This is a genomic window from Bradyrhizobium sp. ORS 375, from assembly GCF_000239775.1.
Taxonomy (GTDB): domain Bacteria; phylum Pseudomonadota; class Alphaproteobacteria; order Rhizobiales; family Xanthobacteraceae; genus Bradyrhizobium.
The window spans coordinates 1-56298 of sequence record NZ_CAFI01000470.1 but is presented as its reverse complement, the minus strand read 5'-3'; the positions used below and the strand labels follow the sequence as shown (position 1 = coordinate 56298).

Sequence of the window (56298 nt, the reverse complement as noted above, 5' to 3'; positions counted from 1 at the left end):
GCCTGATCTTCATGGGCACGCCGGATTTCGCCGTGCCGACCCTGCTCGAACTCGCCGGCCATGGCCACGAGATCGTGGCCGTCTACACGCGCGCGCCGAAGCCCGGCGGTCGCCGTGGTCTGGCGCTGGTGCCGACCCCGATCGAAACCGAGGCGCGCCGGCTCGGCGTCCCCGTGCTCACGCCGAAGACGCTGAAGACCGAGGAGGCATTGGCCGAATTCCGCGCGCACGAGGCGGATGCCGCCGTCGTCGTCGCCTACGGCATGATCCTGCCCCAGGCGATCCTCGATGCGCCCAGGCTCGGCTGCTACAATTTGCACGCCTCACTGCTGCCGCGCTGGCGCGGCGCCGCGCCGATCAATCGCGCCATCATGGCGGGTGATGCCGAGAGCGGCGTGATGGTCATGAAGATGGATGTCGGCCTCGACACCGGCGACGTCGCCATGGCCGAGCGGTTGCCGATCACGGATGCGATGACCGCCTCCGACCTGCACGACAAGCTCTCACGCATCGGCGCCGACCTGATGGTGCGCGCCATGTCGGCGCTGGAGCGCGGCGGGCTGACGCTGACCAGGCAGGCCGAGGACGGCGTTACCTATGCCGCCAAGATCGAGAAGGCGGAGGCGCGGATCGACTGGGCGAAGCCGGCGCACGCCGTGCTGCGCCATATCCACGGCCTGTCGCCGTTCCCCGGCGCTTGGAGCGAGGTCACGCTCGACGGCGAAACGGTGCGCCTGAAGATCCTGCGCTGCGCGCTGGCCGACGGCACGGGCGAGCCGGGCAGCGTTCTTGACGACCAGCTCACCATCGCCTGTGCCGACGGCGCCATCCGCGTCACCGAGCTTCAGCGCGCGGGCAAGGGCCCGATGAAGGCTGCGGATTTCCTCCGCGGCACCCCTGTCGCGCAGGGCCTGCGCTTCGGCTGACCACCACAGCTCGTCATGCGCGGGCTTGACCCGCGCATCCATCTCGCGAACAAGCTTCGTCCCTGGATGGATTGCCGGGTCAAGCCCGGCAATGACGGCGAACTCAGTAGAGGCGATGCCCCGCTACAAGCTCACCATCGAATATGACGGCGCGCCGTTCTGCGGCTGGCAGCTGCAGGAGACATTGCCGTCGGTGCAGGGCGCGTTGGAAGCCGCCGTTCAGGCCACGTGTGGCGTGGCCACCCGCGTGCACGGTTCCGGCCGCACCGATGCCGGCGTCCACGCCACGGGGCAGGTCGCGCATTGCGACATCGCCAAGGAGTTCCGCCCAGACAAGCTGCGCGACGCGCTCAACGCGCATCTGCGGCCGAATCCGGTCGCGGTGCTCGACGCCGAGATCGTGCCCGACGCCTTCGAGGCGCGCTTCTCCGCGCGCAAGCGGCACTATCGCTATCGCATCGTCAATAGGCGCTCCAATCTCGCGCTGGAGGTCGGACGCGTCTGGCGCGTGCCGCAGCGGCTCGACTCGGACGCGATGCACGTCGCCGCGCAGCGCTTGATCGGCAAGCACGATTTCACGACGTTCCGCGACACCGAGTGCCAGGCGAAGTCGCCGGAGAAGACGCTCGATCAGCTCGACGTCGTCAGGGACGGTGATGCGATCACCATCCTCACGTCCGCACGCTCCTACCTGCACAGCCAGGTGCGCTCGATGGTCGGCTCGCTGGTGTGGGTCGGGCAGGGCCGCTGGAGCGCCGATGATCTCGCCGCTGCGCTCGCTGCGCGTAGCCGCGCCGCCTGCGGCGTCGTGGCGCCGCCGGAAGGGCTGTACCTCGTCAAGGTCGACTACTGACGAAGAGTTCCGATCGGGACGCGATCAAGATCATCGTCGCGGAGACATCCTGGATTGCTTCGCCGCGCTCGCAATGACGAGCGGAGGGAGCGTTACGCAAAATAGCGATCGAGAATGCCGCGATAGATTTTCGTCAGGGTCGCGATGTCGGCCACCGAGGCGCGCTCGTCGATCTGGTGCATGGTCTGGCCGACCAGGCCGAACTCGATCACCGGGCAGTAGCTCGAGATGAAACGCGCGTCGGAGGTGCCGCCGGTGGTGGACAGCTCCGGCTTGCGCCCCGTCACCTCTGCGATGGCTGCCACCGCGAGATCGGTGAACGGGCCTGGCTTGGTCAGGAACACGTTGGAGTTCGACGGCAGCCAGTCGATGCGGGCGCGGATGCGGTTGCCGCAGGCCTTCGCCAGCCGCGCCTCGACCAGCGCGCGCAGCGACTCCTGCGTATGGCAGTCATTGTAGCGGATGTTGAACTTCGCCCGCGCCAGGCCGGCGATCACGTTGGTCGCGGTGTTGCCGACATCGACGGTGGTGAATTCGAGATTCGACGGCTGGAATTGCGCGCTGCCAGTGTCCAGCGGCTCGTCCGACAGCGCGACGATCAGGCGCGAGATGTCAGGCACCGGGTTTGACGCGCGGTGCGGATAGGCGACGTGGCCCTGCTTGCCTTCGACGATCAGCGTGCCCGATTGCGAGCCGCGGCGGCCGATCTTGATACAGTCGCCCATGACCTCCTGGTTGGAGGGCTCGCCGAGGACGCAATGGTCGAACTTTTCGCCGCGCTCGGCCGCCCATTGCAGCAGCTTGATGGTGCCGTTGATCGAGACGTCCTCCTCGTCGCCGGTGATGAGGAACGAGATCGAGCCCTTGGGCTGTCCACCATTGTCCCGGAGATAGTCGAGCGCCGCGGCGACGCTGCAGGCGATGCCGCCCTTCATGTCGACCGCGCCGCGGCCGTAGATGTAGCCGTCCTTCACCTCGCCGGAGAACGCAGGCAGGCTCCACGCCGCCTCGTCGCCGGGCGGCACCACGTCGGTATGGCCGGCGAAGGTGATATGCGGCCCCTCTGTGCCGATGCGGGCGTAGAGATTGTCGATGTCGGCGGTGCCCGCTTCGGAGAAGGTCACGCGGTGCGTCGTGAAGCCCGCATCTTTCAGCAGGGCTTCGAGCACGCCGAGCGCCCCGGCGTCGGCCGGGGTGACGGAGGGACAGCGGATCAGGTCGCGGGTGATGGTGAGGGCATCGGTCATGCCCTCCGCTTACCACGGGCCTTCGGGCGGCGGCTAGTCCGGCCGCCCGAGCCCGGATCGTCAGTCGCGCAGCAGCTCGTTGATCGAGGTCTTCGAGCGGGTGCGCTCGTCGACGCGCTTGACGATCACGGCGCAGGCCGTGCTCGGGCCGATCTGGCCGTTCTTCATCGGCTTGCCCGGTAGCGCGCCGGGGACCACGACCGCATACTCCGGCACCTCGCCGACGAAGGTCTCGCCGGTCTCGCGGTCGACGATCTTGGTCGAGGCGCCCAGGAACACGCCCATTGCCAGCACCGCGCCCTTGCGCACGATCACGCCCTCGGCCACTTCCGAACGCGCGCCGATGAAGCAGTCATCCTCGATGATGACGGGGCCGGCCTGCAGCGGCTCCAGCACGCCGCCGATGCCGACGCCGCCGGAGATGTGCACGCGCTTGCCGATCTGGGCGCAGGAGCCGACCGTCGACCAGGTGTCGACCATGGTGGCCTCGTCGACATAGGCGCCGAGATTGACGAAGGACGGCATCAGCACGACGTTCTTCGCGATAAAGGCCGAGCGGCGCACGATCGCGCCGGGCACGGCGCGGAAGCCGGCGTCGCGAAAGCGGTTCTCGCCCCAGCCTTCGAACTTTGACGGCACCTTGTCCCACCACGATGCCTGGCCGGGGCCGCCGGGGATTACGCTCATGTCGTTGAGCCGGAACGACAGCAGCACGGCCTTCTTCAGCCACTGATTGACGCTCCACTTGCCATCGGTGGCGCGCTCGGCGACGCGGGCCTCGCCCTTGTCGAGCAGTTCCAGCGCGCTCTCCACGGCGTCGCGCACCTCGCCCTTGGTCGAGGCCGAGATGCCGTCACGGGCGTCGAAGGCGCTGTTGATGGTGGATTCCAGGGCGGACAGTGACATCGGTCGATCCTCGCTTGGTCCCGGGTCGACCGGGATGGACGTGTAGAAGCTGGGGGCAGGGCGGCTTTTTCGGAGTTTGGGGCAGGCGAGTCAAGGCACCTACCGCCGTCGTCCCGGACAAGCGGAGCGCCACGCTGTCCGCTCATGCGAAGGCTCTCGCGCGCGAGCGCCGATCCGGGACCCATAACCACAGGGAGATGTGATGGGCAAATCCTGAGCCACTTGCGTGCCTCACTCATCCGCCTGTGGTTATGGGTCCCGGGTCAAGCCCGGGACGACACCGAATTTGGCGGACCGCCGTGGCGACCCATGAGTAGCCGGCCGGTCGCTTGTCCGCGACGACGCAAGCAGGCTACGCGGAGATCAGCCGCTGCAAGAATCCGGTCAGATCATCCGTCACATAATCGACGTGCGGATCATCGCGGCCTGACAGCTCCCAGTCCTCGCGCACCACCTCCTTGGTGCCGTCGGGCACCACCAGCACGGTGGTCATGCCGAGGTCGTGCGGCACCACGAGGTTGCGGGCGAGGTCCTCGAACATCGCCGCCCGGGTCGGATCGACGTCGTGCAGCCGCAAGAATTTGTCGTAGGTCTCGCGCGCCGGCTTCGGCGTCAGCTCGGCGGCCTTGATGTCGAACACGCCATGGAAATGCCCGGCGATGCCGAGCCGCGCCAGCACGGCGTCGACATGGTCGACCGAGCCGTTGGTCAGGATCAGCTTGCGCCCCGGCAGCTGCTCGATCGCAGCCCCCATCGCCGGATTCGGCTCCAGCGGCGAGTGGTCGATCTTGTGCACGTAGGCGAGGAAGTCGTCGGCGTGCACGCCATGCTCGGTCATCATGCCGCGCATCGTGGTGCCGTAGCGCTTGTAGTAATCCTTCTGGATCCGCCGCGCCTCGGCAGCGTCGACCTTGAGCCAGTTCGAGACGAACTCGCCGATCCGCGCATCGACCTGCTGCCACAGATTGACGTGATGCGGGTACAGCGTGTTGTCGAGATCGAACACCCAGGTGTCGACGTGATCGAAGGCGCGCGGGGATTTTGTCATGTCTGCTTCGATCCATTCTGCCTGGCATCATCAGGCCCGGCTGGGGCGTCAATCTCCGTCGTCGTCCCGGCGAACGCCGGGACCCATATCGCGGAATCTATCCTGAGGCGCGATGGCCGACGCCGGCGACCCACACCACGTCCGGTGGTTATGGATCCCGGCGTTCGCCGGGATGACGGCGGAGTTTTTGGCGGCGTTGCGGGCGACATCGACAGGCCCATCACGGCAACGCAAACCGCAGCGTCTTGCCGCCGCGGGTGATGTCGACGGCGGTGAAGCCGGTCGCGGTGAAGCCGCGGCTCGGGCAATCGCCCTGCTCGGTGGTCTCGAATTTGTTTTCGCGGGTGCAGAGCTGCACCAGGCCGCCCCAGTTCAGCGGCTTGTTCTTCAGCTTGATGGTGCGGTTCTCGTCGTCGACGGCCTCGGCGAAGCTGTAGACCTTCTTCGGCTGGCCGGAGATGTCGGGATGCAGGCACTTGCCGGCATCGATGCGATACCAGCCGCGGCTGACCACGGTGCGGCCGTCATCGGTACCGACCGCCGCCATCACCTTGTGCGGCGTGTCGTTGCACCAGGTGAGCCCCACCGGAGAGGGAGTCTGCACGGCATCGACCATCGTGGCGAAGAAGCTCGGCTGTGATACGACATCGGACGCCAGCCCGCGGCTCTTCAGGAACGCGGCGAGCGCGGCTTGCGTTTTCGGCCCGTCGACGCCGTCGATCGGCGAGGCGTCATAGCCGGCAATCCCAAGCAGCCGCTGGATGCCGGCGAGCCGCGCCTGCTCGTCGTCATATTCGGCGCTCTCGGCGAGATAGGCGATCAGGGTGCCGTCGTCGGTCTTGGTCGGCGTCACCTGCGTGAACGCCGCCGGCGTCTGCCCGGTGCGGCACTGCCGCGCGGCGGCGATGACGAAATTGTCGGACGCGGCCACGCACAGCTGATCATTGCCGTTCTCGGCGATCGGCGAGGCGCCATAAAGGCTGAGCGCACGCGCATGCAGCAGGATGCGATCCGCGGTCATCGTGCCCTGCAGCACCACCCGGCAGGTGGCGGGATCGAGCCTGAACCAGCCGCGCGTCGCGGTCGCCGCCTTCTCGTCGATGCCGATCGCGGCCTCGACGACGTAGCTCATGCGATTGCAGAGCTTGAGATCGGCGCGGGCGGGGGAGGCAGAGGCGAGAATCGGAAGAAGGAGTGCAGCCAGGGAGACTGCGAAACGAGCTCGGAGAGATGTTGGGTACCCAGCTCTCTCTCCGCCGTCATGGCCGGGCTTGACCCGGCCATCCACGTCCTTGTCCCCACCGCAAACAGCGTCATGGATGCCCGGGTCAAGCCCGGGCATGACGAGACTTGAGCGTATGGCGGCCCTGCCCGTCACTTGTGGATCAGCGTGCCCGTGCCCTGGTTGGTGAACAGCTCGAGCAGCACCGCATGCGGCACCTTGCCGTCGAGGATCACGACGCCCTGCACGCCCTGTTCGAGCGCGTAGATGCAGGTCTCGACCTTCGGGATCATGCCGCCGGAGATGGTGCCGTCGGCGATCAGCTTGCGCGCGTCCTTGATCGAGATTTCCGGGATCAGCTTCTTCGACTTGTCGAGCACGCCCGGTACGTCGGTGAGCAGCAGCAGCCGCTTGGCCTTGAGCGCACCGGCGACGGCGCCGGCGAAGGTGTCGGCATTGACGTTGAAGGTCTGGCCTTCCTTCGAGGTCGCCAGCGGTGCGAGGATCGGGATCAGCTCATAACCGATCAGCTGGTTGAGCAGGGTGAGGTCGACCTTATCGGGCTCGCCGACAAAGCCGAGATCGACGACCTTCTCGATGTGGCTGTCGGGATCGACCATGGTGCGGGTCGCCTTGACCGCGCGCACCATGTTGCCGTCCTTGCCGCACAGGCCGACCGCCTTGCCGCCGGCCTCGTTGATGTAGCCGACCAGCTGCTTGTTGATCGAGCCCGCCAGCACCATCTCGACGATCTCGATGGTCGCGGCATCGGTGATGCGCAAGCCGGCGGCGAATTCCGAGACGATGCCGAGGCGCTTGAGCATGGTCGCGATCTGCGGCCCGCCGCCGTGCACCACCACCGGATTGATCGCGGTCTGCTCGAGCAGCACGATGTCGCGCGCGAACGCCTTGGCGGTGTCCTCGTCGCCCATGGCGTGACCGCCATATTTGATGACGATGGTTTCGTCGTCATACTCCTGCATGTGCGGGAGCGCTTCGGACAGGATTCGGGCCTGATCGAGCGGGCTGATGGTGGTCGCGTCGGTCATGTCTGGGGGATCTCGGCTGTCGGAACGTCGCGCGCGGTTCTATCCGATTGCCGGGCGCGGCGCAAAGCGCCGGATCACGCCCGCCGCGGCCACACGGCAGCGACGGCGAGCACCAGCCAGCCGCCGATCTGCAGCATCCCGCCGGTCGGCGCTGCGAACGGAAACAGCCGGTCGCCGGCGAATTGCCGCATCATGAGATCGCCGGAGAAGAGAGCCGCACCGAGCGCCAGGCTGATCGCCGCAATCAGCCCGATGCGCCTGGCAACGACGCCGCGCTCGGCCAGTGCGACGGTGCCGAGCAGGGCGCAGGCGTGGAACAAGAGCATCGTCGAGGCGGTGGCGAGCCGCGATGCGTCGGCATCATGCGCGGCCTTGGCCGCCAGCGCCACGCCGGCGGCGCCCATCAGACCAGCCCATGCGATCAGGATGCGCCACAGCGCGGTCATGCGCCGCGCTCCTCGAGCAGCCGCGCCATGGCGGCGCGCAGCTCGGGCATGCCGGTGCCGGAGCGGGACGACGTCGCCAGCACCTGGGGGAATGCCGCCGGATGCCTGGCGAGCGCGGCTTCGGTCTCGGTGATGCGGCTCGCGAGCTCGGCGGACTTGATCTGGTCGGCTTTGGTCAGCACCAGCTGGTAGCTGACGGCGGATTTGTCGAGCGTCTTGAGAATGTCCTGATCGACCTCCTTCAGTCCATGGCGGGCATCAATCAGCACATAGACGCGCGCGAGCGAGGACCGTCCGAGCAGGAACTGGTGGATCAGCTCGGTCCACGACGCGACCTTGGTCTTGGCGGCGGCGGCGTAGCCGTAGCCGGGCATGTCGACCAGCCGCAGCGGTGCGTTCGCAGGTCCTTCGAAGAAGATCAGCTCCTGGGTGCGGCCCGGGGTGTGCGAGGTGCGCGCCAGCGCGTTCTGGCCGGTCAGCGCATTGATCAGGCTGGATTTGCCGACATTGGAGCGGCCGGCAAACGCGATCTCGATCTGCCCGGACATCGGCGGCAGGCTCGCGATCGACGGCGAAGCATGGGTGAAGCGCCAGGCCTGCGCGAACAGCCTGCGGCCCTTCTCGATCAGGCGCTCATCCGCATCGGCGCTGGTGGTCATGAATGCTCTCGCCTCGCCATTGCGAGCGAAGCAATCCAGGGTCACAAGGCAGGTCTGGATCGCCGCGCTACTCGCAATGACGGCTGTTATTGTCCGCTGTCATTCCGGGGCACGCGGAGCGTGAACCCGGAATCTCGAGATCCCGGGTTCGATGCTCCGCATCGTCCCGGGATGACGTCGCTCATCTCACGCCGGCTTCTTCTTGAACGTGCCTTTGATGTTGTCGAACAACTCCACCTTCACGCCGTTGCGATGCATGATGAAGCCCTGCTGCAGCACCGAAAGCGTGTTGTTCCAGGCCCAGTAGATCACGAGACCGGCCGGGAAGCCCGCGAGCATGAAGGTGAAGATCAGCGGCATCCAGTTGAAGATCATCGCCTGGGTCGGATCCGGCGGCGTCGGGTTCAGCTTCATCTGGAACCACATCGTGATGCCCATGATGATCGGCCAGATGCCCAGCGCGAGGTAGTGACCGAACAGCGGCAGCTGGGTCGGATCGAACGGGATCAGGCCGAACAGCGTGAACAGGTTGGTCGGATCCGGGGCGGAGAGGTCCTTGATCCAGCCATAGAACGGCGCGTGCCGCATCTCGATGGTGACGAACAGCACCTTGTAGAGCGAGAAGAACACCGGGATCTGCAGCACGACCGGCAGACAGCCGGCGACCGGGTTGATCTTCTCCTTCTTGTAGATCTCCATCATCTCCTGCTGCTGCTTCATCCGGTCGTCCGGATAGCGCTCCTTGAGCGCCTGCAGCTGCGGTTGGATCGCCTTCATCTTGGCCATCGACGCGTAGGACTTGTTGGCCAGCGGGAAGAACAGCAGCTTCACCAGCACCGTCACCAAGAGGATCGAGATGCCGAAATTGCCGAAGAAGCGGAAGAAGAAGTCCAGCGCCAGGAACATCGGCTTGGTCAGGAAGTAGAACCAGCCCCAGTCGATCAACAGATCGAAATGGTTCAGCCCGAGCTTCTGGTTGTAGCCGCCGAGCCCGCCGAGCGGGAAGTTGATGCCGACGACGCCGGCCTCCTTGGCGCCGGCGAACAGCCGGGTCGAAACGCTCGCCGAGCCGCCCGCCGGCACGGTCTGCGGGTTCTCGACATAGTCGGTCTGATAGCGGTGCTGGTTGTCGACCAGCTTCGAGGAGTAGTTCGCCTGCAGGCGGGCGTCCGTCATCGGCAGCAGCGCCGCCGCCCAATATTTGTCGGTGATGCCGAGCCAGCCATTGGTGACGTCGAACTTCGCCGCCTTCTCGTCGTCCATCTTCTTGTAGGTGAACTCCTGCAGGCCCTTCTCGCCGAGATAGCCGATCAGGCCTTCGTGCAGGATGTAGTAGCCGGAGACGTGCGGCGTGCCGTGGCGGGAGATCAGGCCGTAGGGATACAGCGTGACCGGCGCGTTGCCGGCGTTGGTGACGTCGTCCTTGATGGTGAAGAGATAATGATCGTCGACGCTGATGGTGCGCTGGAAGGTCAGGCCATCGCCATTGGTATAGGTCAGCTTGACAGGGGTCGACGGGGTCAGCGCATTCGAGCCGTCCTGCTGCCACACCGTGTTCTGGTCGGGCACCTGCACCTTGGCGCCGGCGGCGTTCACCCAGCCGAACTCGGCGTAATACGGCTCGGCGGTGTTCGACGGCGAGAACAGCACGATCGCCGGCGACTTGGGGTCGACCGTCTCGCGATACTGCACGAAGGCGAGGTCGTCGATGCGCGCGCCCTTCAGCGAGATGCTGCCGCTCAGCCGCGGCGTATCGATCTTGACGCGCGGGTTGGCGGCGATCGCGGTCTCGCGTGGCACCACACCGGCGGCCGTGGCCGTTGCGCCGCCCGGCGCGCTCGGGCTGCCCGAGGCGGCGGCGTTCGGTTGCGGCGTGGCGGACGGCGCGGTGCTGTCGGGCTGGGTGGCCGGAGCCTGCTTCTTGGCGAGCTCGGCCTGCATTTGGGCCTGGGCGCGCTGCTTCTCCATCTGCGGTCCGTTGTAGAAGACCTGCCACAGGATCAGCACGAGGCCGGACAGAAGAACGGCGAGGATGGTGTTGCGATTGTCGGTCATCGTTTTTTCTTATCGTCTCGTCGTTCGATCCGGTTGACGGGAATGCGCGTCCGGCGCGGCAGTGTGTCGCCGTTTCGCATCCGACGGTTTGTGCGGCTGCGGCTTGGCCTGCGGCCGGTCGAGGCGGCGAAGTGTCGCCTGGAGGTCGGCGAGCATGGTTTGGAAATCGCGTGACAGCGCATCCCGCCGGCCGACCAGCACATAGTCACTGTGCGGCCGCATCGTCAGGGGATCGAGCCGCTTCACAAGCTCGCGCAACCGCCGACGGATGCGATTACGCTCCGTGGCGGTGCCATTCTTCTTGGTGACGGTAAAGCCGATCCGGACCGGGCCCTGATCGCCACGCTCTCGGCGCTGGACCACGAAGGCAGGGCTGTTCGCCCGCGCGCCATCGGCAACGGCGAGGAAGTCCGCCCGCTGCCGCAGCCGATCCATGATGGAAATCTCCGGGACGGACGCCCTGGCGTCAGGCGCTGAGACGCTTGCGGCCCCGGGCGCGACGCGCGGCAAGAACCTTGCGGCCGCCGGTGGTGGCGAGACGGGCGCGGAAGCCGTGACGGCGCTTGCGCACCAGTTTGCTGGGTTGATAGGTCCGCTTCACGGTCGATCTCCGCTGACGGGCAATTTGCCAGTTGACAACTTGCCGGCTTGAATTGTCGATTGATGTCCGGTGATGCTTTCGGGCCCAAAATGGACCGCTGCCGGCCCAGAAATCGAGCCGCTCCCGGGCGGGCCGGGTCATCGCGGACGGTTGGCGCGGCTTATAAGGGAGCCTCCTGGCTTCGTCAATCGCGGCAAGGCGTCGCCTGGGATACGACGCGGCAGCGGCCGGAGCCTCGTCAAGGTCCTGGTAACACGCGCAAGGCCAGCGTCGGCCGCGATAACAAAGAAGCGCAGGATTGGGGAGCCCGGAGGAGCGCGAGAGAAAAGATACCGCGCAACGAGGGGCGATCTCGAAGAAATGTCGGAGGGGATCGCGAGCGTTTGGGTTCCATTCTGAACGGATTGGAAACCGTAACATGAGCGAACCGTAATTTGACGGGACTCCGGTGCAGTCCCATCTTGCGCACCCGTAAGGGTGGGGGTGTCTCTTACAAGGGCGATACGTGACGGAAAGCGACAACCAGCCGATTCTGGAGCGCCTGCGACCGAAACGGTCGCGCCGGCTCGGCTTGTCCGGGAAGCTGTTGCTGCTGACCATTCCCCTGGTGATGATCGCGGCCGTTCTGGTCTACGTGCCGGCGATCGCGAACTTCTGGACCAACCGGCTCAACGACCGTCTCGCTGCGGCCAACACCGCCGCGCTGGTGCTCGACGCCGCGCCTTCCGGCATGGTGCCGGATTCACTGGCGCGCCAGATCCTCACCTCGATCAATGCCAGGGGCGTGGCGATCAAGATGGGCCAGCAGCGCCGTCTGCTCGCCAGCGCCGACCTGCCCGCGTCGATCGATCATGACTTCGACATGCGCGACATGACCGTCTGGTCGTCGATCGTGAACTCGCTGAAGATGATGACCGAGACCGGCGATCACACCATGCGCGTGATCGGCCCGGCGCAGGGCCGCGCGCAGTTCATCGAGGTCGTCACCGACGAGAAGCCGCTGCGCAAGGCGATGTACCGCTTTTCGCGCAACCTGCTCGGCGTCTCGCTGCTGCTGGCGATGCTGACCGCGGCGCTGGTGTATTTCGCCCTGCATTTCCTGTTCGTGCGGCCGATGCGCCGCCTCACCGCGAGCCTGGTCGGCTTCCACGAGAATCCGGAGAGCGCGGCGCGAATCATCGTGCCGAGCCAGCGCTCCGACGAGATCGGCGTCGCCGAGCGCGAACTCGCCGACATGCAGCGCGATCTCGTCTCGATGCTGCATCAGAAGAGCCGGCTCGCCGCGCTCGGCCTCGCGGTGTCCAAGATCAATCACGACCTGCGCAACCTGCTGGCCTCGTCGCAGCTGTTGTCGGATCAGCTCGCCAGCGTGCCGGATCCGCGGGTGCAGCGCTTCGCGCCGAAGCTGATGCGCTCGCTGGAGCGCGCCATCGCCTTCTGTCAGTCGACGCTGTCCTACGGCAAGGTGCAGGAGCCGGCGCCGGACCGCCGCATGGTCGGGGTCGAGCAGGTGGTGGCCGAGGTGCGGGAAACCGCGGGGCTCGCGCCGGACGCCTCGATCACATGGATCAGCGCGATCGAGCGCGGGTTGAAGATCGACGCCGATCCGGACCAGCTGTTCCGCGTGCTGCTCAATCTGGTGCGCAACGCCACCCAGGCGCTGGACAGCCTCGCGGCCGATGCCGGGGTGCGCCAGATCCGCATTACCGGCCGGCGCGAAGGCGCGGTGACCATCCTGGAGGTGTCGGATACCGGGCCAGGGGTGCCGGCGAAGGTGCGGGAGCACCTGTTCGAGGCGTTCCGCGGCGCCGGCCGGCCGGGCGGCTCGGGCCTGGGCCTCGCCATCGCCGCCGAGCTGGTGCGCGCCCATGACGGGGATATCCAGCTGGTCGAGGGGACATTGGGGGCCACGTTCCGGATCACGATTCCCGATCGGCCGGTCGAGCTGCAGACCTTCTGGACCGAGCGCGCCAGCGCCTAGCCGGCGCACTCGCGCCTGTCGATCCCGCGGATCCGGGCCGGGCCCTCGTCGCACCTCGCCGGACTGGCGATCCTGGCCCACCCGCCCGACATTGAACCCTTGCGGAAAAATGCTCGCAAAATGTCTGGCTCCAGCCTTGCCAAGTGGCCTCCGAGCCGTTAGTCAGAGGCCCTTCGCGAGGCCAGCCGGCATTTGCCGCTCCGGCCTTCCGGGATCCGGCCGTCGAGGCCTGGAGCCCGCCACAGCGAAAAACGCGCCCGTAGCTCAGCTGGATAGAGCATCAGACTACGAATCTGAGGGTCGGACGTTCGAATCGTTCCGGGCGCGCCAGTTATCTTCTTCAATAATCGTCGGTTTTTTGCTTTGGCCTAAAATGGCCCATGCTAAATTTTTCATTTAGTCTGGGTTTTAGTCTGGGGAAATTTTGATCTCGACGCGAGGTAGGTCTTCGCTCGATTGATCTGTCGGACCCGCAAACGTCTTCCTACGATCTTGCCGTCTTCGTCTTTCGCTTTCCAAATTTCGCGCTATGGAGGCTTCCTCGCGACAAGCAGCCTATGACCAACCTTGGATCCGACCCCGCGACCCGATCGCTCCTGTTTTACCGTCTCGATCGATATCGTTCGTTACACCTCGATTGACTCTCAACGCTGAAATAGGGGTTCAATTCTCATAGGAAGCGCCAGTTCTGCCCAACCGCCATTGATTTTCTTGGCTTTTTGGGCGGTTCTACAAAATCGGCAGATTGCCTTTGACGAAAGTCGTTCGCCTTGTGTCCTTCAAGGCGCGCCAGAGCATGGACCGCGAGCCTCGCCTGATCAGCCTCCTCAGTGCATCGCTCAGCCTCTGCAAGAGTCGTGTGGCCAATGGCGGACGTGATCATCTTCGCCGTCGCCCGAGCCTCCGCTAATCGACGGACGGTCGCCTTCCGCAGGCCGTGCGGCTGACAGCCGAACAGCAGCCTGCGTTAGTGACTGCGTCGCGCATTCAATGGCTAAAGAAGCAGAGCTGACGCCGTGCGTTCGCCTGATCCTATCAAGTGGTACGACGAGATAGCGCAAAGAATTTCTACATATCGCGATTTCGCCAGTCGGAGGAGGGCAGGTCGAGCCTGTCGGTCGCGAAGTAGCGCTTAAGCTTGCAGTCGGGCAATATACGTACATGCGGCGAATCGTATTTTACTCTTGGCAGTCGGATCTGCCGAACTCCACCAATCGCGGCTTTATCCAGCGGGCGCTTGAATTCGCAGCCGCCGCTATTGCGGGTGACGACACTGTTGCGGTGGAACCGGTTGTCGACCGCGATACCGAGGGCGTTGCCGGTTCGCCCGATATCGCAGCAACGATCTTCGCGAAGATCGCTGCTGCGGATGTGGTTGTCGTGGACGTTTCCATAATTAACAAGGTCGCAGGCGGGCGCCCGACGCCCAATCCAAATGTATTGATTGAACTCGGATATGCCCTAAGAGCGCTCGGCTACGAACGGATCATCCTCGTGTTCAATCGAGCGTATGGTGCGATCGAGGATCTGCCATTCGACCTCCGAACGCGTCGAATCCTCGCGTATGAGGTGTCAGAGGACGCAACAGGGAAGTCTACTGTTCGCTCTGATCTCTCCAAACGGTTGGACGCCGCGCTGCGGGCAGCGCTCGCAGGAGTTCCGCAAGTCGAAGATGAACCGGCGGTTCTTGCGGCTGTAGCAGCAATAGAAGCACAGCAAGGAAATCGGATGCTCGTCTTACGCCGCAACCTTGCGGCGATCCTGCAGCAGTTAGATGCCTTGAATCCGACGAAAGCTTCTGCGGGTGGCAAGATCGAGGAACTAGAGAAGGCCTTGAACGAAAGTCAAGAGCCGATACTGGAGTTTTCAAAGATCGTCGAGGTTGTCGCTGTAATGAACGACGCCGAGGCCGCTTTGGAATGCTATCGGTGGTTCGGCAATATTCTTGAGCGATACCATCTGCCAGAGGGATGCAGCGGGACGTACAGCGAAGCCGACTTTGATTTCTTCCGGTTCGTGGGTCATGAGCTCATGGTCACGCTCTTTGCGTGCCTGCTGCGTGAAAATCGATATGCCTTGATCGCGGAGCTGCTGCAAGAGCCGGTACCCGTACGCTATCACCGTAGAACTGGCGGTCCAGGCAATCGCGAATGGTCCGATGCCTCCTCTCACACTGGTATGCTCGGCGGAGCTAGCCAGCAGCGTCAGAGGATTTCCGTCCACGCTGATCTGCTGCATGAAAGACATTCGTCTGGCAGCTTGGCCGCGATCGTGCCGGAAGAGAATTTCATTGCTGCTGACTTCTTTCTGTTCTTGCGCGGTGAGCTGGCTCCGGAGGAGCGTGGGCCGCACTTTGCTTGGCGTCCATGGAGCAGCCTATATATGAAAGGTGTGCCGCGTTTCCTGCTCGACGCCGAGCGAAAAGCTCGTGCTGCAGAACTCGCGCAAACGTTGAGTGTGCCATCAGTCGACGAGCTGAAGAAGCGGCTCTTGGAGCGCGGGCATGAGCTCGGCCGTCTGTTCAATATCGGGTGGTGGGACTACCCGATTAGTGAAAGCGACGTGCAGCGTATCGGCAGTCGATGAGCAAGTAAACTCTGCCGAATTATTGCCAGTTCGATCAATCAAAGGTACCAAGAAGCGCCCGGTACTTTCTCTCTCAATAAGATTGTGACTTCGAAAACGCAGATCAACGTAACCGCTAGGCGACCAGAATTATCAAGCACTCAAGCTTCTCTACCCAAAGGACACTACCGACACTAAATTTTCCGATCTGCCAGAGTGCGGACGCCCCATCACGTTGGGTCTGGACGATCGCCGATATCGACAGGTATTGGCCTCCCTCGTGTCGTGAGGTTTGAGAACTTGCTGTATATAGACGTCAGGCATGACTTGGCCCCCATCGAGCGTGTCATTCGGGTTTTCAGTGCCGACCGTAATGACGAAGTCAAGCTCTTGGCGGTAGATGCCGCCGAAACCGTTATCGACGCCACGTTGCGAAAACGAAAGTGCGGGCCACTGCCCAGCCAGTGGGCGCCTACTCGCTCTTTGCGTAGAGTTGCGCCGGCGGATTCGGCTTCATTCGGGGCGACGTCGCTTTTCCAGTCGAATACGACCTGTCCTTCGTCGTCGTGCGCGACGGCATCGGCTCGACCCGCGACGAGATGGTCGGCGGACGCGGCGGCGTAAATCGGCACTTCAGCGACCATACGTCCACGATATGCGATGATGTCCGGAAGGTGCAGCGTCCCGAGCGCGGTCGTTGCGATTTCTGCCGCTTCGATGACAGCTCCGGTCGGCGACATCGACGATAGTTGAGCGAGCAACTCCGCCGACCGGCTGGTGACGACAGCCACGTCCTCCTCGATTTCTCCGGTGATCAGCTCCTCCATGAATTTGTGCAAGAGGATACCGCGGATATATCCGCCCTCGATCGCCGCGGCAGGGCTGACCGGTCCCTTGCCACCCGCATCTGGAGACAACGGAGCGGTGATCACGTCCGGGTCGCCGTCGCTGGGCTTGATCCAACGCACGTGTGGCGCCGCATCGATGCGAGATCGTTCCTCCGCGAAGATCTGCGCGCTCTGGAGGTTGATGGCCGGCGGCTGCGACACGATCGGCGAACGCGGGAAGCGGCCGATATTCAGTTCCGGGATCGTGTCGAGCTTGAAATCCAAGACCTTCGCCCAGGAGGCGTCGTTGCTCCATGTGAAGTCCGGTATGACTAGAAGCTCCATCGCGCGCGTGCACGCCACGTAGAGCAGTCGTACGTTCTCGTCCCTCTTCTCGGCCTCTTCGGTCTGCAGCGCTTCTCCCAACCCAGGCGGCACGATCTGCCCCAAAGCCCAGTGTAGGCTCTCGTCGCGCCGCCGATGCACGAAAGCTTCCGCCCTTCGCGGCATGGAGGCTCGGTTGATCGGAATGACGACCGGCCATTCCAAGCCCTTCGAGCTGTGCACGGTGACGATCTCGATGGATTGGCCGTCCGCCTCGATCATGCCTTCCGGCGAGCCCGATCCGCCCGACCACTCGTCGTCCACGTCCCTGGCGAATTGAACGAAGCCGCGCACGTCATAGCTGCGCGCGCGCTCGATCAGGCCGTCGATATTCGCGAGAGAACGGGCGGCCTGGTCGGCACTGCGCGCCGCGACGACGGCGCGGATCTGCAGCCGCTCGATGGCCTCCGCGAGGATCGAAGCGGGCGTCGTGCCGTTCATGCGCCGGCGCAGGTCTCCCAAGATCGACAGCACCTCACGCGCCACCGGATTTCCGATAGTGGTCGGGTCGGTTCGCAGCGACAGACCGACGATTCTGTCGCCTTCGGCCGGTATGCTCGCCGTGATGTCGAGCAATTCTTGTTCTGTAAGGCCTACGAGCGGACCCCGCAGCAGGGCACCGAGAGCCAGCGTATCCCGGGTATCGGCCAAGGCGCGGATCAGGGCCACGAGATCCTGGGCTTCTTGACGCTTGAAGAGGTTCTTGCCGGCCTGGGAGGCGAACGGCAGACCTGCTTCCTCCAGCGCGCGTTCGTACCGCCAGAGATCCGTCGACACCGGAGCCAGCAATGCGATGTCGCCCGGTCGCAAGCGCCGTCTCTCGCCATCGTTGAGTTCGATCTCGAGATTGCCGATCAGCCGCGCGCATACCCCGGCGACGACTTGTGCCTCTTCGTCGCGCGCGCCGTCGACTTTCGTCTGCGGAGGAAGCTGAACGGAGACTTTAGCCACGCACGGCACGCCGCCTCGGACGTCGTCTCGGGTGTTGCGGAGCGCGACGTAGCCGGCGTCCTGGGACGACAGCCGTTCCTCGAAACAGCGATTGACGTGATCCAGGATCTGGCCGCGGGAGCGGAAGTTGGCTGTCACCCGGAGGATGTTGTCCGGAAATTGTCTCGCGATCGCGTCGCGCACCACGAGATAGGTCGCTAGGTCGGCGCCACGAAAGCGATAGATGGCTTGTTTCGGATCGCCGACGACGAAAAGATTTCCCGGCGTCAGCGACCGCTCGTGCCAAGCGCATGTGATGTCGGACGTTCCGCACAACAGGAAGATGATAGACGCCTGGACGGGATCGGTGTCCTGAAACTCGTCTACGAGCAGATGCCCGAATCGCGCCGCGGCGGTCGTGCGGACGATGGCGTTGTCGCGCAGCACGGCCCGGCACGTAAACAGGAGATCGTCGAAATCCAGTACGGCGGCTCGCCGCTTGAACGCCTCGTATTGCGTCAAGACTTCTTCGATCTCGGCGGAGAACGTTCCGATGATCGCGGTCGCGATCCGCCCCATCAACGTGCCGTAGGCCCGCTTGCATCGCGCGAAGTGTTCGTCCGCCTCGTCGGCCAGCCGATCGCCGTTCTCCTTCCCGCCTGCCTTCTTCCACAAGGTCCGTCGCTGATACTCCCGCAGATCGAACGTTCCCTTCCGCATGATCGGAAGCCACGCGGGATGGGCCAACGTCCATAGACCTTCGAAGTCGGGCATGGGATCGAAGCGTCCGCGGAAATGCGCCACCAAGGACTCGAGCGCGACGATGTCCGGATCGGCTTCTGGCGGCACGTCGACCCCATCGCACCACCGGCGGAATTCGCGCACGGCTTCCGCGAGGTCTAGGTCGGCATCGGAATCGAGGTCGGCGGGGAGGGGGCGTCCGGACCGATAGCGTCGGCGGAATTTCGCGAAGCTGCAGAGCAATCCTTCGGCTCCGATCGGATCCCGGCGCGCGACGGATGCGATGGGATCGCCCGTCGACGTCGGCGCGTCGCGATCCAGCCGGCCGCGCCACCATCGGTCGAAGATCGCGTCGAAGGCGAAATCGGCCTGATCCCCGTCGAGGATTTCCGCACCGGGATCGATTGCCGCTTCCACCGCGTATGTGAGAAGGAGATCGTGACAGAAGGAATGGATCGTTCCGCACGTAAGCTCGTCGAGCCGGTCCGCCGCGGCGCAGTCCGCCTCATGGATGATTTTCTACGCAGCCAGCCGGGAAAGCCCACCAATGGTCCTGATCCTACAGAAGTGCGCCTCTTCTACGTTGCCCTGACCCGCGCAAAGGAGGCCGTTGAAGTCCCGCAGAGTGTTTTATCGCTGATGAGATGATCAACGTCTCGCGGGCACAATTAGATGCTAGGGCCGTCGAGCAATTTGGAATCTCAGTCGCTTAGCGTCGGTTAGTGTGAGTAGAACGGGGGGCGGCCAGCAGTTGTCGGCATTCTGCCGTGTTGGCCCCGGCGGCCCATGATGACGAGCAGTAGTCGGCCAATGGCGTCGTCGTATCTGCCCAGGGTTCCCTAGGGAGCGAACGCCAGCCCTCTTCTCCTCGAGGGCGCCGACATCGGTTCGGTGGCCGAGCTTTGTGACTGCGGCTATGCGTGCGGGTTACTACTGCGCGCGACGTCGTCACTTCTTGCACAGTCTCGTACGTGAGCGATCATCGCGCAGAGCTTCAGCCAATCTGGTGTGCCGCCAAGCCATTCGCAAGCTACCAACCGTCCATCGACGTCTAGCTATTTATACGTCTTAAACGTGCTCGGTCATTTTTGTTCCTGGGACAGCAGATCAGCTAAAATGCACAAAGGAATACTGTTGTCCCGAAGAGCTAGGCGTCCAACAAATCTGGCTTCAGCAACTTCCAAACCTCGATCTTTAATGCCTTGGCGATCTTTTCGATGTTGTCGATCGACACATTCCGTTCGCAGCGCTCTACCGAACTGACGTAGGTTCGGTTGATCCCAGCGTCGTGTGACAGCGTCTCTTGGCTAATACCCTGGGCCGCTCGCAACATTCGCATGTTACGGGCCAGGATCTCTCTTGCTCGGCGTCTATGGGTTCGCTTTTCCACGACGCATATCCAGCCGATTGACGATTATGAGGCGACTTGCTATAGGTATCAAAATGATGACTATGAGGTACATTGCTCCCCGATTATGCACCTCGGGGTGCTGCTAGGGGCAAACTTTGAATTTGGAGCAGGTTTCAGATCATGGGGAATATCCGAGATCTGCCGCGCTGTAATCGCCGAGCGTTGCGTCGAAGGCGGCACGACGCGAAGCTGCTGGCGCTCGGTAAGCAATATGATGCCGCAACTCGAGAGCTTTCGTCCTTGGAAATGGATGAAGCTGCTTCGATGGCTCGCATCGAGGCCTTCTTGGCTAGCATGGAGCCTATGGAGCGAGCAATCCTAGCAACTCCAGCTGATGGTATAGAGGGGATCGCGGTAAAGGCTCGTCTGGCAGCCCACATTGTCTCGCACTACTGGACCGTGTCACCGGATTGTCTAGACCTCGAAGCCCGAGCGTTTCGGCTCCTGATCGACGCCGTGTGCAGCGTCGCAGGAGTGTCGCTTCCCTTCGCGGTGAGACCAGCGCAGGTCGATCCCTCTAAAGTTTCGAAGCGTGGCTAATACTTGCAGGACGACTCGCGGAATGACCATGGAGCAGAAGGTTCGCGGCAGTGATCTCCCTGGATAGCCGTTGCAGAAACCGACCGGCTATCTTGCGCTCACCCGCGTTCCTGCAACAGTGCTTCTCTACTCGTCATCGAGTCTAATGTTGGACGCCATCTGACTGGATCCGCGATCCAACAGTTGATCTCGAATTCGTGCCAGCCTGATCCGTTGATGCTGATTTTAATCTGCGGTGGAAACGTGCCTTCGGCGATCTCGCGGTAGATGGTGGATCGGGACAGCCCGGTCCGGGCGAGGACGGTTTTCATCCGGATGATACGGTCTGGTTCGCGCACGGCGGCGATGCCTCTTGCTGGGTGTTTCTGAGAGCTTCTAAGACCAGACAGGCAAACACTTGCGGATAGACAAGAGGATCTCGCAGGTCGCCGGGTGTGGCGTAGAAATGGCGGCAAACGGGATGAATCAGATTCCGAGGCCCCGGCCTCGACCGAGGTCGATACCATGGGCGAAGGCCAGTTCCTGACCGAGCCGTCGGCCCGACTCAGATGCGATGCCAAGGTCCTGCTTGCGGCTGGCGAGCATCGATTCCAGCTGTGGCTCGCGTTCGAGGCTTTTGGCCATGTCGCCCATTGCCGAGCGCGTGGCCCTATAGCCAGCCAGATCGCCCGCCTTGTACTGACGCCGGCTGGCCTGATCGAGCTTCTGCCAGCGCTCCACGAAGCGGTCGGCGCGGCGGCTCGGATCCATCCGCAGTTCGGTCTCAAGCTGGAGCGCGCGCACAGCCCGGCTGACTTGACCACCGGCCGCCTCGCGAGCCAGCTCTGGGTTCTTCTTGTAGGCGGCCTCAGCGTCGCGCGCGCCAAAGGGCCGCACGTCATCGAAGGCCCGGCGGGCCTCCTGCAGCTCTTTCATTTGCGCAGGGTTGGCCGCGTCACCCATCTCCTGCGCCTTGAAGATGGCGTCCACTGCGCGGGCGTGGCGCACGAGCGCCCGGGTCCGCGCGCGGCGCACGTCCGCTTCGGGAACTTCCGCCACCTTCCTTTCCGGCGCTTCGATGTCGCGCCGCTCGGCAGGCGTCCCTCTGCTTTCCCGTTCCGGCGTGTCCCGCCCTGGCCGCGGTCCGTCATCCGGTCCGAGAGTATCTGCAGGTGAGCGCAGGCCGTCGAACACGTCGCGCAGCTTCTCCGGCACGAGATTACGCACGATCTCGGCCACGCGCTCGCGGAACGTGATCCCGCGCCGCTCGGCGAAGCTCTGGAGCGGATCGGCGCGCTCGTAATCCGAGGCCATGTCCTTGGCGCGATCGCGCGACAGAGCGCGGGTGAGCCGGTCCGCAGTGGCAAAATCGTTGCGGCCATAATGCAGGTCCACGCCGTCGCGGTGCCGCGACAAGGTGACATAGCTGCTGTGGGCATCCATCCCGGGCGTCGCCAGGACATGGACCCGGTCGACCGTCATGCCCTGCGCCTTGTGGATCGTCGCGGCATAGCCATGGTCGATCCGGTTGTAATCCTTCAGATCGAAGCGCACGGACCGGCCATCGTCGGTCTGCACGGTCATGGATTGCGCGCTGACCTGCTCGATCGTCCCGAGCGTGCCGTTCTTGACACCAAGCCCGCGCTCGTTCTGCAGGAACATGATGCGATCGCCGCTGGCAAATGTTCTCGCGCCGCGCTCGACTGTCACATGCACCTCGTTGCCGAGATCACCCGCAGCCCGCATCCGCTCGCGCGCTGCCTCGTTCAGGATGCGGACCTCGCCGTTCGTGTGGGTTAGGATGATCCGGCTCCGATCCGGTGACGCCTGCCGATCACGATCCCAGCGCTCGATCAGATCGCCGCGCGCCTGCTCGCGACTCTCGGCCTCACGCACCATGCCGTGGGCGCGGTAGGCCTCCAGCGCATGGCCCACCTTGCCGGTCGCCAGATCGCGCGTGGCGTCGCGTTGCCAGTCCTCGCGCTGGCGGCGCACTTCGCCGATTTCGGCGCCGCCGTGACGCTCATGGATCGACCGGAAGGCAGCACCCGCCTCGATCGCCTGCAGCTGTTGCGGATCGCCGACGAGCACCACCTTGGCGCCGGCTTCGGCCGCATGCGACAGCACGCGCTCGAGCTGGCGCGTGCCGACCATTCCTGCCTCGTCGATGACAAGTACATCGCGCGAATTGAGCAGATCACGGCCGTGTTCCCAGCGATGCTCCAGGCCGGCGATCGTGCGCGACACTATGCCCGATCCGTTTTCGAGATTTTCTGCGGCAATGCCGGACAGCGCCACGCCCCGGACCTCGAAGCCGGCCGCTTCCCACGCCTCCCGCGCCACCCCCAGTATGGCGCTCTTTCCCGTCCCGGCATGGCCGACCACGACGCCGAGATCGCGTCCATCCGTAACGTGCGCAAGCGCCTCGGCCTGCTCACCCGAAAGCACCGGGCCTCGCGCTTCCGCACGAGCCAAGGCGGCTCGCCGGTCCACGTCGCGAACCGCATGGCGCTGCCGTTGCGCGATCCGCTCAGCCGCCCGGTGCAGCCGCTGTTCGACCTCGATCATTCCGCGGGTGGTGAACCGATCCTCGCCGCGCCCATCCTTGCCGAGCTCGACCAGATCGGGCGCTCCCTGCATCGCACCCATGACCTCGTTGAACTGGTCGAGTCCGTCACTGTGCCGGTGCGCGAACTTTGCCAGGTCGCGGCGTGTGAAGGTCGATTGCTGCTGGGTGATGGCGTCCAGCCCAAGCGAGGGATCGGCGATGATCCGCGCGCCATTGTTCCGCGCGATCTCGCGATGCATTTCGGCCCGGTCGGCCTCATTGACTTCGCCCCCAATGCCCCGAACCTCGATGCGCTTGGCCGGCGCGCCAATCTGGCTTTGCGGCTCGAGCGCGATGCCCTGCGCTTCCAGGCTGCGATGGTCGATCCGCGTGTCGATGTCGAGCTCGGCCAGCCGCTCGTTGGCAAGCTCAGCCCAGCGTTCCCGCCAGTGCTCGACCAACTCGGTGCGGTTCCAGTGCCGTGCCTTTGGGCCAAAGCCGTTCTGATCGACCGAGCGCATCGTCAGCATGACATGGGCGTGGGGCTTGGGCAGGCCGTCCTCGGCTCTGTCCCAATGCACATTGAGGTCGGCGATCATACCGAGATCGACGAATTCACTCCGAACGAAGTCCCGCGCCAGCTCGATGCCCTGCGCCTCGCTAAGCTCGCGCGGAAGGGCGAACTCGACCTCGCGGGCCAGCTGGGCGTCCTTGCGGACCTCGAACGCTTCGACATCGTTCCAGAGCCGCTCGCGGGCGCTCCAGGTCTCCGGCGCATTCTCCGGCAGCATCACCTCGGAATGGACGACGCCGCGCTTGCCGGAAAAATCCTGATCGCGGCCGAGCCGCTCATCGCGCAGCCGCGAGCCCGAGCGGTAGGCGGCCGAAGCCACCGCGCTGCTCCCGGCCTTCCGGCTAATGACCTTGACGTGAAGATGATAGATCGCCATCGCGATCGGACTACTGGCACAGCGAAGCGCACGTCGGAACGACGTATAAGCGCGCCCTCCCTCGAAAAATTCTCGGGAGGGATTAGACCGTCTCAAGTCGTCCCGTCGACCCTACAGCATTTTGCCGAGGGCTCAACTATCGTCGCCTAGTCAACATTGCAGGAGAATGTCATGCGTACGCCAAGGGATTTTGATGGGGAACTGAAGGCGCTTCAGGACAAGACACGCGACCTCAAGAACCGCGAGGTGCTCGGGCTCGGCGAGCTGGTCATCGCCACCGGGGCAGATAGCCTTAGCATCGATGAACTGGCAGGCGCGTTGGTCGTGCTGGGCGAGACAAAGGAGGCCTGAAAGAGGGAGGCTTGGACCAAGCGCGGGGCCGCGTTCTAAAGCCGGGCGCGGCGATCTGCACCGGCAGTTGATCGCAACACGAAGGGCGCTCCGGCGCAACCGAGCGGCGCGCAAGCGGCACCAAGCCGCAGGGGCGCGGCATGACATGCGCACCTGGCAGGTCGAGCGCCGCAAGCGCACGCGGCGTCTCATCGAACTCGGCGGACTCGTCATCAAAGCTGGGGTCGTGGACCTAACCGGCGACGATCGGGCGACCATTCTCGGCGCGCTACTTTGGATGGCCAACACGCTCCAAAGTGATCAGGGCAAACATGCGCGGGCGCTGTGGGCCGCGAAGGGGAAGCAGGCGTTGGACGCGGACCACGCCGGGGGGGGGAGCCGGGGGGGACAGATCTAACTTTTCCAGCAGCTCTCGTTGATGCATGTTGATGGGATGTCAGCCGAGCGATCGCGTGTGCGGAGCATCGTCCAAGTGTCAACCGGCGTTCAAAATCGCCCTCGCGTCCAATTTCGGCCCCCTTGGGCCACAGGTCTTGGCGGTAGCGTTCGCGGTGTCGGAGCTGGTCGGGGTTGCGGAGACGCCGCGAGCGCGGGTTGGGATATGATCGTCGTCGCGGCTCTTGAAGCGCCAGCTGTCGTTGCCGGTTTCGACGATGTCACAGTGGTGGGTGAGGCGGTCCAGCAGCGCGGTCGCCATCTTGGCATCGGTGAAGACAGTCGGCCATTCGCCCAACGACAGGGTGGCGGTGACGATCACCGAGGTGCGCTCGTATAGGCGGCTGATCAGGTGGAACAGCAGCTGGCCGCCGGACTGGGCGAATGGCAGATGGCCGAGCTCGTCGAGAACGACGAAGTTCATGCGGGTCAGGTGGTCGGCGAGCCGACCCTGCCTGCCGCTGCGGGTCTCGGATTCTATCCGGCTGACGACGTCGACGACGTTGAAGAAGCGGCCGCGGGCACCGGCACGGATGCAGCTGCGGGCAACGGCGATGGCCAGATGCGTCTTTCCGGTTCCGGTGCCGCCGATCAGGACGGCGTTACGCTGCTGAGCGAGGAAGCTCCCAGCGGCGAGATCGCGCACCAGAGCCGCGTTGATCGGCGTGCCTCGAACTGGAAGTCGCCGAGATCCCTGGCCAGCGGCAGCTTGGCGATGGTGAGCTGGCAATTAATCGAGCGGGCCTGCTTCTCGCTGATCTCGGCCGTCAGCAGTTCGCCGATGGTGTGCTGGGGTTCATGCTGGCGCTTGACGGCGTTGGCCATGATCTCGTCGAAGGCGGCCTTCATGCCACGGAGCTCGAGCTCAGCCATGAGATCGAAGAGTTCGGATTGTTCCATCAGACGATTCTCCTGAGGTTATCGTAACGGGCGCAATCGGCGACCGGGGCGTGGCGAAGGGTCAGCGCGGCGTGCGTGAAGATGGTGGGAGGCGGTTCCGGATCGCGCCGGCGCGCCAGGATGTTGAGAATGCCGTCGGCGGAGTGGACGCCCTCGGCGATCGCCTCGGTGCAGGCAGCCTCGACCGCCGGCAGGCCATCGGTCAGCACGGCGGTGAGGATATCGACCATCTGCCGGCCGCCATCGTCGACACTGGCAAGCCTTCGCCGCACGCGCTCCATCGCAGCCGGCAGCACCCAGTCCTTGAAGGGCGCACCGTTGCGCAAAGCCCCGGGCTTGCGGGCAAGCACCGGGACGTAGTGCCAGGAGTCGTAGAGCGTCTCGCCTTGGCCGAACGCGCGGCTGTGCTCAGCGACCATCTTGCCGTCCTGGCGGATGACGATGCGGTCCGCATAGGCATGGACCTCGACCGGGCGGCCGACGGCGCTCGCCGCCACCGAGTACTTGTTGCTGTCGAAGCGGACTAGGCACGTCTTCGAGACCGAGGCCGGCACGGCATGGAAGCCATCGAACTGTCCGGCATAGGGGACGAGCTTGGGGCGTTCGGCCTCGAACACCTCCCAGATCGTCTGCTCCGCCAGCTCGGGATGGCGATGCGCCTTGGCGTAAGCGACGCACTTGTCGAGTAGCCAGGCGTTCAGCTCCTCATAACTCCTGAACCGCAGCCGAGGCGCGAAGAAGCGCTCGCGGACCAGGCCGACCTGGCCTTTCTCCCAGCCCGAAGCAGGCGTACAGGCGACCGGCTCGACCAGATGATGGCTGCACATCTGCAGGAAGCGGCGATTGTACTGCCGGTCCTTGCCGACGAACACCGTCTCGACCGCGGTCTTCATGTTGTCGTAGATGCCGCGACGGCAGGCGCCCTTGAACAAGGCGAACGCCCGGTCGTGAGCGTCGAACACCATCTCCTGCGACTCGCGCGGATAGGCGCGGACGAACAGCATACGGCTGTGACAGAGCCGGATATGGGCGACCTTCACGGTCACCGTGACCCCGTTCAACAGAACGATCTCGTGGCTCCAGTCGAACTGGTAGGCCTCACCCGGCGCAAAGCTCAGCGGCACATAGGCCGCCGCCGTGGCCTCGCCCTGTTCCTTGGCCCAGCGCCTGGCGTAGCGCCTGACGGCGTCGTAGCTGCCATCATAGCCTCGGCCGCGCAGCTCCTCGAAGATCCGGATCAGCGTCGGCTGTTAGCGTGATGCCTTCGCCGCATTGGCCGACAACAATCGCTCGAGTTCGTTCGTCCATTGCCCAAGCTTCGGCCGCCGCTGCACCGCGCGCTCGTACTCGAATGATGTCTCGCCCGACCGCAGCACCTTGCGGACTGTGTTCCGCGAGACCTTGAGGTCCCGGGCAATCTCCTTGATCGTCTGACCCTTGACGAAGTGCTCGCGCCTTGTCCGCGCAATCGTCTCCACAACCAGCACCCCTGACCACCCGCTTCAACCTGAAGCGGGCAGCCTGCTACGGCCAACAATCGGGGGGCATCTTTGGACGCTGATCCCCCAGCTCAGGGGTCAAATTTGCACCCCGGATAACACCCTGAGAAAGGTCGCGCGATACTTCGATCGGGAATCGTCGGCGTCGAGAAACTCCGCGAGTGGCTCCAACGAAACCCTTAGATCGAAGCCGGCGAGGTCTTCCTGCTTGCTCAGATAGAACCCAGGCATGCACAGCATGATTTGGAAGTCGGAATAGATGCCTAGCGACCGTTCCCGCCCGGCGCGCGTTCGGCACCGTTCTGCCTGTACGGGTTGTAGGCTCGCCTCAATCTTGTCCTGAATGAGCAGTGCAAAGCGATTTCCCTCGTCGCGCTGATAAATCATAACTAGGTCCGGCTCCCCAAGGCTGTCGCTCTTCGAGGCCCAGAAACTCGGTCAGGATCGCGGACACGCTGGCAAATTTTGTCACGGACTTTGGACGGTCGACGAATATCGGATTGACTGCTAATTCTTCGGCGAGCAGGAGATCGACATCCCGCTCGAAAAGCCGCTCTAACGGCACTTGGCCTCCAAGAATATCGACCTCACCGTGCCAAGTTGGAGAGAACTCCGAGAGCTAGGAATTCGCTCCAAACCGCAAACACATGAAGGACAGCAGTTCCCCAATTACGTCAACGGACCTTCATTACGTCAACGGACCTTCCGCTAAAGTTTGTTGTCTAGGGCAGCTCCACCCTTCTTGCTCCATCCTACGAGCGCGATACCGTTCGGATGATTTCACGGGTCAGCTCGCCCCGCTTGACACCTCTGTCATTCGGGCAAAGGCAAAACCCTCGGCGTCAGCCCTCCCATTTCTGCAAGCTCCTGCAAATGGAGATCGGCGCCGCCGAATTGCAGATCCAGCAACGTCGCATGTTTAAAGTAGTGCCCAATTTTGCAATCCATTGTCATACCAATTCCACCGTGGAGCTGGATGGCCTGCTGACCAACAAAGCGGCTCGATCGGCCAACCTGGATCTTCGCGGCCGACATCGCCCGACGGCGCTCAGCCGAGCCTTTCTCGCCAAGCATCATGGTCGCAAACATCGCCATGCTCCTTGCCTGCTCCACCGCCATCAGCATGTCGACCGCGCGATGTTGGAGCACCTGAAATTTGCTTAACGTCGCGCCAAATTGAACGCGCGTCTTGAGATATTCGACCGTCTGTTCATGCATCTCCTCCATGGCTCCGACCATCTCGGCACAGACAGCCGCGATGCCCTGATGGGCAACCTCCTCGATCAGCGGGAACGCCGCGCCGGCTGACCCGACGAGCGCATCAGAACTAAGCCGGACGTCCGTTAAGGACACGGAAGCGGCCCGCAATCCATCCTGAGTCCGGTAGCCTGTCCGGCGCACGCCGCTGAGCTCAGCATCGACCAAGAACAGGCTTATGCCGTCCTCGTCGTACTGATCTGTACCCCCTGATCGAGCCGAAACCAATAGCTTGCCTGCGACGTCGCCGTGGAGAACGACGCACTTCTCTCCGTTCAACACCCATTGTGAGCCATCTCGTCTGGCTCTGGTGCCTACATTTGCTAGGTCGTACCGTGAGTGCCGCTCCGTGTGAGCAAATGCTAGTAAGAGCTTTCCGCTTGCCAGGGCTGGCAACAGCTGCGCCTTCTGGGCTTCATTGGCGCCGAGCGAGAGAAGATTCCCCCCAAGCACCACTGTTGCAAAAAACGGCTCGAGAAGGAGGCAGCGGCCGATAGCGTTCATGATGATCATGGTTTCAACCGGACCACCGCCAGTGCCGCCAAAGCGCTCTGGAAGCGAGGACCCCAAAATGCCGAGATCGGCCAGACGTGCCCATACGACACGGCTCCAACCATCTGCTTCAAGTTGATAGCACTTACGGCGATCGAAGGTATAGAGCTCGGCAAGAAGCCGGGCCAAAGTATCCTTGAGCAAGCGTTGCTCTTCTGTAAGCCGGAAATCCATGATTGTCCGCCCTATCCGCCAAAAATTCCCCTCGCGAGGATGTTGCGCTGAATCTCGTCGGAGCCGCCATAAATCGACATCTTCCGCCAATGAAAATAAGTTGGTGCCGCTCGAGTGGCCCATTCTGGAGAAACAAACAGTCCTCTCCCGCCGTCGTCGTCGGTCATCTGCTGTTCGTCGCCGGCGAAAGGCGTGGCAAAGGGGCCCGCAAGCTCCAATAGCAGCTCCGTAGTCGCCTGTTGGATCTCCGCGCCCTTAATCTTCAGCAATGACGCTGTGGCGTCCGACGCACCCGTTCTACCGTCGATTTCCTCACCGGCGAGGAAGCGAAGCTGTGTCATCTCAAGTGCCTTGAGTTCGACCTCTAGCGCAGCAAGTCTCTCGCGAAACCGACGGTCTTCGATCATCGGTTGACCCCTACGATGCTCCGAAGCTGCAAGCTCCTTAATACGACGTATGCGTGCCTTCGATACACCCACGCGCGCGATGGTAGTTCGCTCGTTACTGAGCAAGAATTTGGCACAGTCCCAGCCACGATCCTGCTCACCAACGAGGTTCTCCGCCGGGACCTGCACATCGTCGAAAAACACTTCGTTCACTTCGTGATCGCCTTCCATCGTAATGATGGGGCGTACAGTGATCCCCGCTGACTTCATATTCACCAAAAGGAATGAAATTCCACTCTGCTTCTTTTCACCATGTGCGGTTCGAGCCAAGCAGAACATCCAATCGGCATAGTGCGCCATGGTTGTCCAAATTTTCTGCCCGTTCAGGACATATTTGTTCCCGTCGCGGCGCGCCGATGTCTTTAGCGCAGCGAGATCGGATCCCGCACCAGGTTCGGAGAATCCCTGGCACCACCAATCGTCCAAATTCGCAATGCGCGGGAGAAATCTCCGCTTCTGCTCATCTGACCCGCGAGCAATGAGCAGCGGGCCTATCATGTCGACAGCAAAATCCAGAGGAGGTGGGGCAGGAAATGCCTGCATCTCTTCGCGGAAAATGTAACGCTCTACCGACGTCCAACGAGTGCCGCCCCACTCTACTGGCCAGTGTGGAACGGCCCATCCCTTGGCATTTAGTATCTGCTGCCACCTGACAATGTCGTCTTTCGAGAGACGGTGATCGTTCCGGAGTTTACGGCTGATATCTCGCGGTACTGAGCTTAACAAGAAGTCGCGTACTTCGTCGCGAAACAAGAGCTCTCTCGATGTAAACTGCAGGTTCATAGTACGTAAGCCTCGTGTCTTAGGCGATCAACCCACTGTCAGCATCATCCGGCTCTCTGGTCTGAACGGGCCTCATCAGCGTCTAACTTACGCAGTGCCTACGTCGACCCCAAAGATTGCTCCAGGTAATGCTGAACGATGGGTGGCAACGAGCATGGTTGGCCTGTTGCTACATTGAATAGCGTGGCTGTACACTTGGCAGTCGCAACGCAGCGATGTTCCTGAAACATGGCCTGTTCAAGGTCAACGGAGCTGTCCCGAATCTCTCTAACGCGAGTACCGATTTTGACTGCTCCTGGCCACGCGGTTTCACCGAGGAACTCGATCGTAAGCTGAGTAGGTCTAAACAAGCTTTGCTCGTCAATCTTTGGGGCGCGGTCGCCATAGAGCAGTTCAACATAGCCTGTTTCGAATAGCATCGCGAACACGGTATTGTTGATGTGTCCCAAGCGGTCCGTGTCCGCGTATCGTAGCTTTTCGTCGCTTATCAGGGGATAGCTCTCGCTGCTCTGGTGCTGATGCATTACGGCGTCCTTCGTTGTTACCTTAGATTCTCAAGAGGGTCTCGAAGGAGACGCGATCAACTGGTCGATACGAGTGGGAGGAGGGCCGCGCGCGCTTCGTCTGGTATCGGCGCCGCCCCCTGCGCTGCCGTATCGACGTATACCCATACGATGGATGCGGACACGCTAGGATCGCCAGCGAAGCTGTCTCCGTCTCGGTCGATTCGTCCACCGAACAGCAGACTGCTCTTCCCGACACGGGATACTGTGACGCCGACGTGGAGCAGGTCGTCGATTGCTAGGGGGCGGTTAAAAGATAGCTCGACCCGCCGAACGACCCACGCAAAAGCACCTAGCGTCGGCTTAAAGAACCCCAGCACTCCGGAGCGACGCAACATGTCGTTGGCGGCTGACTCAAAATAGGCGACGTAACTTCCATTATGTAGCAGCCCGCGCATATCGATGTCTCGATGATAGACACGGAAGCTGCAGTCCACTATCCGACCTCTAGCCGTTTCACTCACGCCTATTCTCCAGCTCTTTTCGTTCGGTCGGCTGCTGTCATACGCGAGCACCGCCGTGCCACGTCGCGCTCCACTCAGGATATTGCATGCCACAACTACGCAAACGAAGCGTCGCGCGCCCATCGTTCATCATGCCCGAGATTAACATCTTGCGGCGGGCGGATCTCGCGGTTTTCGGACACTATTGATCGACGCCGCGGAAGAGCGCTTGCACCCCAAATGGACTGCCGTAGTTGACCGCGTGCGACCTGTAACTTCAGACAGGCGCATTTCAGATCGTGATGTGCTCTCTTCCGACCGTAGCTAGCGGAACGAGTGACGATAGAGCAAAACGACCATCACCCGCATTCTGCGCACGACAATTCCCAGTGGGAGGGACGAATGCAGCACGTGAGCGACGCGATTGAGTCGAATGTTCGGTACTATTGCAGGTCGTTTCCAGCAGATTTCTCGCGCGCCCGCGGGTCCTACATGTGGGACACGACCGGGCGCCAGTACATCGACCTCTTCTCAGGGGCCGGCGCGCTGAACTATGGGCACAACCCTCCGGAAATTAAGCAACAGTTACTAGATTACATTGCTGCCGACGGCATCGTGCATGGGCTAGACCTTCGGACCGAAGCTAAGAATAGCTTTCTGTCCGACTTCAGCAGCCTGATCCTTAGTCCGAAGCAGCTCGAGTACAGGCTAATGTTCCCGGGGCCGACCGGGACGAATGCTGTCGAAGCAGCTCTGAAGCTCGCGCGCAAGGTAACTGGGAGAGCCAACGTTGCGTGTTTCACGAACGGCTTTCATGGTATGTCGCTGGGTGCACTCGCCACCACAGGTTCCAGGCGCAAACGTCGTGGCGCCGGCGCTCCACTCTCTCTCGGAGATCGCTATCCGTACGACAACTACTTCGGCGCCACCATCGATACTATCGATCTGATCTCTACCCTTTTGCGGGATCCTAGCAGCGGCTTTGATCCGCCCGCCGCGTTCCTCGTCGAGACCGTACAGGGAGAAGGAGGCGCGATTGCCGCGAGTTTCGAATGGCTGAAGCAGCTCGCTGGTCTCGCAACAGAACATGGGAGCTTGCTGATCGTGGACGACATCCAAGCCGGTTGCGGCAGAACTGGTCACTTCCTGAGCTTTGAGCCGGCAGGAATTTATCCGGACGTCGTTTGCCTCTCGAAGTCGATCAGCGGCTTCGGCCTTCCGATGTCATTGTTATTGATCAAGCCAAGGCATGATGTGTTCGATCCAGGCGAGCACAACGGTACCTTTCGGGGGCACAATCTTGCCTTCGTAGCTGGGCGCGCGGCGCTCGCGTACTGGCGGGACCCGGGGTTCCTGAGAGCTTTGGACCAGAACATCGCTCTCTTGGACGAGTGGCTTTCGGCGCTCGTGGAGCGTCTCCCACGCGGCGCCGCGGAAGTCCGCGGCCGCGGCTTATTGCGAGGCCTGGCGTTCGCCGACGACAGGCTGGCGACTATCGTTGCCAGAAAGGCGTTCCAACGCGATATCATCATTGAAGTCAGCGGAAGTCGGGACGACGTACTCAAGTTTCTGCCGGCGCTCAATATTCCATCCGCGACGTTAATCGAGGCTCTCGGCCGGCTGGAGGAGATCATCGAATTGGAATGCCTAACGACCGCCGGTGATGTGGAGACGTTACAACGCCGGGCCAGCTAACGCCCTTCGTGTTGGCAACCAGCCGCCGAACCCGCGTAGTAGTCAATATACTCATGTGCCGACCGTCGTCTTACAGCCGGCTGCATCGTCCGTCGGAAGGAGCGGTTCCAGATGACCAGAGAGCAATCAGACCTTTTTGATCTTGTCGGAGTTGGCTTCGGCCCAGCGAACATCGGCTTGGCCGTCGCCTTAGAAGAAGTCGGATGGAACGGATCCGCGCTGTTTCTAGAGCGCCGCGAAGCGCCAGACTGGCAACCGGGAATGTTGCTCGACGGAGCCGACATACAGCACAACCCACTTCGGGACTTCGTTACTCCACGCAACCCCTTGAGCCGATTCAGTTTCCTCAACTTTCTTAAATCCGAAGATCGCCTCTTTCAATTCCTCAATCTACCTACAGCCTTTCCGCTCCGCAAAGAATATGCGGCGTACGTTCGGTGGGTCGCCAATCAATTCGATCACTGCGTGTCGTACGGGTCCGACGTGATCGATATTTCGTTGGAAGGCGTACCTCATCAGCAGACGCAAGTTGCCGTTGTTCATTTGGCCGATGGTCGCACCCTTCGCGCGCGATCGATCTCGTTCGCGCCGGGCCGTACTCCGGCAGTTCCGGCAGTGTTTTCGACGTACCTTGGGGATCGTATCGTCCACTTCACGGATTATCTACCCGCCCGGGAGCGATGGCGACGCGACGAAGCGGTTAAGTCGGTCTGCGTCGTTGGGGGCAGCCAGAGTGCTGTCGAGATCACGCTTGACCTGGCGAGCGTGACACCGCCGGTCGATATAGTGAACTTGCATCGGGGATTTGGTTATCAGCTTAAGGACACCAGTCCATTTACCGAGGAGATCTATTTCCCGCAGTTTGTAGAGACGTTCTACCGCTCCAGCAGCCTAAGACGGCAGGAGCTCTGGGCAGAGCTACGCCGCAGCAATTATGGCTCCGCAGATAGGGATGTCATCGAGCAGTTATACTGCAAGCTATATGAGCACGATCTTGATGGTCGGCGGCAGATATCGCTTCGCACAAATTGCAGCGTCGTCGCCGTCAGCCAAGCCAAAAGCGGTACTGTTGAGTTGCTCTTGGAGGATCGTGGAAGTTTCGAGAGGACCAGTCTATCGGTTGACGCCGTTGTTCTGGCGACGGGGTTCCGAAACCTCGGATTGGGCGAACACGAAGAGCGATTTCCACCCCTTCTGCGTAAGATCGCGATCGGCCTTGGCGGTGAGCGAAATGTGCTTTCGCTGTCGCGGGACTATCGAATGACGGATGGCCCTCGTTCACTGCCAATCTTTGTCAATGGCCTCTGCGAGTCAAGCCACGGATTCGGAGACGCCGGCTCCTTCAGCCTTTTGTCCCTGCGTTCGCAGATGATCGCCGATTCGCTAATCGAATTGTTGTCTTCGCATGTCCATGCAGCGAGCCGCCGCGAGCAGCCTGCTGTAGTCGCCATTGGCTGAAACGCGGAGCGAGTAAGATGCCCGAAGAGAACGGTATAGAGCGGCTTGTGCGCCGTGGCGCGGATAGTGGCTACACCGACGAGTACAACTGCAGGATCCGTCGACTGTTTCCGTGGGGCACAGTCGCAAATACCAAACGTCCGTTGACTGAATTCGGCTGCATGATCGTCACACTAGAGCCGGGCAAGCACGTAGAGCTCCACGATCACGACGAAGAAGAAACGTTCATCGTCATTGGCGGGCGCGTGACCTTGGAAGTCGACGGTGCAGCGACTGAGCTCAGCCCGAGCGACGTAGCATACATTCCAAGAGGCGCGAGACACGCTCTGCGCAACCCGGGCCCGGATCTGTTTGTGATGGTGGACATATATTGGGACCTCGGCGGAACCTCGCAATAAAGGTGGACCAGAAAGGACGTCGCAATGCGCAGCAACGATTGGATCGTGACCGTTCCACCCCCCACGCCGAATGGCGGGCTTCATGTGGGCCACCTCAGCGGCCCCTATCTTGCGGCAGATGCATTCTCGCGAAATCTCAAGCTACGTGGCGTGCGTTGCGCATATACGACTTTCAGCGACGTGAATCAGTCGTATGTCCGCGTTACGGCTGAGCGTCAGCGGATAAAGCCTTACGACCTTGCCCGTCAGTATTCGGACGACATTCGCCACACTATGGCGCTTTACCAAATTGACGTAGCCGATTTCTCGATGCCAAATGCTGTCGAGTGCGAGCAGGTGCGCCAGTTCTTTCTGGAGCTGTATCGGCGGGGCATCCTGGTACGAAAGGAATTTCCGACCTTCTTCTCGCTCGATCGAGGCACGCCTCTGGACGAGGCAGGGGTGTCTGGACATTGCCCCAAGTGTCTCGACGAGTGCAAGTGCGGCATCTGCGAGTCGTGCGGCTTCTTGTGCGATGCCAGAAGCATCATCGCGCCTCGCGATACGGTGACCGGGAGCCGTCGGCTGGAAGTGCGGATGGTCCCCTTACTAGTACTCGAGATGGAACGCTTTCGCGAGGGCATTCGCGACTTCTATCGAAGCACTGGGCGATACCGCCCGCGGTACGGATGGCTCGTTGCCGATGCGCTTTCAGCGCCGCTGCCTGACTTCCCCATTACGGTCGAAGGCAGCTGGGGGATTCCCATGGCACACAGTGACTTTCCGGGACAAGTCATCAACGCCTGGCCCGAACTGGTCGTGCATCAGCTGCTAGATCACAAGCGCCGCGTGCGAGACGGATCCCACCTGCCAAATGTTGTGAACTTCCTAGGCTTTGACAACACATATTTCTACGCAATTGTTCACGCCGCGCTGCTCATCGCCGGCGGAGAGAGCGACTGGCTACCGTTCGGGTCCATTACAAACGAATTCTATAGCCTCGACCATAGCAAGTTTTCGACGAGCCGAAATCACGTTGTGTGGGCACGCGATTTGGCATCTCGCCACTCGACCGACCTCATCAGATTTCACACGTTTCTCAACTCTCCAGGATTCGAGCGGGCCAATTTTAGCGAGTCCGAGATGGTTGCGCAGATTGACGCAGCACTGTCGCAGCCCTGGCAAGAGGTCTATCACGCGTATGACAGGCTCTCGAGAGGTCGTATGCGGGAGAGCGAAGCGTCATCGGGAGCACGTAACGCCGCATCGGCGGCGGTCACCCGAATCCTCGGTAGCCTCTCGTTGGACCGCTTCCATTTAAGGCAAGCGGCCGAAGATCTCCGTCACTTTCTTCGGTTCATTCGTGCGGAGCTTTGTACGCCCAGTTCCAATGTTCACGATCTTGCTTTTGCATTGAAGGCGTTTTCTCAAGCGGCCTTCCCTCTGATGCCGATCGATGCTCGGCGCCTTTTCTGGGCACTTACAGGCGCCGATGTGAATCGGTTGGATCTGGTTCCTGAGAGCAGCCCTAGACCGATTCCCGATGGACTGTTTCAAATTCGAGAGAGTGAGCGCTCCGACACTCCCCAGTCAGAGACTAGGTACGTCCTAGGCGGGTAGCGTCGACGCCAGGCATATTTCACGACCGCGAAGGGAGAGGGCGGTGACATTCGATATGGAAGCTCTCGCCACTGCCCAACGTGAGTCAGCCGAAGCGGAAGCCCAGACGGCGCCCTCCCTCGCAGTCTGCGGCACCGATGGTCCGCACTACGCAGACCTCCAGACCGCTATCGAGCTTGGGCTAAGTGACGAAAGGACCTCGGTTCATATCTCCTATTATGACGACCAGCGCTGCGGGAGGCGAGCTCAGGAAGTCGCTGGCGAAGTCGCCGCAAGGGGAATCAAATACGTTATCGGTCATTTTAGTACGCCAGCTGCGATAGCCGCTAGCCGTGTCTACGGCGATCAAGGGATCGTCTTCTTGGCGCCGGGAACGTCTGCACCGGACCTTTGCACACCGACGTCGACAACTACAGTGCAGCTCTTCGGGACGGATGACGAACAGTCGGAGTGCCTTGCAGTTGCGGCAGCCGAATTGGCGCGGCCCACTCTTCTGCTGAGCCAGACGGGCACCTATGGAGCGCGCTTGGCTGCACGCCTTGTGCGGCGGCTCACGCCATGCTGCCGAAGGCTTACCGCCTTATACTTTAGCGAAGATCCACCTCGCCGGCTTCCGGTAACCGTCGAAACGGGCGACGTGTTGATGATCCTAGGACCCCAGGACTTCGCGAAGAAGCTGTTCGCCGGTGCACTTCGGTCAGCGTCACCCGGCCAGATACTAATGTCCGACGACTGCTTCGCATCCTGCCTATTCCCGGAAACAGATCTTGCCTCTCGTTGCTCTGTCGCGTTCCTTGAGCCACAGTCGGGCATGCTGATAGACCAGCAGACGTCGAAGTTGCGTCAGCGAGCGCGACAAGTGCTTGGGAGGTCGGCGGGCCCCTATTTTGAGACGAGCTACATTGCAGCTCGCGCGCTCGCTGTTGCCTGGCGAAACGTTGGGTACCATGACCCCGAAGCGGTCCTGCAATACATTCTTAAGCAAAGTTGGCAGTCACCATTCGGATTGCTCAGCTTCTCAGCGGGGCGACGCCTTCAGGGCCATCGTTGGAGAATGATCCCGGCACAATCTATCAGCGGGCGATAAGCGAACCTCGCGGCTGAACTACCAATGAACGAATCAATCGGCGGCAGCCATTGAAGCGTGGAGAAAAAGACACGAGAGATTGAGCGCGCACCTACAGGAGACAACATAGTATAATTACAACCTTAGGGTATCGTGGTATAGGTTGGATCATCGCGACGCGATGCGATGTCGACAGAGCACGCTAAATCAGCGCCGAGGTGCGGGGATGAGCCTGAATATACCGTCTGCGTTGGAAGATATTTGGGATATGATTCCATTGGAAAATACGGTCGAAGACCTTCGGCGTGTCGCAGTGCAACTTACAAGAACCCTTGGCTTCGGATGGTTCGCTTACCTGCGCATTACCGGAGGGGACCCCCAACTTATTTCGTCATATCCAGAGCCGCTCGTTAAGCTCTACGTTGATGGGAAGCTGAGCGATGTGGATCCTATTGTCCAACATGCACGCAACGTGCGCATGCCATTCTTTTGGGGAAACTCGGAAGAAGCCACGCTCCGACTGAATCCAGGCGATCGCTTTACGCAAGAAGTCGCTCGGTATGGAATTCAGAACGGTCTTGCCGTCCCTGTATATGTTGGGAACAGCAAGTTTGCCGCGGTGATATTCGTGGGGAAGACTACTGACGGTCCGACGAGGTTCGAGATACAAACCGCGTTCGCCGCAATTCACCTGACCGCCGTCCAGCTTCATGCTCGATTCGCGATGAGTCGAAGCAGGCAGAGCTCAGCCGTGGCGCCTCCATTAACCCTTAGGCAACGACAATGCCTCACATGGTCGGCTCGAGGAAAGACGATGTCAGAGACGGGGACCATACTAGGGATCTCGGAGCGCACCGTTCTGTATCACCTTCAGGACGCGCGTCTCCGCCTAGGCGCACAGACGATAACGCAAGCAGTTGTTGAAGCCATGCGGTTCAACCAGATTTCCGATGTATAGTGCCCTACCCAGAGCCACGCGCGCCAGTGCGATCGCTACGTATTACCGTTCTGCTCCCAAGGGTTTTTGGTGTAATCGCGGGCGTCAGCGCTTATTCGGCACTCCATACTCGCAAAGCACGATGGATGCTATGTCGCACCAGTTTTTGCGATTTTCGTGGGCAATCGACCGCCGCCCACGACGTATACGCCGCTAGAAATAATCGCGATGGATACCCAATCGGCTAAGGACGGCCACTCGCCGAGGATGGGAATGGAGAATATCGCGGTAACAACGGGGGTGAGGGCGACAAATGCCGCGGCGCGGGTAGCACCAAGAATGCGCACAGTTCGTCCATAAAGTAGCAGGGCGACGATGGCCGTTAGCACACCCTGTACGACAGCTTGGAGCGCCAATTCTCCCGCCGGCACTGAAAGGACGCGCAGTCCGTCGAAGTAAAGATAGGGGGGTAGGTACAGAACCAACGATACGACAGCTGCAATGGCCGCAGCGTGCAAGCCATCAATCTGAGCCTTGCGCATCGCAATCGTGTAGCCACCCCAGACGAGCGCAGCAGCCAGAAAGAGCGATTGGCCGAGGTTTTGCTGCGTGCCGATAGAACCGCCGTTCCCAAACACTAGGCAAAGCGCCCCTAGGACGATTAGCGATAGCCCGATCGTTTTTGATGGGGATGGTACCTCGTTGAGAAAGACAATCGCAAGAATAGCAACCATCAAGGGCGCTCCACCGGGGTACAGTGCGCCTGCGTGGGCTGCCGGCGCGAACAACAGCCCGGCATTGACAAGCAAAACGCAGGGAGCACCACAGCCGATGACGATCGCGGCGAAGCCAGACCAGCCGAGCACATCGACCGCAAGTCCTTTCCGGATAAGGTAGGGCAACACTACGGCCCCGGCCACCGTGAATCGGATTGCAACAATATCCCATGGCGAGAGATGTGTCCGAACGCCGAAACGGGACACGATAATGAACGCGGACCATATAAAGACGGCTGCCATGCCGTACAGGACCCCGTAGGCATTCTCCGATCTCATGAGGGGTAGATCTCCTATCCGCCGCCGGCCCTTCCGTCGGTCACCTGCCTTAACGGCTAGCACCCTTTACTTCTGGCGGTTTTCGGACGCGATCATGCCTTTGCCGCGCAAGAAATTTTTCCTCTCAGAGACCTTACCGCCTCCCCGCGGCGCTGGACGGAGAGGCGCCAGAATTAGATTGCGGGTGCGAGCTCAACGAACCGGCGGCTCAATTGAGCTTAGCTCCCAGGTCGCGATCATCGAACACGTTCTAAAGCGGTCCGAAGCCGCGACAGCGCATGACTTAGACGCGCGCGCTCAAGCCCAAAGCAAATCCGGATATACCCCTCACCGGTCGAACCGAAGGCGCTTCCCGGGGCAACGGCGATCCCGTGCTTCTCGACTAGGGTCAGCGCGAATTCTAAGCTGTTCTTCATCCCGTCGACGCGAATGAAGGCGAAGAAGCTCCCATCCGGGACGGCATAGCCGATCCTCTCCAATCCACTGAGCGCGTCCGCCGTCAGCGATCTGCCGGCGGCACAATGCCGTTGGAACCCGCGCACGAAGCTATGGTCGGCTATTGCGGCGAGCGCGCCACGCTGGGAGAATGGGGCTACACCAGAGTGAATCACCTCGACGACGTTCGCGACAGGATCCCTCAGGCCTCTGGGCAAGACGAGCCAGCCTACACGCCAGCCGGTCATAGCCCAGGTCTTACTAAAGCTGTTACACACCACCACGCGGTCATCGCCCGAGATTATATCCAGAAGCGATGGCGCCGCATGTGCGCCAGAGTAAACTAGCCGCGAATAGACCTCGTCGGAGATCAGCCAAACATCGTGACGTCGGCAAAGTGCCAGGATCTCCTGTAGCTCTTCGCGCGTAGCCGTCCACCCCGTCGGATTGTTCGGCGAGTTCAGGATGAATACCCGATGCCCGGGCAGGGCCGAGGAGAGTTCATCCATGTCTAACATAAATTTGCCGGATCCATCAGTTCGCAACGCGACCTGCGTCACTTGCGCCTGCCGGAGTCGAGCCGCGTTCAGGATATTGGGCCATACCGGGCCATGCACAAGGACGCGGTCTCCGGCGCGGACCGTAAACGCCAGCGCAACGGATATTGCCGCCATTCCCGAGGCAACAACTTGTACCCGATCTTCAGGGACCTCTCGCGCGTGGAGAGCCGTCAAATACGATGCGATGGCTTCGCGAAGCTCTGGGATTCCGCGGACGTCCGGGTACTTGGTATCCCCCTCATCAAGTGCTCTTTTCAACGCCGCTTGGGCCGATGCGGGACTACTGACGTCACTCTCTCCAAAACAAAGAAACGCAACACCACGACGCGCGGCTGCAGCTCTGGCCACTTGTATGATTTGTGAACCAGGCACTGAAATGATATCCATGCTCGAGCTCTCCCATCCTGGTTGGCTGTCGCAACAGCTTTGTGATCTCCGAGTCCGCGCGCCCGGTCGCAACTCACGGAATGAGAGGTACCCAAGGCCGAGAGCGCAGCACTCTAGCGCGCCTCCAAAGCTTGCCGAAGGTCGGCTATGATTGTCTCTGGATCCTCAATGCCGACCGAGAGCCGAAGCAGGCCGTCCGTGATACCGTGAGCCGCCCTCTGCTCTCTTGGGACCTTAACGTGCGTCATGGTCGCGGGATGCTGGATCAGGGTGTCCATCGCGCCAAGCGTTGCGGTGACCGTGCAGCAACGCACATTTTTCAGGACACGTACTGCAGCTTCGAGGCCGCCGGCGACTTCAATGGAGAGGACGCCCCCGAAGGCTCGCATCTGGCGCGCGGCGATGCGATGATCGGGATGCGCGTCCAGACCAAGGTAGCTAACACGGCGTATTGCACTATGCTCCTCCAAAGCCGTGGCAATTCGCATAGCGTTTTGGCAATGCTTCTCCATGCGTAGAGGGAGCGTCTTGAGCCCCATGTTGAGCAACCAAGCATCAAACGAGCCAGCGCAGCCACCAAGCAGTTTGCGCATCTTCCAGACTTCGTTTTTAACAAAGTCGGCGTCGCGACCAACGACAACCCCCGTCAGCGAATTCGAGTGGCCGTTCAGGAATTTCGTTGCGGAATGGACGACGAAGTCCGCGCCGTAGGCAAACGGCTGCTGGAGGAAGGGCGTCCCCAAAGTGCTATCCACCGCGCACTTTGCGCCGTATCGGTGTGCGATCTGAGCTAACTGAGCGATGTCGTAGCATCGGGCTGTCGCGTTTGTCGGCGTCTCAAGATAGATGAGACGAACCGGCCCACGCGACCGGAGCTGCCGTTCTACCCATTCAATGTCGTGCAATTCGCCGTATAATATTCGGACGTCGAGAGGCGCAAGCATTGCATCCAGGAACTCGGTTGTGGTCCCGTAGATGTTTCCTTGCGTCAGGACATGGTCACCGGGCTTAAGGCCTAGCGATAGGAACAACGACGACACGGCGGCCATTCCCGAGCTGAAAAGGACGGCCTCAAGTTGCAAGGGCTTCCCGTTCTCCGAGAGGCGATGGCCCTCGAGAGCCGCGATCTTCCGTTCTACGAGAGTGGTATTCGGTGTTCCCCAGCGGTTGTAGAGGTGCGGCCGCTCCTTCAGCTCTGCGAATATCTCCATCGCCTCTTCCGCTGGCGGATAGACGAATGTCGATGTCGCATAGATTGGCTGCACGTGCGGGGGTGATGCAGATCCTCCAACTAGCGGATCTACGCAACATATCGATTGGAAGTCGCTCTGCGTCTCGGCCTGCATATAGAAGCCCCTCCTTGATGTTGCGATTTCGCCTCGCGGCCGGGAGCGACTCCTCTTGGCTGAAATCGATCCGCCGCGCCACGGGCTCCAAACCTACCGCGACTAGCGGAAATTAAGCCCTGTCGGATTTTACAGGTAGGCAGCCCCCAGATGTACTGCGAGAACTCTAGAAGAGCACTCCTAAGCTCTCGGGCTGATATTGCGGTGCGTGAGGAAGGCCTGCCTATTAAAGCAACACATCGGAGGTCGTGATGGACGCCGTGCCTGGTCAGAAGCGAGTAGATCTAGCTTGCGTGGGGTTTGGGCCGTCCGGCATAGCGCTTGCCGCTGCGATCGAGGAGTGTGGGGATAACAGGGACCCCACTGGGCTCACTTCGAGGTTCTTCGAGGCGAGGACGTCGAGCGCTTGGCACCCTAACTTCATTTTGGCCGGCAGCGACATCAATCATCATTTTCTACGAGATCTCGCGACACCGCGCGACCCTCGTAGCCAGTTCACCTTCGTGAACTACCTAAAGACCAACGGGCGACTCTACGACTTCGGCCGGTTGGGGCGGGCGCCGAGCCGCCAGGAATGGTCAGACTACGTCCAGTGGGTAGCTGCGCAACTTGCCGCGAACGTCAGCTACTGCGACCCCGTACAGCAGGTCAGGCCGCGGTTTGAGGGCGACGAATTGGTTGAGCTTTCAGTCGACGCGCGATCCGGACCTGTGTCGACTACGAACCTCGTTGTGTCTGTCGGGGCAGAGCCGACAATCCCGACCGTGTTTCGGTCGCTGATGGGAGATCGCGTATTTCATACGTCGGAATACGAGCGGCGCATCCTGGGCCTGCCAAAAACGCCCAGATCGATCGTCGTAATCGGCGCCGGCCAAAGCGCAGGAGAAGCGATATTCGATCTTCGTCAGCGGTTTCCAAATTCATCGATCATTGGTATCCAGAGGTCCTCCGGCTTCAAGCTATACGACCTGAGCCAATTCAGTAACGCCGTCTATTGCCCGCCTGAGACAGACTATTTCTATGGTTTGCCGCCAAGTCGAAAATCTACTGCGTTCGCTGAGACGGTGCGCACGAACTACTCGGGCCTGGACGCCGAGATCTGCTCGGCTCTCTACCAGCAAGTCTATGAAGACGCTGTAGCACGGATGCCGCGGATCACACTGCTTACAAGACGGGCAGTGTCTCACGTTCAAGCGTCGGCTAGTGCCATCAGCCTATCTGTCAAGGACGTAAATTCCGACGCTGCTGAAGTGATTACGAGCGACGCCGTAGTCCTCGCGACGGGCTTTCACGTGAATCCCCTGCCGGGGCTCCTGCAGAACATGCGCTCGTCGATCCGGATGAATGAATGGGGACAGCCCCTAGTTAACCGAGACTACAGTCTCTCGCTGTCCGGACCGTCTCGCGTACGGATCTATCTCAACGGACTTTGCGAGCACTCGCACGGCATCGGCGATGGCCAAAGCTTTAGCATGGTCGCTCTTCGAGCCGAAGCGATTGTGAGGTCGGTCCTCCGTAGCCGGGACTCATCCGCTGAGCGGCACGATCAGTCAAGCTCCCCAGAACTTGTGTCGCTCTAGCAGGGGCGTGGGTTGCCAAAATGACGTTTCGTAAAGCGCCTCGGCGAGCGTCGCGCGGCTTCTTGGAAGCGAGTCAACGAATGATAAGGAGCGACTATGACGGGACAGGCAGATTACACGGTCTTTGGCCATCACGACTCAGGACACTCGTACAAGGTGTGTCTCTTCCTGGAGCTCGCGGGGCTTCGTTATCGATATATGACGGTAGACGTATTTTCGGATCCTGAAAGTCGCCCCGCGGAATTCCGACGCCTGAGTCGATTTGGCGAGGTGCCGGTGTTGGTTCATGGAGACTTGTGCATTAGCCAGTCAAACGCAATCTTGTCGTATCTAGCCGAACAAACGGCCCTGTTCGGTGGCACGGACCGACGTAGCCGAGCGGCGGTCAACGAATGGCTCTTCTGGGAGATGAGCCGGTTGAACCTTGGGGTTGCTAACTTACGGTTCGCTCTGCGCTTCGAGACGAATCCTCCGTCCGCAGTCGTGTCCCTCTACAGGCGGCGAGCGACGGATGCTTTGAGGCAGCTCGATGCCCACTTGGAAAGAGCCAAATTCATCGTGGGCTCCTCGCCCACAATCGCAGACATATCCTGCGCTGGCTATCTCTTTTGGGCCGATCAGGCGAAACTGGATCTCTCTGACTATGGCAACGTTGCTCGTTGGCTGGGAGATGTTCGGAGACTCGATCGCTGGCGACCGCCGGAAGCCATATTGACGCCGGCTCCAGCCGAAGTCGGAGCTTGAACGGATGCAGCAGCAGTACGTGCAATGTGTCCGCGATGCGACTTCCGCCCCGCTGTGGTGGACCAATCGACCCTGCGTCGAGAAGGAAGATTGCAACGTTCCGAAGACCGCTGATGTCGTCGTCGTCGGATCAGGCTACACGGGCTTGGTCGCTGCGATAACGCTGGCCCGGCGGGGGCGCCACGTTCTCGTGCTGGAGGCGCGACAACTCGGATTTGGCGCTAGCTCGCGCAATTCAGGAATGCTGGGACCGAGTTTTCCAAAGGTAGGATTGTCAGGACTTGCCAAATCCTATGGAGATACACTGGCCCAGGCTCTCATGGAGGAGAGCTTGGATGCGCTGGCCTATACGAAACAATTCATTCAGGATGAGGGTATTGAATGTGAGCTCGCTGAGGTCGGACGCCTCGTCGCTGCTCTGAGACCCGGCGACTACCGCGACCTGGAAGATCATGCCGCTGTTCTCCAAAGGCGATTTGGCATAATGGCGCGTATGATACCACGTACCGAGCAACAGTCGGAGATCGGCAGCGACCTCTATCACGGAGCTATGCTCCTAGAGCGCGATAGCTCCCTCCAGCCCGCCATGTACCATCAGGGATTGGTGGATCTCGCTGGGAGAGCTGGCGTATCCCTGGTCCAGCACACGCCTGTGCTGAGAATCGTCGCAACTGGTAACATGCACCTTGTTACCACCTCTCGTGGGCAAATTCGATCGAGGAATGTCGTTGTCGCGACAAACGGATACACCGGAAGCCTGAGCGGCTATCTTCGCCGGCGTATCGTTCCCATAAGCAGCGCACTCATCGCGACGGAACCGCTGCCGAGCAGCCAAATGCGGCGTTTGATGCCGGGGCGGCGCCTCGTGGAAGAGAAGCGCCGGGTGCTGTATTACTATCGACTCTCACCTGATGGAGCGCGCCTCATTTTTGGGGGGCGCGCCGTAAGAAGTGGCGATGGAGCAATAGCAAATAGCGTCGATCTGTACGCCGCGATGGTGCGCGTATTTCCAGAGTTAGCGGGAGTGAGAGCGGAATACGCGTGGTCGGGTCTCATAGCATATACGTTTGACATGCTGCCCCACTTAGGTGAGGTGGCGGGAGTTCACTACGCTCTCGGCTGCTGCGGTTCGGGAATAGGCCGGTCCACTTGGCTTGGCCGTAAAATTGCTCTGAAGGTTCTCCAGGATCCCGAGGGTCGTACGGCTTACGACAGCCTCGAATTTCGGACGCGCCCCCTGTACTATGGCAATCCCTGGTTTCTCCGCCCAGTCGTCGCGTGGCAGCGCCTTCGTGACGCAATAGGCGTCTAGGAATCGGGATCCCAGACGGTTTGGACGTTCGATAAGCGTCGGTTGATATCCTTCGGCCGAGGGCAGCGTCTGCTATCGATTCGCGGCAATCCTCTGGGCTGCGATTTCACGCAGCTTCGTGCGTTGCACCTTAGTGCCGTTCGGCCCCACAGCCACCGGGAACGCGTCAATGCAAAAGAATGAGCGTGGGACCTTGAACTTGGCCAGTCTTTCGCTGCAAAACTCTTCTAGCGCGGCTGCGCTAAAGCGCTCATTTGGCCGGAGCGTTACGAAAGCAACCGCTACTGTACCCGACGGTCCGGCCACATCGACTACCTGGCACGCCTCAACCGATCGATGACGCTGAATATACGATTCGATCTCTGCCGGAGCGACCAGATATCCTCCCAAGCGAAGGACGTCTCGCATTCGTCCCATGAAGACGAGGCTGCCATCCGGCAGCACTCGACCGAGGTCGCCGGTGCGAAAAAAGCCGTCCGAAGTAAACGCCTGTGCAGTTGCATTATCATCGCCGAAATAACCGAGCATAAGGCTGGGTCCCTTTACTTCGAGCTCCCCAGCAGTGCTGTGCCCCACCAAATCTCCTGTGGAGATATCGCGAACGCGAACTTGAGCGGTCGGTGCCACCAAATGGCCCCCAGGCACGGCTCTCACAGGCAGCTCCGCCCCTACTTGCTGATGCGCAAATATCGCCTGCATTTCGCTTGAGCCGTAGACGCTAACTAGTCGCACACCTCTCTCCGCGAGCTGGGACGGCAGGTCCGAGAGTTCGGGGGAAAAGCTTCCAAAGCAGGCCCACCTGAGCGAAGGGAACGGAACTTGTTCCGCCGATGCTGCGAATAGACGAGCCAGCATCTCGTCCGAGGCGCATAGTGTCGTCACGTTGTTCGCCCGAATAAGCTCGGCCGCACCTTTGATGTCGAAGCTCGCCTGCATCACTAAACAGGAGCCCGACGCGAGGGCAGCCATTGCTTGAACGAATCCAAAAATTCCGCATAGCGGCAAGGACAGCAAGTGGACGATGTCAGGCGAGTAAGAGGCGGCCTTAGCAACCGACGACGCGTGTGCGACGATCGCCTGTTGGCTATGAAGGACGAATTTTGGGGCGCTCGTCGTGCCGGACGTCGTAAAAATGTTGGATCCAATGACTGAGCTGCCGTGATCAATGGCGGTAGGCGCGGCCATTGCAAGCTCGGCATATGACACCACCCGCTTACGAAGGCGGTCGCCAACCACATCTACGCTGCCCTCTCCGTAAAGCACAACGTATTCGATAGGCCCCAGCAGATGGGGATCCATTTCGTCTAGCATGCCTATAAAGTCGACACCTCCGAAGTTGGGCCATATCACGAGCAGTCTTGAGCCAGATCGCCCGATAATATCTTCGACTTCGTGGCTGCGAAATCGCGGATTGATCGCCACGAGGATAGCGCCGAGCATTGCAGACGCAAAGTGCAGTGCCAGCCAAGCCGGCGCGTTGGGCATCCAGATGGCAACTCGGTCCCCCCGCCCGATGCCTAGCTCGGATAAGCCGTTTGCGACGCTCGCGCTCTCGTGCAGCAAGTCGGCAAAACTGAGTGTTCGATCATTCCAAACGACAGCAGGTCGAGAACCGTAAGCCTCCACTGCTTGTGTGAGAAATCTGGCCAAAGTCGTAGAGCCAGGATCGCAGTCGCTCGAGCTGTTAGCTGCGCGGATCATAGCCCACCTCCATAGCCGACATTTATCGGAGGGATGGCGCGCTAATCTGGATGCCGTGAGTGTGTTGGCGCCCCTAAGCCATCCGGATATGGGTAAATAGTAGCCGCGTTGCTATATTGCTTCTCGCGGAAAGCGGACGCCTATGTCAATTTCTGATGCCGCTCACTGTCCGCAGAAGATGCGATTAGGGTTCCGATCTCAATTAATTCACAATTCACCCCAAACCTGGAGCTATAATTCGGCTATCGCTTCACGAACAAGCGGAAGCACCCCTGAATGATCGAGGCAAGGGGCCGTTCCAAGGTGGTGCGGTCTGTTGAAAGGCAGGGGCCTTTGGTCACGCCTGCAGAGGGTCGTTAACAGGCAGGCAGGGCGGCCGACGCGGCAGTCCTGGATCGACTGCCCGTTGCTCGACGTCGGAAACGTTCTGCGCGTGCCAAAAATACTGCGCAGCATAGGCCCGCCACGGTCGCCAGGATTCGATACACGTCGAAAGGTGGCGGATAGGTGCGTGCTCCCGGCCACACAACTGCGCAAATTCCTCGACCGCCGGAGGGAAGGCATCAGGCTCGCGAAATTGCCGCATAGCGATGTATTGTGCAGTGGCGTCATCGATTTCCGGAACTTCCTTAAGTTGGGCAATCGCGTCGTCGAGACTTTGCCCTGCCCTGAATGGATCCCTGCCTCGGGATACCATCTGCGCTAGTGCTGCGATAGCCGATGCCCTGGCGCTGGATATGCCTGGTAGGGTGAGATCGGCAGTCGCGAGCACCGCGGGACGGGGGAATATCCGTTTTAGGCCATTTCTGCCCGATACTGTCACAGGTAGAGAATTGCCATAGGTGTTCACAAGGTTCCTTATACTTGTCCCTGCCGGGTACGCGCCATTCCCCTCGCCGAGGAGTATTCTAACAGCGAACTCGAACCCATCCCACGCACCCGGAACACGTAACCCTGGCCGTGCCGCTACGAGAGGAGCGAGCAATGGGTCCTGCGCGAGGTGGCGCGATATAGGTTCCGGGTCAGCAGAGAGATCGAAGACGCGCCGAAGGCGCATGAGGATGGCCGGCAGCGCCGCGAGGCGCGGGGTCTGCACAACGGCTTCCAAGGAGTGTTCACTCGATGGACGGACATCAATGTACCCCACCGCCCCGTCGACATCGATCGACCGGCAATAGGCAAGCCCGTCAACTAGTTCAACCTCAGGAATTGCGAAGGTCTTGAGATAGTGGAGGATGCCGTCCCAATCATATGGCGGCCTATAACTGAGACGAAGCGTAATTTCGGTGGCAGCGGGGACCGCCGAGACAGGTGGCTTGGCACGGCGAAGTGAACTAGGAGGGCGTCCGTAGAGTCTCTGAAACACTTCGTTAAATTGACGCACACTGCCGAACCCAGCGGCCAGGGCCACGTCAGTCATGGAAAGTTGCGTGTCATGAATGAGCTGCTTCGCAAGCAATACTCTACGAGTCTGCGCAACCGTTATGGGCGATGCTCCGAGATGCTTATCGAACAACCGACGAAGCTGGCGTTCGCCAACACCCAGCCGGTTAGCAAGATCGCCTATGCTTGCGGAGTCGAGCGCGCCAGCTTCAATCAGCGACAGGGCACGCGAGACCGTGTTAGCAGTTCCTCGCCAGGCGCCAAAATCTGGCGCAGTTTCAGGGCGACATCGTAAGCAAGGCCGGAATTTGGCTTCCTGCGCCTCTGCCGCGGAGCGGAAGAATATGACGTTATCGATTTTTGGTGTGCGCGCAGGGCAGATCGGCCGGCAGTATATGCCCGTGGTCTGCACTCCGATAAAAAGGCGACCGTCAAACCGGACATCTCTTGTCGCGATCGCACGGTAGCAAGCGGCGTGATCAAGATCCATAATTGAACAATTATTGCACGAAATGCACCTCTCGTCTCGCTGTTTTCGGACCCTGTCAAGATTGGCAAGTGAGATGGCGGGCCAATGCAACGTTTTTGTATGCCGGGGCTCCGGTTCCGAGCCAAGTGGCATTTCGGCATCCAAGCCCCGAGGCCGGGTGCAGCCTAGTTTGCGATCGGAGCTCTGGGCTTGCCATCAAAGGTGGGTTTAGGCAGCCCGCAATAGAGCGTCGACAGCGTTACAGACGTGACGCCTCGTTTAGGCTAACCGGCGGTTTCGTCGACACGCGCGCTTCTGAGCCATCGCGCGAGGGGCGTATCACGCTTCACTTGAAGGCCATGAACAACCAAGTCCGATATTCGTTGCTGCTGGTGGCGCAGGTGATCCCTCAGCAAACGATCACGCGTGATGTACCCGGCGTTCACGCCGGAGAGCGAATGGTTCATGAGCAGATGAATATCGAGCTCTGAAACACCGGCCGCTTGCGCGAGCGTGCGGTAGCTCTGCCGCAGATCGTTGCCCCATTTGGAGAGGACATTTCTGTTCTCCTTGTGCTCGACGAGGTGTCCTTCTTTGCTATCGGCCGGAAACAACAAAGAAGACCGTCGCTCGGGATACATGACCCGACCCCACTTGATCGCGCGGATGATGCAGCGGATCATCGGCCGCGATAGCGGAATATCAAATGCCTTCTCCTCACCACCTTTGGGCTTCGGGATGTGGACGAGCCGTCCTCGCCAATCGATGTGCTCGAAGCGGACAGCTTTAAGCGCTGTTGGTCGTGATCCGCTAAGAAGGGTCAGAAGGTGAAATTCTCGCCTTAAAGGGTTGTCCAGAGCGTGAAGCTCCTTAAGCCAAGTACCGATGTCGTTCGGTCCCATACCCGTATTGCGTCGGCGCTCCTTGTTCCAATCGATGGCGGAGACTGGATTAGCGGCAGGAAGGTCAGGGTTGCCTTTCCGGGCGTGGTTGTAGACGGCTCGCAGACTGCGTAGAGCTCCATTGGCAATGTATGGGCCATTTTCCTTCGTGATCTTGTCATGGCGTTCAATAACTAGGTTCGGCTGCCGGCCAAGCCGAGCCAATGGATTGTCGAGCCAGTCCTTGAACAACCGCTCCATGTGATCTCGATAATTTTCAATGGTTCCCGAACTTCGACCCTTACGTTCCATATGCGCATCTCGATAGCGCTCCCAGGCCTGCCGAAGCGTTATTGAGCCGCGCTTAATCGTCGGAGCTTCGCCAGGACGTTGGCCCTTGGCGATCAACCCGAGTGCTTCCTTGGCTCCGGCTCGCGCTTGTCGCGTGGTTAAGTCGCCAAATTCACCGAGCTTTACCTGGGCCGTGAATTCACGAACGCCATCGCGCCAGAACTCACCCTGGGCCATGAATGTTTTCCGACGCTTGCCGACGAGGACGAAGAATCCCGGTAGCTCGCTGTCGCGCACCTTGTATTGCTTCTCTGCCGCGGAAAGACGCGCAATGCTCTTATCGGTGAGAATCTCACGTTGGTCAGCCATGGGTACTTTCACCAGTTTTAGTCTGGGTTTAGTCTGGGGAAGTCCTGGATGAGAATCATCGAGGTCGAACAACGCCAAACTACGCCACGACGCGAAAGTGTATGACAGATCAGTATATTATTGCGAGGGCGAGAGTGTGGCGAGGCACCGCCGCGTGCGGTCGGAAAGCGCAAAATTCATACTACGAATCTGAGGGTCGGACGTTCGAATCGTTCCGGGCGCGCCATTTGCCGATGACATCCCACTTTTTGAATTCCCGATCCCATCCGCACCGATCGATGTCCGGCCGGACATGCGACGGGGCCGCAGGAGGTTGGTCTTGAGCCGGTTCTGGTCAGAGCTTACGCACGGACTGTCGCCCTATGTGCCGGGCGAGCAGCCGCAGATCCCGGGTCTCGTCAAGCTCAACACCAATGAGAGTCCGTTCGGGCCGTCGCCGAACGCAATCCGGGCGATCCAGGCTGCGGCGGCCGATACGTTGCGGCTCTATCCCGATCCGCAGGCGACGCGGCTGCGCGAGGTGCTGGCGGCCTATCACAAGGTCGCGCCCGAGCAGGTGTTCGTCGGCAACGGCTCCGACGAGGTGCTCGCCCATACGTTCGCTGCGCTGTTGAAGCAGCGCGCGCCGTTGCTGTTCCCGGACGTGACCTACAGCTTCTACCCGGTCTATTGCCGACTGCTCGGGATCGACTACGCGACCGTTCCGCTTGATGCCGAGATGCGCGTCCGCGTCGATGACTACCTCGACCGCAGCGGTCCCGTCATCGTGGCCAATCCGAACGCGCCGACCGGCATTGCGCTGTCGCGCGCGGAGATCGCGCGGCTGGTGGCGGCGCGCAGCGACGCTGCCGTCGTGATCGACGAGGCCTATGTCGATTTCGGCGCCGAGACGGCGATCCCGCTGATCCGCGACTATCCGAATCTGCTGGTGGTGCAGACCATGTCGAAGTCGCGCGCGCTGGCGGGGCTGCGCGTCGGCTATGCGATCGGCGATGCCGGGCTGATCGAGGGCCTGACGCGGGTCAAGGACAGCTTCAACTCCTATCCGCTGGGACGTCCCGCCCAGGCCGGCGCCATCGCCTCGCTCGAGGACGAGGCTCACTTTCAGCAGGCGCGCGCCGAGATCATGCGCAATCGCGCCGATCTCACCGCCGCTCTGGTGCGGCTCGGCTTTGAGGTGCTGCCGTCCAGCGCCAACTTCGTGTTCGCCCGGCATCCGGACCGCTCCGGCCAGGCGTTGGCGGCCGCCTTGCGCGAGCGCGCGGTGCTGGTCCGCCACTTCACCGCGCCGCGCATCGCGGACTATCTGCGTATCACGATCGGCTCCGAGCCTGAGCTCGCGCGGCTGACGGACGCGTTGCGCGAGGCGTTGGCGAAGAACGATTGAGCGCTTTGAGAGGCGCGGGCGAGAGTCTCAGGCGCTTTCGTTCAACAATCGCTCGATGACAGCCACCACGGTGCTCTCCAGCTCCTCGGGGGAGCCGATCATGATGCCGTCGCGATAGTAGCGAGCGACCGGGTGGCCAATTCCGATCGCCGCGATCCGAACGTCTTCGGCAAGCTCGATCTGGCGGACCTGCTCGGGCACACCAGGCCGGTCTCCGTCGCGCGTCGTTTGGCGTGTCGTCACGGCTCGTCTCCTCGTGCGATCGCGGGCATCAGGCGCGCTCGTGCAGAGCCTGCTCACACATAATCCACGCTCACGCGCGTGTCGCCGCCGATGACGAGATATTCGCCTTCGCCCTTCAGCGCGTGCGACGCCAAGAGGCTGTTGAAGAACACGACCTTGCTGACGGGAATCCGTGCGGTGAGGATCATGTCGCCGAAGCAGCCCGCGGTGTCGCGATCGGTGGAGAACGACACGAGATTGTTGAGCCGCATCACCGCCTCGCGCCGCGTCGGCCGCTCCACGATCCAGTGTTCGTCGAACGAGTTGATGCCGCGAAAGAGCGTCAGATGCGTGTCGTCCGGGAAGGCGAAGCGGCGGATCGCCCATTGGCAGAACTCGAACAGCAGGTCGAGCTGCACCCAGATCGCGTTGTTGTGGAAGCGGCTCGACATCTTCTCTTCGACATAAATGGCCCAGGCCCGGCTCGCCACGCGCTCGATGATCTCTTTGTGGTAGGAAGGACCGAGGCCGAACCGGCTCTCGACCCAGCCTTTGAGCACCGCGCCCTCAGGGCCGTTGCTGTCGAAGCCCCAGCCCTGGATCAGCCGCAGGAACGAGGAGCGGAAACGCCGCTGCCCGGTCCGCTGCTCCGGATCGAGGCCGAACATCGCCATCATGTAGCTCGAGAACGCCTGACCGGCCTCGGTCAGGTCCTCCGCCTGGTCGAGCATCGTGAACAGGCTGGGGTTCATCTCGGTGACGCCCCAGATGTGAAGCGGCACCGCGCTGTCGTTGAAGGCGCAACTTGCCAGCCACTCCGAGGGGCGTCCCACGAGATTGGTCGAATGGCCGATGCCGCGCGGCGCGCGCTGTGCTGCGTCGTTCATGGGCGCCATGATGCCGCGTCCAGCGGGAGCAGAAAAGTGTTTGGCGTTGTATCCGGCGCAGAGCGAGTGATTGTCAGCTGCAGCCGCCGCACCCGCCTCCGCCGCCACCTCCGCATCCGCCGCCGCTGCAACCACCTCCGCCGCAACCACCTCCGCCGCTGCTGCTCAGCGCCTTGGATGTTGCCAGCACGGAGGCGTAGGCCGTGCCGGACAGCACGGCCGCGCCTGTCAGAGCGACGGCCAGCAGCAATTCGTGCTCACGCGGCGCGCGGGCTGCGCGGGCATGCGTCGCCTGATAGCTCCGCAGCACGTCATTGCCGGCGTTCGTTCGCGTCGGCGGCCGTGCCAGCACCGCGGCGCCCAGCGCCGTGAGACCGAGCAGGATCATGAGAAAGCCGACGTCATGTTGCCGCGACGCGCCGACGACGACCTTGATGAGTCCGAACAGGACGAGCGCGCCCACGAACGGCAACACGGACTTGCGGAACGCCGTCATCTGGCTGCCGGTCGGTGCATAGCCGAGCGCCTCCAGCCGCGCCTGAATGCGCGTGGTGAGCGGCGCCAGCGCGTCCTGGAATTCCTGCCGGGTCATCTCCGGGTGGAGCGCAAGCCGCGGCGGACGGTCCATGAGCCCCATCAGCGGCGCCTGATCGGTCACCGTGATCTTGTGGTCGCGCGCCGTGAACGTCGCTGCATTCTTCGCAGCCAGACCGAGCAACACGGTGTCGCCGAGGCGTGGCGCGCCGCCGGCGAGATAGGCCAGCTCCAGCTCGTTCAAGGCAGGCTGAGGCGTGGCAGCGGCAGGGCCGATCGTGCCGCGAAGCGCGAAGCCCTTGAGGAAAATGATGGCAGCGAGAACGATGTAGACGAGTAGGAATGGGCCGGCCGTCCAGTCGAACGGGTTGAGCGCCATAGTCATCTCCTGAGTAGCCGCCGCAGCCATGCGCGAGGCCGCGGCAGGATGAGCCAGTGATTGCGGTCGGTGACGTGATAACGCGGGCCGGCGAAACGGATGTGTGTCGCCGGCCACAGATCGGGGCTGGGCGGCCCGAAGAAGCGTTCGTGCAGCGCCAGCGTCTCGGCATACTGGCGGCGGTAGGTCATCTGTGCCTCAGGGCCGCCCGGAGTCGGGTCGTGATGCAGCGGGGCCTGCAGCCGTTCGCCGCACCAGATCGTCCAATAATCGCGCGAATAGATCAGGTGCTGGTGCCAGACCTCGTCGACCACCTCGCTCGGCGTCACCGGCGTCGGCGAGACCATCGCGAGAAAGCAGAACCGGCGATAGGCGTCGATCGCGGCGCGGGCCTCGTCGAGGCTCCAGCCGTGGTCGCGAGCCAGACGTTGTGTGAAGTTGAACAGCGTGGCCGGTTCGAAATCATGCCCGGCGATGCGCCGCCATAGGTCCCGTCGCGCAGGTGTCCAGTCCGGCTCGTCGGCCTGGACATCGACCTTGAGCTGCGCGCGCTGTACCGAAGGGTCTCGGAGATCGTGCACGGCCGCCTTATAGCATGCCTTCGCGCCGAGTTCCACTGGCGGCACGCCCCTCGGGGGCGGTCGATTGTCACCCGCCGACCCGGAGCCACCTCTCGGCCGTCCTGCGCCAGTCTGCATCGAGCTTCGCCGCAAAAGTCCGGGCCGCGTCCGGCGCCAGCAACTGGCCGATGGCGGGAGCCTCGATCGGATCGACGGCGGGGATGGCGGCATGGCCAAGATTGGCAAGCCGTTGGCCGAACGGCGGGTGCGTGGCATCCGGATCGTCCGTCTCGCCCTGCACTGTCCTCGTCGTTGCGGCGACCAACTCGCGATCATCGCGAATCTCCGCAAGTCGGGCGGCTATCCGCTGCAACGGCGGGGCCGGCACATGGATGGCGCCCAGCATATCGGCCTGCAGAGGAGTGAACACCAGATCGTCAAGACGCGTCGTGCCCCCGGCGATCATCACCAGCGAGCGGGTCATCTCGGTATGTCCCGCCCGGTCTGCTGCGCGGCTGTCGGCGGCCAACTCGTTTCGGCGCGACAGCGCGAGATACTCGCTGTTCAGCCATGTCAGCAGCGAGCGCAGCAGCACCCCGGCAAGACGACCGGTGATGGTGCGGTCGGGATTCGCGTAATGAAGCACGTTCTCACAGGCCTGCAGGAAGTCATGCAGGTTGCGGCCGCCCGTGATGTGCTGCAGCTCCGCATGCGCCACTTCATGCGCAATGATAGCGCGTACCGCGCGCTCATCGAGAACCATCAGGAGCGGCAATCCCACGGTCATCGTGACATGCCGCCCGAACAGGCCGGCAAAGCCACGCGTCTCGCTGATCGACGCGTTGAATTCTGCGTCGAACCGCAGCGTGCGCCTCGACTTGGCGAAGGACGGATCGAGTTCTCGCCAGATCCGCCAGAGTGCCGGAGCCACGGCTTCGTCCAGCACGTTGCTTCGCTCGCGCCGGGCCGGCACGAACAGGATCCCGAGCGCCAGCGCGACCGCGGCCGCCACCACGCAGAACATGACGGGCGCGGTGACGAGCGCAACCCGCGTGTAGCCGTCCAGCACCAGCAGCCAGAGGAACAGCAGTCCGCCGGCCAGCGTCACCAGCGGCAGCACCGCATAGCGTCCGAGCCAGAGGATGCACGAGAGAACGAGGCGCTTCATTCACAGCCCCTGATCGCCGTCCTCCGGCCGCACCAGCTTGATGTCCTGCGCGGCGGCCCACGACCAGATGTCCTGGCGCTTGAGTGCGGTGGCCATCAGCTCCGGAAACTGGTGCGGCGTGCAGGCGAACACCGGGCAGCCGAGCGAGGCCAGGATCGCGGCGTGCCTGGTGTCGTAGGCCGGGCGGCCGTCATCATTCAGCGCGAGCAGCACGATCAGGTGGA

General features: G+C 61.7%; 44 protein-coding genes, 2 tRNA genes and 4 pseudogenes. 17 read left to right on the top strand and 33 right to left on the bottom strand.

Annotated elements, in window-relative coordinates; genetic code table 11:
- The first annotated feature begins 2 nt into the window (after positions 1 to 2).
- Together fmt and truA are read left to right on the top strand one after the other, a co-directional pair.
- Positions 3 to 926, top strand: a complete 924-nt coding sequence (fmt, locus tag BRAO375_RS32345) for a methionyl-tRNA formyltransferase (protein ID WP_244423396.1) — start codon at positions 3 to 5, stop codon at positions 924 to 926.
- A 115-nt stretch (positions 927 to 1041) separates the two neighbouring features.
- Entirely contained in the window at positions 1042 to 1779 is a 738-nt protein-coding gene (gene truA / locus BRAO375_RS32340; RefSeq protein ID WP_009031650.1) for a tRNA pseudouridine(38-40) synthase TruA, read from the top strand.
- 92 nt (positions 1780 to 1871) lie between these two features.
- On the opposite strand, the gene dapE is transcribed toward truA, so the two are convergent.
- The 10 genes from dapE to rpmH all read right to left on the bottom strand — a co-directional run bounded on the left by dapE (position 1872) and on the right by rpmH (position 11012).
- Positions 1872 to 3026: a succinyl-diaminopimelate desuccinylase gene (dapE, locus tag BRAO375_RS32335; protein ID WP_009031649.1), complete on the bottom strand. Its 1155-nt coding sequence runs from the start codon at positions 3024 to 3026 to the stop codon at positions 1872 to 1874.
- Positions 3027 to 3086: 60 nt separating this feature from the next.
- Positions 3087 to 3932, bottom strand: coding sequence for a 2,3,4,5-tetrahydropyridine-2,6-dicarboxylate N-succinyltransferase (gene dapD, locus BRAO375_RS32330; RefSeq protein ID WP_009031648.1), 846 nt, complete (start codon positions 3930 to 3932; stop codon positions 3087 to 3089).
- A gap of 352 nt (positions 3933 to 4284) precedes the next feature.
- Positions 4285 to 4980 (bottom strand): pyrimidine 5'-nucleotidase, encoded by a 696-nt coding sequence (locus tag BRAO375_RS32325; RefSeq protein ID WP_009031647.1) that lies wholly within the window; start codon positions 4978 to 4980, stop codon positions 4285 to 4287.
- A gap of 220 nt (positions 4981 to 5200) precedes the next feature.
- Positions 5201 to 6268 (bottom strand): DUF1036 domain-containing protein, encoded by a 1068-nt coding sequence (locus tag BRAO375_RS32320; RefSeq protein WP_009031646.1) that lies wholly within the window; start codon positions 6266 to 6268, stop codon positions 5201 to 5203.
- A gap of 86 nt (positions 6269 to 6354) precedes the next feature.
- A complete protein-coding gene (argB, locus tag BRAO375_RS32315; protein WP_009031645.1) occupies positions 6355 to 7251 on the bottom strand; it encodes an acetylglutamate kinase in 897 nt (298 codons plus the stop codon).
- A gap of 74 nt (positions 7252 to 7325) precedes the next feature.
- Positions 7326 to 7697: a DUF423 domain-containing protein gene (locus BRAO375_RS32310; protein WP_009031644.1), complete on the bottom strand. Its 372-nt coding sequence runs from the start codon at positions 7695 to 7697 to the stop codon at positions 7326 to 7328.
- Positions 7694 to 8356: a ribosome biogenesis GTP-binding protein YihA/YsxC gene (yihA, locus tag BRAO375_RS32305; RefSeq protein ID WP_009031643.1), complete on the bottom strand. Its 663-nt coding sequence runs from the start codon at positions 8354 to 8356 to the stop codon at positions 7694 to 7696. Before yihA ends, BRAO375_RS32310 begins: the two co-directional genes overlap by 4 nt.
- A 186-nt stretch (positions 8357 to 8542) precedes the next feature.
- Complete coding sequence (gene yidC / locus BRAO375_RS32300) at positions 8543 to 10411, bottom strand: membrane protein insertase YidC (protein ID WP_009031642.1); 1869 nt, start codon at positions 10409 to 10411, stop codon at positions 8543 to 8545.
- 9 nt (positions 10412 to 10420) lie between these two features.
- Complete coding sequence (gene rnpA / locus BRAO375_RS32295; protein WP_009031641.1) at positions 10421 to 10846, bottom strand: ribonuclease P protein component; 426 nt, start codon at positions 10844 to 10846, stop codon at positions 10421 to 10423.
- 31 nt (positions 10847 to 10877) lie between these two features.
- Positions 10878 to 11012: a 50S ribosomal protein L34 gene (gene rpmH, locus BRAO375_RS36795; RefSeq protein ID WP_006609582.1), complete on the bottom strand. Its 135-nt coding sequence runs from the start codon at positions 11010 to 11012 to the stop codon at positions 10878 to 10880.
- A 505-nt stretch (positions 11013 to 11517) separates the two neighbouring features.
- On the opposite strand from rpmH, the gene BRAO375_RS32285 reads away from it, so the two are divergent.
- The 3 genes from BRAO375_RS32285 (at position 11518) to BRAO375_RS35825 (ending at position 15579) form a co-directional block, all read left to right on the top strand.
- The gene (locus BRAO375_RS32285) at positions 11518 to 12993 is read left to right on the top strand and encodes a sensor histidine kinase (RefSeq protein WP_009031639.1); all 1476 of its coding nucleotides are present in this window, start codon (positions 11518 to 11520) and stop codon (positions 12991 to 12993) included.
- A gap of 253 nt (positions 12994 to 13246) precedes the next feature.
- Positions 13247 to 13323 (top strand) — tRNA-Arg (locus tag BRAO375_RS32280).
- A gap of 831 nt (positions 13324 to 14154) precedes the next feature.
- Positions 14155 to 15579, top strand: a complete 1425-nt coding sequence (locus BRAO375_RS35825) for a hypothetical protein (protein ID WP_052536181.1) — start codon at positions 14155 to 14157, stop codon at positions 15577 to 15579.
- 209 nt (positions 15580 to 15788) lie between these two features.
- Here the strand turns inward: BRAO375_RS35825 and BRAO375_RS32270 are convergent, their stop codons facing one another.
- From BRAO375_RS32270 to traA, 4 genes are all read right to left on the bottom strand, one after another.
- Positions 15789 to 18953 carry a UvrD-helicase domain-containing protein gene (locus tag BRAO375_RS32270; protein ID WP_083842582.1) on the bottom strand — a complete coding sequence of 1055 codons (3165 nt, stop codon included), beginning with the start codon at positions 18951 to 18953 and terminating at the stop codon, positions 15789 to 15791.
- A 634-nt stretch (positions 18954 to 19587) separates the two neighbouring features.
- Positions 19588 to 19830, bottom strand: coding sequence for a helix-turn-helix domain-containing protein (locus BRAO375_RS32265; RefSeq protein WP_009031634.1), 243 nt, complete (start codon positions 19828 to 19830; stop codon positions 19588 to 19590).
- A 659-nt stretch (positions 19831 to 20489) separates the two neighbouring features.
- Entirely contained in the window at positions 20490 to 20729 is a 240-nt protein-coding gene (locus BRAO375_RS36790) for a helix-turn-helix transcriptional regulator (protein ID WP_085964575.1), read from the bottom strand.
- Positions 20730 to 20856: 127 nt separating this feature from the next.
- Positions 20857 to 23868 (bottom strand): Ti-type conjugative transfer relaxase TraA, encoded by a 3012-nt coding sequence (gene traA / locus BRAO375_RS32255; RefSeq protein WP_009031631.1) that lies wholly within the window; start codon positions 23866 to 23868, stop codon positions 20857 to 20859.
- Positions 23869 to 24039: 171 nt separating this feature from the next.
- On the opposite strand from traA, the pseudogene BRAO375_RS32250 reads away from it, so the two are divergent.
- Positions 24040 to 24363, top strand: a pseudogene (locus tag BRAO375_RS32250) (conjugal transfer protein TraD).
- A gap of 1 nt (position 24364) precedes the next feature.
- The gene (locus BRAO375_RS32245; protein WP_009031629.1) at positions 24365 to 24616 is read left to right on the top strand and encodes a conjugal transfer protein TraD; all 252 of its coding nucleotides are present in this window, start codon (positions 24365 to 24367) and stop codon (positions 24614 to 24616) included.
- Positions 24617 to 24832: 216 nt separating this feature from the next.
- Here the strand turns inward: BRAO375_RS32245 and istB are convergent.
- The 7 genes and pseudogenes from istB to BRAO375_RS39085 form a co-directional block, all read right to left on the bottom strand.
- Positions 24833 to 25554 (bottom strand): annotated as a pseudogene (istB, locus tag BRAO375_RS32240) (IS21-like element helper ATPase IstB); the annotation flags it as partial.
- Positions 25554 to 27041 (bottom strand): annotated as a pseudogene (istA, locus tag BRAO375_RS32235) (IS21 family transposase). The pseudogenes istA and istB, both read right to left, overlap by 1 nt.
- 90 nt (positions 27042 to 27131) lie before the next feature.
- Entirely contained in the window at positions 27132 to 27440 is a 309-nt protein-coding gene (locus tag BRAO375_RS32230) for a hypothetical protein (RefSeq protein ID WP_009031624.1), read from the bottom strand.
- Positions 27441 to 27866: 426 nt separating this feature from the next.
- Complete coding sequence (locus tag BRAO375_RS32225; protein WP_035643305.1) at positions 27867 to 29036, bottom strand: acyl-CoA dehydrogenase family protein; 1170 nt, start codon at positions 29034 to 29036, stop codon at positions 27867 to 27869.
- Positions 29037 to 29047: 11 nt separating this feature from the next.
- On the bottom strand, positions 29048 to 30265 hold the full coding sequence (locus BRAO375_RS32220) for an acyl-CoA dehydrogenase family protein (protein WP_009031621.1): 1218 nt from the start codon (positions 30263 to 30265) through the stop codon (positions 29048 to 29050).
- Positions 30266 to 30363: 98 nt separating this feature from the next.
- Entirely contained in the window at positions 30364 to 30789 is a 426-nt protein-coding gene (locus BRAO375_RS39090) for an acyl-CoA thioesterase (protein ID WP_009031620.1), read from the bottom strand.
- Positions 30790 to 30845: 56 nt separating this feature from the next.
- Entirely contained in the window at positions 30846 to 31415 is a 570-nt protein-coding gene (locus BRAO375_RS39085) for an acyl-CoA thioesterase (protein WP_009031619.1), read from the bottom strand.
- A 258-nt stretch (positions 31416 to 31673) separates the two neighbouring features.
- Here BRAO375_RS39085 and ectB point away from each other — a divergent pair, with 258 nt between their 5' ends.
- The 5 genes from ectB (at position 31674) to BRAO375_RS39080 (ending at position 38445) form a co-directional block, all read left to right on the top strand.
- On the top strand, positions 31674 to 32966 hold the full coding sequence (gene ectB / locus BRAO375_RS32205) for a diaminobutyrate--2-oxoglutarate transaminase (RefSeq protein ID WP_009031618.1): 1293 nt from the start codon (positions 31674 to 31676) through the stop codon (positions 32964 to 32966).
- A 111-nt stretch (positions 32967 to 33077) separates the two neighbouring features.
- On the top strand, positions 33078 to 34424 hold the full coding sequence (locus tag BRAO375_RS32200) for a SidA/IucD/PvdA family monooxygenase (RefSeq protein ID WP_009031617.1): 1347 nt from the start codon (positions 33078 to 33080) through the stop codon (positions 34422 to 34424).
- Positions 34425 to 34441: 17 nt separating this feature from the next.
- Positions 34442 to 34822, top strand: coding sequence for a cupin domain-containing protein (locus tag BRAO375_RS32195; RefSeq protein ID WP_009031616.1), 381 nt, complete (start codon positions 34442 to 34444; stop codon positions 34820 to 34822).
- 24 nt (positions 34823 to 34846) lie between these two features.
- Entirely contained in the window at positions 34847 to 36421 is a 1575-nt protein-coding gene (locus BRAO375_RS32190) for a class I tRNA ligase family protein (RefSeq protein ID WP_009031614.1), read from the top strand.
- Positions 36422 to 37668: 1247 nt separating this feature from the next.
- Positions 37669 to 38445, top strand: a complete 777-nt coding sequence (locus BRAO375_RS39080; RefSeq protein WP_083842580.1) for a LuxR family transcriptional regulator — start codon at positions 37669 to 37671, stop codon at positions 38443 to 38445.
- A 128-nt stretch (positions 38446 to 38573) separates the two neighbouring features.
- Here the strand turns inward: BRAO375_RS39080 and BRAO375_RS32175 are convergent, their stop codons facing one another.
- The 3 genes from BRAO375_RS32175 to BRAO375_RS32165 form a co-directional block, all read right to left on the bottom strand.
- Positions 38574 to 39479: a DMT family transporter gene (locus BRAO375_RS32175; RefSeq protein WP_035643297.1), complete on the bottom strand. Its 906-nt coding sequence runs from the start codon at positions 39477 to 39479 to the stop codon at positions 38574 to 38576.
- A 236-nt stretch (positions 39480 to 39715) separates the two neighbouring features.
- The gene (locus tag BRAO375_RS32170; protein ID WP_035643295.1) at positions 39716 to 40861 is read right to left on the bottom strand and encodes a pyridoxal phosphate-dependent aminotransferase; all 1146 of its coding nucleotides are present in this window, start codon (positions 40859 to 40861) and stop codon (positions 39716 to 39718) included.
- A 113-nt stretch (positions 40862 to 40974) separates the two neighbouring features.
- Positions 40975 to 42207 carry a trans-sulfuration enzyme family protein gene (locus tag BRAO375_RS32165; RefSeq protein WP_009031609.1) on the bottom strand — a complete coding sequence of 411 codons (1233 nt, stop codon included), beginning with the start codon at positions 42205 to 42207 and terminating at the stop codon, positions 40975 to 40977.
- Between the two features lie 251 nt (positions 42208 to 42458).
- Between BRAO375_RS32165 and BRAO375_RS32160 the strand changes: the two genes are divergently transcribed.
- The 3 genes from BRAO375_RS32160 (at position 42459) to BRAO375_RS35805 (ending at position 45843) form a co-directional block, all read left to right on the top strand.
- Positions 42459 to 43787, top strand: coding sequence for a SidA/IucD/PvdA family monooxygenase (locus BRAO375_RS32160; protein ID WP_052536177.1), 1329 nt, complete (start codon positions 42459 to 42461; stop codon positions 43785 to 43787).
- Between the two features lie 96 nt (positions 43788 to 43883).
- Complete coding sequence (locus BRAO375_RS39075; protein WP_009031607.1) at positions 43884 to 44531, top strand: glutathione S-transferase family protein; 648 nt, start codon at positions 43884 to 43886, stop codon at positions 44529 to 44531.
- Positions 44532 to 44535: 4 nt separating this feature from the next.
- A complete protein-coding gene (locus BRAO375_RS35805) occupies positions 44536 to 45843 on the top strand; it encodes an NAD(P)/FAD-dependent oxidoreductase (RefSeq protein ID WP_009031606.1) in 1308 nt (435 codons plus the stop codon).
- Positions 45844 to 45915: 72 nt separating this feature from the next.
- Here BRAO375_RS35805 and BRAO375_RS32145 read toward each other — a convergent pair whose 3' ends face one another.
- The 3 genes from BRAO375_RS32145 to BRAO375_RS32140 form a co-directional block, all read right to left on the bottom strand.
- Positions 45916 to 47544 carry an AMP-binding protein gene (locus tag BRAO375_RS32145; RefSeq protein ID WP_009031605.1) on the bottom strand — a complete coding sequence of 543 codons (1629 nt, stop codon included), beginning with the start codon at positions 47542 to 47544 and terminating at the stop codon, positions 45916 to 45918.
- Between the two features lie 337 nt (positions 47545 to 47881).
- Positions 47882 to 49417, bottom strand: coding sequence for a bifunctional transcriptional activator/DNA repair enzyme AdaA (locus tag BRAO375_RS38975; RefSeq protein WP_083842579.1), 1536 nt, complete (start codon positions 49415 to 49417; stop codon positions 47882 to 47884).
- A 263-nt stretch (positions 49418 to 49680) separates the two neighbouring features.
- A complete protein-coding gene (locus BRAO375_RS32140; protein ID WP_035643292.1) occupies positions 49681 to 50937 on the bottom strand; it encodes an integrase family protein in 1257 nt (418 codons plus the stop codon).
- Positions 50938 to 51089: 152 nt separating this feature from the next.
- On the opposite strand from BRAO375_RS32140, the gene BRAO375_RS38275 reads away from it, so the two are divergent.
- Both BRAO375_RS38275 and hisC read left to right on the top strand, forming a co-directional pair.
- Positions 51090 to 51163 (top strand) — tRNA-Arg (locus tag BRAO375_RS38275).
- A gap of 93 nt (positions 51164 to 51256) precedes the next feature.
- Entirely contained in the window at positions 51257 to 52324 is a 1068-nt protein-coding gene (gene hisC / locus BRAO375_RS32135) for a histidinol-phosphate transaminase (RefSeq protein WP_009031602.1), read from the top strand.
- Positions 52325 to 52351: 27 nt separating this feature from the next.
- Here hisC and BRAO375_RS36775 read toward each other — a convergent pair whose 3' ends face one another.
- The 6 genes and pseudogenes from BRAO375_RS36775 to BRAO375_RS32110 all read right to left on the bottom strand — a co-directional run.
- On the bottom strand, positions 52352 to 52567 hold the full coding sequence (locus BRAO375_RS36775) for a cobaltochelatase CobT-related protein (RefSeq protein ID WP_244423394.1): 216 nt from the start codon (positions 52565 to 52567) through the stop codon (positions 52352 to 52354).
- Positions 52568 to 52620: 53 nt separating this feature from the next.
- Entirely contained in the window at positions 52621 to 53442 is an 822-nt protein-coding gene (locus tag BRAO375_RS32130; RefSeq protein WP_502688997.1) for an NAD(+)--dinitrogen-reductase ADP-D-ribosyltransferase, read from the bottom strand.
- 64 nt (positions 53443 to 53506) lie between these two features.
- The gene (locus BRAO375_RS32125; RefSeq protein ID WP_139031520.1) at positions 53507 to 54346 is read right to left on the bottom strand and encodes a TIGR04222 domain-containing membrane protein; all 840 of its coding nucleotides are present in this window, start codon (positions 54344 to 54346) and stop codon (positions 53507 to 53509) included.
- A 2-nt stretch (positions 54347 to 54348) separates the two neighbouring features.
- On the bottom strand, positions 54349 to 54963 hold the full coding sequence (locus tag BRAO375_RS32120; RefSeq protein WP_244423392.1) for a glycine-rich domain-containing protein: 615 nt from the start codon (positions 54961 to 54963) through the stop codon (positions 54349 to 54351).
- 31 nt (positions 54964 to 54994) lie between these two features.
- Positions 54995 to 56074, bottom strand: coding sequence for a M48 family metallopeptidase (locus BRAO375_RS36770; RefSeq protein WP_009031598.1), 1080 nt, complete (start codon positions 56072 to 56074; stop codon positions 54995 to 54997).
- Positions 56075 to 56298: pseudogene (locus BRAO375_RS32110) on the bottom strand (hypothetical protein); the annotation flags it as partial.

Coding starts and splice junctions, on each gene's coding strand:
- truA (WP_009031650.1), top strand. CDS start 1,042: ATGCCCCGCTACAAGCTCACCATCGAATATGACGGCGCGCCGTTCTGC.
- dapE (WP_009031649.1), bottom strand. CDS start 3,026: ATGACCGATGCCCTCACCATCACCCGCGACCTGATCCGCTGTCCCTCC.
- dapD (WP_009031648.1), bottom strand. CDS start 3,932: ATGTCACTGTCCGCCCTGGAATCCACCATCAACAGCGCCTTCGACGCC.
- BRAO375_RS32325 (WP_009031647.1), bottom strand. CDS start 4,980: ATGACAAAATCCCCGCGCGCCTTCGATCACGTCGACACCTGGGTGTTC.
- argB (WP_009031645.1), bottom strand. CDS start 7,251: ATGACCGACGCGACCACCATCAGCCCGCTCGATCAGGCCCGAATCCTG.
- BRAO375_RS32310 (WP_009031644.1), bottom strand. CDS start 7,697: ATGACCGCGCTGTGGCGCATCCTGATCGCATGGGCTGGTCTGATGGGC.
- yihA (WP_009031643.1), bottom strand. CDS start 8,356: ATGACCACCAGCGCCGATGCGGATGAGCGCCTGATCGAGAAGGGCCGC.
- yidC (WP_009031642.1), bottom strand. CDS start 10,411: ATGACCGACAATCGCAACACCATCCTCGCCGTTCTTCTGTCCGGCCTC.
- rnpA (WP_009031641.1), bottom strand. CDS start 10,846: ATGGATCGGCTGCGGCAGCGGGCGGACTTCCTCGCCGTTGCCGATGGC.
- BRAO375_RS35825 (WP_052536181.1), top strand. CDS start 14,155: ATGCGGCGAATCGTATTTTACTCTTGGCAGTCGGATCTGCCGAACTCC.
- traA (WP_009031631.1), bottom strand. CDS start 23,868: ATGGCGATCTATCATCTTCACGTCAAGGTCATTAGCCGGAAGGCCGGG.
- BRAO375_RS32245 (WP_009031629.1), top strand. CDS start 24,365: ATGCGCACCTGGCAGGTCGAGCGCCGCAAGCGCACGCGGCGTCTCATC.
- BRAO375_RS32230 (WP_009031624.1), bottom strand. CDS start 27,440: ATGATTTATCAGCGCGACGAGGGAAATCGCTTTGCACTGCTCATTCAG.
- BRAO375_RS32225 (WP_035643305.1), bottom strand. CDS start 29,036: ATGGATTTCCGGCTTACAGAAGAGCAACGCTTGCTCAAGGATACTTTG.
- BRAO375_RS32220 (WP_009031621.1), bottom strand. CDS start 30,265: ATGAACCTGCAGTTTACATCGAGAGAGCTCTTGTTTCGCGACGAAGTA.
- BRAO375_RS39090 (WP_009031620.1), bottom strand. CDS start 30,789: ATGCATCAGCACCAGAGCAGCGAGAGCTATCCCCTGATAAGCGACGAA.
- BRAO375_RS39085 (WP_009031619.1), bottom strand. CDS start 31,415: ATGGGCGCGCGACGCTTCGTTTGCGTAGTTGTGGCATGCAATATCCTG.
- ectB (WP_009031618.1), top strand. CDS start 31,674: ATGCAGCACGTGAGCGACGCGATTGAGTCGAATGTTCGGTACTATTGC.
- BRAO375_RS32200 (WP_009031617.1), top strand. CDS start 33,078: ATGACCAGAGAGCAATCAGACCTTTTTGATCTTGTCGGAGTTGGCTTC.
- BRAO375_RS32195 (WP_009031616.1), top strand. CDS start 34,442: ATGCCCGAAGAGAACGGTATAGAGCGGCTTGTGCGCCGTGGCGCGGAT.
- BRAO375_RS32190 (WP_009031614.1), top strand. CDS start 34,847: ATGCGCAGCAACGATTGGATCGTGACCGTTCCACCCCCCACGCCGAAT.
- BRAO375_RS39080 (WP_083842580.1), top strand. CDS start 37,669: ATGCGATGTCGACAGAGCACGCTAAATCAGCGCCGAGGTGCGGGGATG.
- BRAO375_RS32175 (WP_035643297.1), bottom strand. CDS start 39,479: ATGAGATCGGAGAATGCCTACGGGGTCCTGTACGGCATGGCAGCCGTC.
- BRAO375_RS32170 (WP_035643295.1), bottom strand. CDS start 40,861: ATGGATATCATTTCAGTGCCTGGTTCACAAATCATACAAGTGGCCAGA.
- BRAO375_RS32165 (WP_009031609.1), bottom strand. CDS start 42,207: ATGCAGGCCGAGACGCAGAGCGACTTCCAATCGATATGTTGCGTAGAT.
- BRAO375_RS32160 (WP_052536177.1), top strand. CDS start 42,459: ATGGACGCCGTGCCTGGTCAGAAGCGAGTAGATCTAGCTTGCGTGGGG.
- BRAO375_RS39075 (WP_009031607.1), top strand. CDS start 43,884: ATGACGGGACAGGCAGATTACACGGTCTTTGGCCATCACGACTCAGGA.
- BRAO375_RS35805 (WP_009031606.1), top strand. CDS start 44,536: ATGCAGCAGCAGTACGTGCAATGTGTCCGCGATGCGACTTCCGCCCCG.
- BRAO375_RS32145 (WP_009031605.1), bottom strand. CDS start 47,544: ATGATCCGCGCAGCTAACAGCTCGAGCGACTGCGATCCTGGCTCTACG.
- BRAO375_RS38975 (WP_083842579.1), bottom strand. CDS start 49,417: ATGGATCTTGATCACGCCGCTTGCTACCGTGCGATCGCGACAAGAGAT.
- BRAO375_RS32140 (WP_035643292.1), bottom strand. CDS start 50,937: ATGGCTGACCAACGTGAGATTCTCACCGATAAGAGCATTGCGCGTCTT.
- BRAO375_RS32130 (WP_502688997.1), bottom strand. CDS start 53,442: ATGGCGCCCATGAACGACGCAGCACAGCGCGCGCCGCGCGGCATCGGC.
- BRAO375_RS32125 (WP_139031520.1), bottom strand. CDS start 54,346: ATGGCGCTCAACCCGTTCGACTGGACGGCCGGCCCATTCCTACTCGTC.
- BRAO375_RS36770 (WP_009031598.1), bottom strand. CDS start 56,074: ATGAAGCGCCTCGTTCTCTCGTGCATCCTCTGGCTCGGACGCTATGCG.